Genomic DNA, 57,421 nt, shown 5'->3' with positions numbered 1-57,421 from the left:
TGGAAGTGATGTCTAAAGCGGTCAACGTTATTGCTGAAGGCGAAGTCCTGCAGTTAATGAACGTCAACGACCCGGATATCACCGAAGAAAACTATATGCGTGTTATCTACAGCAAGACGGCTCGTCTGTTTGAAGCCGCGGCCCAATGTTCAGGTATCCTCGCAGGTTGTAGCGATGAGCAAGAGAAAGGCCTGCAGGATTATGGCCGTTACCTCGGTACCGCTTTCCAGCTTATCGACGATTTACTGGATTACAGCGCAGATGGCCAGCAGTTGGGTAAAAACGTGGGTGATGACCTCAACGAAGGTAAACCTACGCTACCGCTGCTGCACGCGATGCGCCACGGCACTCCTGAGCAGGCGCAAATGATTCGCCAGGCGATTGAGCAAGGTAATGGTCGCCACCTTCTGGAGCCGGTTCTGGAAGCGATGAACGCTTGCGGGTCACTGGAATGGACCCGTCAACGTGCAGAAGAAGAAGCCGATAAAGCCATCGCGGCGCTTCAGGTACTTCCAGATACTCCGTGGAAAGAAGCCCTGATTGGCCTGGCGCATATCGCCGTACAGCGCGATCGTTAATTTCCCTCGTCTCGCTTCCCAGCATCCCGTGCAGCACACGGGATGTTCTTATAAGATCCAAAAAGTCATAAAAATAATCAAATCACTTGTATAACCTTGGCATATTCTGAATATATAAGCACTTTACGAGAACATTTTAGAACATTCGTTCTCGAGGCGTATAGTAACTCCACAGGCTGATTGTGAAACCGTAACTGGTTAACCAAAGGAGATGTGGAACTATGGAAAGCAAATTCATTGACTGGCATCCGGCTGACATCATCGCGGGGCTACGTAAGAAAGGCACGTCAATGGCCGCTGAGTCACGTAAGAATGGCTTGAGTTCATCAACGCTGGCAAATACGTTAACCCGACCATGGCCGAAAGGTGAATTGATCATCGCGAGAGCGCTGGGCACAGACCCGTGGGTAATTTGGCCGTCACGCTACCATGACGCCAGGACACATGAATTCATCGACAGAACGCGGATGATGAGAGTACGGAAAGAAAAAAAGAGTCCTGAGTCGCGGTAAAACAGCAACCCCCGGATCAACGATCCTGGGGGTTACAACACGCGTTGGCGATTACTCGCCTTTAATGCGCTCAATGTTTGCGCCCAGCGCACGCAATTTATCCTCGATGCGCTCATAGCCGCGATCGATGTGATAAATACGGTCAACAACCGTTGTGCCTTCAGCGATACATCCCGCTAACACCAAACTTGCTGACGCGCGCAGATCGGTCGCCATTACCTGTGCACCGGAGAGCGTCTCCACGCCGTGGCAAATCACGGTATTGCTTTCGATTTCCGCATGAGCGCCCATACGGCTCAGCTCAGGCACGTGCATAAAGCGGTTCTCAAACACGGTTTCCGTGATAAAGCCCGTCCCTTCTGCCACCAGGTTCAGCAGCGTGAACTGGGCCTGCATATCGGTTGGGAACGCCGGATGTGGCGCAGTGCGCACATTAACCGCTTTCGGACGTTTGCCGTGCATGTCGAGGCTAATCCAGTCTTCACCGACTTCGATATCCGCCCCCGCATCACGCAGCTTCGCCAGAACAGCATCCAGTGTATCTGGTTGTGCATTACGGCAGATAATTTTGCCGCGAGAAATCGCCGCCGCCACCAGGAACGTCCCAGTTTCAATACGGTCTGGCAGAACGCGGTAGACACCACCGCCGAGACGTTCAACGCCTTCAATGGTGATACGATCGGTACCCTGCCCTGTGATTTTCGCGCCCAGCGCAATCAGGAAATTCGCGGTATCCACAATTTCCGGTTCACGGGCGGCGTTTTCGATGATGGTCGTGCCTTCGGCAAGCGTTGCCGCACACATGATAGTAACCGTCGCACCGACACTCACTTTGTCCATCACAATGTGTGCGCCTTTCAGACGCCCCTCAACGGACGCCTTCACATAGCCTTCTTCCAGCTTGATGGTGGCACCTAACTGCTCCAGACCAGTAATATGCAGGTCAACCGGACGCGCGCCGATGGTGCAGCCGCCCGGCAGAGAAACCTGACCCTGACCAAAACGAGCGACCAGTGGCCCCAATGCCCAGATAGACGCACGCATGGTTTTCACCAGATCGTACGGTGCGCAGAAGACGTTAACGTTACGCGCATCGATGTGCACGGAACCATTACGCTCTACTTTCGCCCCCAGCTGGCTCAACAGCTTCATGGAGGTATCTACGTCCTTAAGTTTCGGGACGTTTTGGATCTCTACAGGTTCTTCAGCCAGCAGCGCCGCAAACAGGATCGGCAGTGCGGCATTTTTAGCGCCTGAAATTGTGACTTCGCCCTGGAGCTTGGTTGGCCCCTGAACACGAAATTTATCCATTATTCTGTTCTCTGTTAAGAATTCATCTTCGCTACCGGTACATCACCCGTAGCTCAAAAACCGTTAAGTTTGCGATCGCGCGCCCATTCCGCTGGGGTAAACGCTTTAATCGACACAGCATGAATGCGGTTGTCCGCAATGTACTCCATCAACGGGCCATAGACCGATTGCTGCTTCTTGACCCGGCTCATGCCGTCAAACATCTCACCCACGGCAATAACCTGAAAGTGACTGCCGTCACCAGAAACGTGGACTTCCTGGAGGGAGAGTGCGTTCATCAGCACGCTCTGAATTTCATTATTTTCCATGGGCTCTTCATTCGTCAGATAGTAAAAACAGCCCAACATCTTAGAGCAAAGTGGCGCTGTCATAAATAAGCAAAAAGCCTCGCTGATAAATCAGACAAGGCTTTGGCGGCAGATCCCCTTCAGGGGTTTTGCCGGATGGCGGCACAAGGCCTTATCCGGCCTGAAAAAATTAACGCGGAAGGACGTCGTCAGGTAAATTGTAAAGCTGCGCCAGCGTGTATACTTTATCGTTAACGCCAGCAAGCGAAACGCTGTTCCCCTGCTGCTTGCCCTGATTAATCAGGTGCAGTAGTAATGCCAGGCCACCAGTATCGACCCGGGAAACCTGGTTCAGGTCGATGCAGGATACGCCCTTCATCGCCTCAACGCGTGCATCCCATAATGGGTTTAACACGTCCTGATCCAGCTCGCCCACCAGCACCAGCTTGTCGCCTTCACGCGTCCAGGTGAGTGACTGCGTCATTATTTTTTCTCTTCCAGAGTAATTTTCTGCTGAGAAATTGATTTCAGCTGAGCCGTGAGGCCATCAATACCTTTCGTACGCAGCAGGTCGCTCCACTCATTTTGTTTGGTGGTGATCATACTTACGCCTTCGGCAATCATGTCATACGCCTGCCAGTTACCGGTCTGAGAATTTTTACGCCACTGGAAATCCAGACGCACCGGCGGACGACCGTTTGGATCGATAATCGTCACGCGAATAGGCACGATGGTCGCATCACCCAGCGGCTGCTCTGGGGCAATCTGATAAGTCTGGCCGTGGTACATCGCCAGCGCCTGACCGTAAGCCTGCTTCAGGTATTCACGGAATGCGGCGAAATAGGCGTCACGCTGAGCGGGAGTGGCATCTTTGTAGTAACGGCCCAGTACCAGCGCGCCCGCATATTTAACCTGCACATACGGCAGCAGTTCCTGATCGACAACCTGACGCAGATAATCCGGGTTGGAACGAATTTTAGGTTGCTCGTTCTTCAGACGGTCAAACGTCTTCTGCGCGGCCTCATTCATCAGTTTGTACGGATTCGTCTGATCCGCTGCGGTTGCCACGCTAAGTGGGGCAATGACCAGCATAGCCACCATCATCAATCGTTTAAACATACGTCGATTCTCCTGAGATTATTTCGTTGCGCCCGCAGGCGTAGTGGCTTCATTATTGCCTTCAGTTGCGGCTGGCGCATCGCCAGAATTCTTATTGTCATCACCTTTACTGTTGCTGTTGTAAAGGAACTGACCAATCATATCCTCCAGAACCATCGCGGATTTCGTGTCCTGAATCGTACCGCCATCTTTGAGGATAGACGTTCCCAGCTCAGGATCTTCAAAGCCCACGTTCAGTGCCAGATATTGCTCGCCCAGCAGACCGGAAGTACGGATGCTTAGAGAACTGGTGTCAGGAATATGGTTAAAACGTGATTCGATTTCCAGCGTCACGCGCGGCAGGTACGTTTTCGGATCTAACGAGATGTCCGCTACGCGTCCAACCACGACCCCGCCAATCCGCACCGGGGAGCGCTCTCTCAGGCCGCCGATGTTATCAAAAGTCGCATAAATCGTATAAGTCGGTTCAGTACGCATTGAGGTAACGTTCGCCGCCTTCAGGCAGACAAACAGCGCAGCCAACAGCGCAACCAGCAGGAATAACCCGACCCAAATTTCATTTTTTTTCGTTTGCATGAACTCAATTCCCAAACATCAGTGCGGTCAGCACAAAATCCAGCCCCAGAACGGCAAGAGAGGCGTGCACAACGGTGCGTGTCGTTGCCCGGCTAATCCCGGCAGAGGTCGGAATCGCATCATAACCATTGAACAATGCAATCCATGTGACCGTAATGGCGAACACCACGCTCTTAATCAAACAGTTGACCAGATCCAGACGCCAGTCGACGGCATTTTGCATAGCCGACCAGAAAAAGCCTGCATCAATCCCCTTCCAGCTAACGCCGACCAGCGAGCCACCCCAGATCCCAACCGCGACAAATATAATCGTCAGCAGCGGCAATGAAATGACACCGGCCCAAAAACGCGGAGAGATCACCCGGCGCAGTGGATCGACGGCCATCATTTCCAGGCTGGAAAGCTGCTCGGTCGCTCTCATCAGACCAATCTCTGCGGTTAAGGCCGAACCGGCCCGCCCGGCAAACAACAGCGCCGCTACAACCGGCCCCAGCTCACGTAACAATGACAGCGCCACCAGCATACCGAGGCTGGTTTCCGCGCTGTAGGTCGTCAGCACCAGGTATCCCTGCAACCCCAACACCATACCGATGAACACGCCTGACACAATAATGATCAGCATCGATAAGACACCGACATTATAGAGCTGGCGTATCAGCAGCGGCGCATGTTTGCGAAACTCCGGTTTGCCGACAACCGCATTGAACAACATTAATCCAGCTCGCCCGAACGTCCTGAGGGTTTTTATTCCCCGATGTCCGAGTGATGCCAGCGCATTTAACAACATGGGTGGCTTAACTCCCTGTTTAGAGTAAATCGATATGGTAGTCACCCGCCGGGTAACGGAACGGAACCGGTCCATCGGCAATGCCGTCGAGGAACTGACGCACTCGCGGATCGGCATTTTCTTGCAGCGCCTGAGCACTACCGTAGGCCACTATTTTTTTGTCCGCCATTATATAGGCGTAATCCGCAATACTCAGTACTTCAGGCACATCATGGGATACCACCACACAGGTGACACCCAGCGCGCTGTTCAGTTCTGAAATCAGCTTCACCAGCACGCCCATGGTGATGGGATCCTGACCGACGAACGGCTCATCAAACATAATGAGGTCAGGCTCCAGCGCGATAGCACGCGCTAACGCAGCGCGGCGCGCCATCCCGCCGGATAATTCAGAAGGCATTAATTTGGCCGCACCCCGTAGGCCGACGGCCTCGAGCTTCATCATCACCGTGCTCTTCAGCAACGGCGCTGGCAACGTCGTATGCTCGCGCAACGGGTATGCGACGTTGTCAAACACGTTCATGTCGGTAAACAGCGCACCAGACTGAAACAGCATGCTCATACGCTTACGCACGGTAAATAAACGCGAACGGGACATGGCTGGGACGTTTTCGCCGTCAAACAGGATCTCGCCCTTATCCGGGGAGATTTGTCCGCCAATCAGACGCAGCAGCGTCGTTTTGCCGATGCCTGATGGCCCCATGATCGCCGTCACCTTACCGCGCGGCACCGTCAGGGAAATATTATCAAAGATGCAGCGGTCACCTCGGGAAAAGCTGACATCGCGCATATCGACTAGATTCGCCACAGACTGACCCATTGATTCATCCTTTACTGTTGCCTCGTTGATCGAAGAGTTGGCGCTCAATTTAGCCCTGAACTCGACATATTTACAGATTATTGCCTGTCCTGGTTAGCGAAAGCTGGCATTTGTTTTACTTTTTAGCCGCATAAAGTCAAAATTAAGAATTCGTTACGGCTTCCAGAAGATCCTTCAAGTGAACCGGCGAGTATACCTGAAGAAAGGACTTTAGATGCTTTTAGCGACGGCGCTGTTAATAATTGGTTTACTTCTGGTGGTTTACGGTGCCGACCGTCTGGTATTTGCTGCATCCATTTTATGCCGCACCTTCGGTATACCCCCCATTATCATCGGGATGACGGTCGTCAGCATCGGCACATCCCTACCTGAAATTATTGTCTCTGTTGCGGCATCAATGAATGGGCAGCTCGATTTAGCCGTCGGTACCGCCATCGGCTCCAACATCACCAATATTCTTCTTATTTTAGGCCTGTCAGCACTCATTCATCCTTTTACCGTGCATTCCGATGTTCTGCGTCGTGAATTACCGTTAATGTTGCTGGTAAGCATTTTGGCCGCGTCCGTACTGTATGACGGCCAGTTAAGCCGCAGTGATGGCCTCTTTCTTCTGCTTCTGGCCGTGCTATGGCTGCTATTCATTGTTAAAATCGCTCGTCTGGCAGAACGTCAGGGCAATGACAGCCTGACCCGGGAGCAAGTTGCGGAACTGCCTCGCGAAGGCGGATTGCCTGTCGCATTTTTATGGCTGGGAATAGCGCTGATCATTATGCCAATGGCAACGCGTATGGTGGTTGATAACGCCACTGTACTGGCAAACTACTTTGCCATGAGCGAGCTTACTATCGGTTTGACGGTCGTCGCCATTGGTACCAGTCTGCCAGAACTGGCAACCGCCATTGCAGGTTTGCGTAAAGGTGAAAACGATATTGCCGTCGGTAACATCATCGGCGCGAACATTTTTAATATTGTTATCGTTCTTGGGTTACCTGCACTGATTACGCCAGGCGAGGTCAACCCAATGGCCTTCATCCGTGACTATAGCGTCATGCTGCTGGTGAGCGTTATTTTTGCATTACTCTGCTGGCGACGTCCGCGCCAGATTGGTCGTGGCGCGGGGGCGCTGTTGACCGGCGGTTTTATCATATGGCTGGCGATGCTGTATTGGTTATCGCCACTTCTCGTTGGATAACTGGAAACGCATTATGTCGCACTTAGAGTTGCAACCGGGTTTTGACTTTCAGCAAGCAGGCAAGGAAGTCCTGACAATTGAACGTGAAGGCCTGGCGGAGCTTGATCAGTACATCAACCAGAACTTTACCCTCGCCTGTGAAAAGATTTTCAGTTGCCCGGGCAAAGTCGTAGTGATGGGAATGGGAAAATCAGGGCATATCGGGCGCAAAATGGCCGCCACGTTTGCCAGTACAGGCACGCCCTCATTTTTTGTGCATCCTGGCGAAGCCGCACATGGCGATCTGGGTATGGTGTCACCGCAGGACATCGTGATTGCCATTTCTAACTCCGGTGAATCTAATGAGATTGCAGCGTTAATTCCGGTGTTAAAGCGCCTGCATGTCCCCCTTATTTGCATGACGGGTCGTCCGGAAAGCAGTATGGCGCGTGCAGCAGATGTACATCTGTGTGTTAAAGTGCCCAAAGAAGCTTGCCCATTAGGTCTGGCACCGACCAGCAGCACGACCGCAACGCTGGTGATGGGCGATGCGCTTGCCGTTGCGTTACTAAAAGCACGCGGCTTCACCGCAGAAGATTTTGCGTTATCTCATCCAGGTGGCGCACTGGGGCGTAAGCTTTTGTTGCGCGTTAACGATATTATGCATACGGGAGACGAAATCCCGCATGTGACTAAAAGCGCCAGCCTGCGTGACGCCTTACTGGAGATCACGCGGAAAAACCTCGGCATGACCGTCATTTGCGATGACGCGATGAAGATTGACGGCATCTTTACGGATGGCGATTTACGTCGTGTCTTCGATATGGGCGTTGATGTACGCCAGTTAGGCATTGCCGATGTAATGACTCCTGGGGGCATTCGCGTGCGTCCAGGGATTCTTGCTGTTGATGCCCTGAACTTAATGCAGTCCCGCCATATCACCTCGGTAATGGTTGCTGATGGCGACCAATTACTGGGTGTGTTACATATGCATGATCTGCTGCGTGCAGGTGTAGTGTAAGAAACTCAAGGATAAAGAAAATGAGTAAAGCAGGTGCGTCGCTTGCGACCTGTTATGGCCCCGTCAGTACTGACGTCATCACCAGGGCAGAAAACATCCGTCTGCTGATCCTTGATGTGGATGGCGTACTGTCTGATGGTCTGATTTATATGGGCAACAACGGTGAAGAGCTGAAGGCGTTTAACGTCCGCGATGGCTACGGCATTCGTTGCGCGCTCACTTCCGGTATTGAGGTTGCCATTATTACCGGACGAAAGGCTAAACTTGTAGAAGATCGTTGTGCCACATTAGGGATCACACATCTGTATCAGGGGCAGTCGGACAAACTGGTTGCTTTTGGCGATCTGCTTAGCAAACTGGCGATCGCGCCTGAGAATGTGGCGTATGTTGGCGATGATCTGATCGACTGGCCGGTGATGGCAAAAGTGGGATTAAGCGTAGCGGTAGCGGATGCTCATCCGTTGCTGATCCCGCGGGCCGATTACGTCACCCGTATCGACGGGGGACGCGGCGCAGTGCGCGAAGTCTGCGACTTATTACTGCTGGCGCAGGGCAAACTGGATGAGGCCAAAGGGCAATCGATATGAGCAAAACCAGACGTTGGGTTATCATTCTACTGTCGCTGGCTGTCCTTGTGATGATTGGTATTAACCTGGCAGACAAAGACGACACCGCTCAGGTTGTCGTTAATAACAACGAGCCAACCTATAAGAGCGAGCATACCGACACCGTCGTGTACAGCCCTGAGGGCGCGCTGAGCTATCATTTGATCGCGCAACACGTTGAATATTATTCAGATCAAGCAGTTTCGTGGTTCACCCAACCGGTGTTAACCACGTTTGATAAGGACAAAGTACCGACCTGGTCAATCAAGGCTGATAAGGCCAGGTTGACCAACGATCGGATGCTGTACCTGTATGGCCATGTTGAGGTTAACGCGCTGGTGCCTGACTCTCAACTACGCAGAATTACTACCGATAACGCGCAGATCAACCTTGTGACGCAAGATGTCACTTCCGATGATCTGGTCACGTTGTATGGAACAACATTTAACTCCAGCGGACTGAAGATGCGCGGCAACTTACGCAGCAAGAACGCCGAGCTGATTGAAAAGGTTAGAACCTCATATGAAATCCAAAACAAACAAACTCAGCCTTAATCTTGTGCTTGCCAGCTCACTTCTGGCCGCCAGCATTCCGGCATTCGCCGTCACTGGCGATACCGAGCAGCCGATCCACATTGAATCGGACCAGCAGTCTCTGGATATGCAGGGCAACGTGGTGACGTTTACCGGCAATGTCATCGTGACTCAGGGCACCATCAAAATTAATGCCGATAAGGTCGTCGTGACCCGTCCGGGCGGTGAAGACGGTAAAGAAGTGATTGACGGTTATGGCAATCCGGCGACCTTTTACCAGATGCAGGACAATGGTAAACCGGTTAAAGGCCACGCCTCACAGATGCACTATGAGCTGGCAAAAGATTTCGTCGTCCTTACCGGTAAGGCTTATCTGGAACAACTCGATAGCAACATCACGGGCGATAAGATCACCTATCTGGTAAAAGAACAGAAAATGCAGGCCTTCAGTGAGAAAGGCAAACGCGTCACCACCGTTCTGGTTCCGTCGCAATTGCAGGACAAAAACAAGACCAAGGCTCCGGCAGAGAAAAAAGGTAACTGATTCGTTATGGCAACATTAACTGCAAAGAATCTTGCAAAAGCCTACAAAGGCCGTCGTGTGGTGGAAGATGTCAGCCTGACCGTCAACTCCGGGGAGATCGTCGGTCTGCTCGGTCCTAACGGTGCGGGCAAAACAACAACCTTTTACATGGTCGTCGGCATTGTGCCGCGCGATGCTGGCAACATTATCATTGATGACGAAGATATCAGCCTGCTGCCTCTGCATGCGCGTGCCCGCCGCGGTATCGGCTACTTACCGCAGGAAGCCTCTATTTTTCGTCGCCTGAGCGTGTTTGATAACCTGATGGCAGTGCTGCAGATTCGTGACGATCTTTCCAGCGAGCAGCGTGAAGATCGCGCCAATGAGCTGATGGAAGAATTTCATATCGAACATCTGCGTGACAGCATGGGACAGTCGCTCTCCGGCGGTGAACGACGCCGCGTGGAGATCGCCCGTGCGCTGGCCGCTAATCCAAAATTTATCCTGTTGGATGAACCGTTTGCCGGTGTTGACCCGATTTCTGTTATTGATATCAAACGGATCATCGAACACCTGCGCGACAGCGGGCTTGGCGTGCTGATTACCGACCATAACGTGCGCGAAACGCTGGCTGTTTGTGAGCGCGCCTACATTGTGAGCCAGGGACACCTGATTGCACACGGTACGCCGACAGAAATCCTGCAGGACGAGCACGTTAAACGCGTATACCTTGGGGAAGACTTCAGACTCTGATAGGGTAGTAGACTTCACGTCACCGCAGGAGACAACAACTCTGAACATGAAGCAAGGTTTGCAACTCAGGCTTAGCCAACAACTGGCGATGACGCCTCAACTACAACAGGCTATCCGTCTGTTGCAGTTGTCCACGCTGGAACTTCAGCAAGAACTTCAGCAAGCGCTGGAAAGTAACCCACTGCTCGAGCAAACCGATCTTCACGACGAAATTGATACCCAGGAAAAGCAGGATAGCGAATCCCTCGATACGGCTGACGCACTCGAACAAAAAGAGATGCCGGAAGAGCTACCGCTGGATGCCAGTTGGGATGAGATTTACACCGCAGGGACGCCGTCTGGCACCAGCGGAGATTACATCGACGACGAACTGCCTGTGTATCAGGGTGAAACCACGCAATCGCTGCAAGATTACCTGATGTGGCAGGTGGAGCTGACGCCATTCTCAGATACCGATCGTGCTATTGCCACGTCAATTGTGGATGCAGTCGACGAAACGGGCTATCTCACCGTCACACTGGACGACATTCTCGACAGCATGGGCGATGACGACATCGGTATCGATGAAATCGAAGCCGTGCTTAAACGCGTTCAGCGTTTTGATCCCGTGGGCGTGGCGGCCAAAGATCTCCGTGACTGCTTACTGATCCAGCTTTCGCAGTTTGACAAAGCCACGCCATGGCTGAAAGAAGCACGTCTGATCATCAGCGATCACCTTGATCTGCTCGCCAACCACGACTTCCGCACCCTGATGCGCGTAACCCGACTGAAAGAAGAGGTGCTGAAAGAAGCCGTCAATCTGATCCAGTCGCTGGATCCGAGACCCGGACAGTCGATCCAGACCGGTGAACCAGAGTACGTGATCCCGGATGTGCTGGTGCGTAAGCATAACGATCGCTGGGTAGTCGAACTCAACAGTGACAGCATTCCGCGTTTACAGATCAACCAGCACTACGCAGCCCTGTGCAATAACGCGCGCAATGATGCTGACAGCCAGTTCATTCGTAGCAACCTTCAGGATGCGAAATGGCTGATTAAAAGTCTGGAAAGCCGCAATGACACGCTATTGCGCGTTAGCCGCTGTATCGTTGAGCAACAACAAGCCTTCTTTGAGCAAGGTGAAGAATATATGAAACCGATGGTGCTGGCGGATATCGCCCAGGCCGTCGAGATGCATGAATCAACCATTTCCCGAGTGACCACGCAAAAGTATCTGCACAGTCCGCGCGGCATTTTTGAATTGAAGTATTTCTTCTCCAGTCACGTCAACACTGAAGGCGGAGGCGAAGCCTCTTCTACAGCTATCCGCGCACTGGTGAAGAAATTAATTGCTGCGGAGAACCCTGCGAAACCGCTGAGCGACAGCAAGTTAACCTCTATGCTGTCAGAACAGGGTATCATGGTGGCGCGCCGCACCGTTGCGAAGTACCGAGAGTCTTTATCCATTCCGCCGTCTAACCAGCGCAAACAGCTGGTTTGACCCAACCGATAAGGAAGACACTATGCAGCTCAACATCACTGGAAATAACGTCGAAATCACTGAGGCCCTGCGCGACTTTGTCACCACAAAGTTCGCCAAGCTTGAGCAATATTTCGACCGGATTAATCAGGTCTATATTGTGTTGAAAGTGGAGAAGGTCACACACATCTCGGATGCAACACTGCATGTGAACGGTGGCGAAATTCATGCCAGCGCGGAAGGTCAGGATATGTACGCCGCCATTGACGGTTTAATTGATAAACTGGCTCGGCAGTTAACAAAACATAAAGATAAACTGAAACAGCACTAACTTGTCCGGGCAGTTAGCGGGTGCAGGACGGCCTGTTGTGCAGCACAACGGGCCATTTGTACAGTTAGCGCTTAGGTGAAATTATGACAAATAACGATACGACTCTACAACTGAGCAATGTTCTTAACCAGGAATGTACGCGCGCGGCCGTTCACTGCCAAAGCAAGAAACGCGCACTGGAAATCATCAGTGAACTGGCGGCAAAACAACTCAGCTTGCCTCCTCAGGTGGTATTTGAAGCCATTCTGACGCGCGAAAAAATGGGCAGTACCGGTATTGGCAATGGTATTGCCATTCCGCATGGAAAGCTGGAAGAAGACACGATGCGCGCAGTGGGCGTGTTTGTGCAACTTGAAACGCCGATTGCTTTCGACGCCATTGATAATCAACCCGTCGATCTGCTTTTCGCCCTGCTGGTCCCGGCGGACCAAACCAAGACGCATTTGCATACGTTGTCACTGGTTGCCAAACGTCTGGCAGATAAAACCATCTGCCGCCGCCTGCGCGCCGCGCAGAGTGACCAGGAGTTGTATCAAATCATCACTGACACCGAAGGTGGACAGGATGAAGCATAACAACCCAATGGCATCTTTTTCTGTCGTTGTGAGGAGAAACAGTACATGGTACTGATGATCGTCAGCGGTCGTTCAGGGTCAGGTAAGTCTGTCGCCCTGCGCGCGCTGGAAGATATGGGTTTTTACTGCGTGGATAACCTTCCCGTCGTGTTGTTGCCCGATCTGGCTCGAACCCTCGCCGATCGCCAGATATCTGCGGCTGTCAGCATTGATGTGCGCAACATGCCCGAGTCCCCGGAGATTTTTGAGCAGGCCATGAGTAACCTGCCTGAAGGCTTCTCACCACAGCTGCTGTTCCTTGACGCCGATCGAAACACCCTGATTCGCCGCTACAGCGATACGCGCCGTTTACACCCGCTGTCCAGCAAGAATTTGTCCCTGGAAAGCGCTATCGATAAAGAAAGCGATTTACTGGAGCCGTTGCGTTCGCGCGCTGACCTGATCGTAGACACCTCTGAAATGTCTGTGCACGAGCTGGCGGAAATGTTACGTACCCGACTGCTGGGCAAACGTGAACGTGAATTAACGATGGTTTTCGAATCCTTTGGTTTCAAACACGGTATCCCGATTGATGCGGATTACGTCTTTGATGTGCGCTTCCTGCCTAACCCGCACTGGGATCCAAAGCTGCGCCCGATGACCGGTCTTGACCGCCCCGTCGCCGCCTTCCTCGACAGACACACAGAAGTACACAATTTTATCTACCAGACGCGCAGCTATCTTGAGCTATGGTTACCCATGCTGGAGACCAACAACCGCAGCTATCTCACTGTAGCCATCGGCTGTACCGGCGGGAAACACCGTTCGGTGTATATTGCAGAGCAACTGGCAGACTACTTCCGCTCACGCGGTAAAAACGTGCAGTCACGCCATCGTACGCTGGAAAAACGCAAATCATGACCGTGAAGCAAACTGTTGAAATCACGAATAAGCTGGGCATGCATGCCCGGCCGGCAATGAAACTGTTTGAGCTAATGCAGGGTTTTGAAGCAGAAGTTCTGCTGCGTAATGATGAAGGGACGGAAGCCGAAGCAAACAGCGTTATCGCTCTGTTGATGCTGGATTCCGCCAAAGGACGCCAGATAGAAGTTGAAGCCACGGGTCCGCAGGAAGTTGAAGCTCTGGCTGCGGTGATCGCCCTGTTTAATTCAGGGTTTGACGAAGATTAGTCTCGTAGGCCGGATAAGGCGTTTACGCCGCCATCCGGCGATACAGCCGAGCCTTATAATGCCTGATGGCGCTACGCTTATCAGGCCTACAAAATTCACCGCAACCTTCAGCTAATACAGCTTATTTTCACGCATAAACGACTCACCGCCCAACTGGCGCATTTGGCGCATGATCCACGCCTGACGACTGCGCACATAGCCAGAAGGCGCATTCGCCTTAAAACGCAAAGGATTGGGTAATACCGCCGCCAGCAAGGCCGCTTCAGACAGGCTCAACCGACTGGCTGGCTTATCGAAATAGCGCTGCGCCGCCGCCTCCACGCCGAAAACCCCATCGCCAAACTCAGCAATGTTCAGGTAAACGGTCAGAATGCGTTTCTTGCTCCAGACCGTTTCCATACCCAGCGTGAGCCCGGCCTCGAGCCCTTTGCGCACCCAGCTACGCCCATCCCACAAAAAGAGGTTTTTTGCCGTTTGTTGCGATAACGTCGAGGCGCCGCGAATACGGTTTTCATTACGTTCGTTATGCGCCAGCGCTTTCTCTATCGCAGAGACATCAAATCCCCAGTGGTCGGGAAACTTCTGATCCTCCGCGGCAATCACCGCCAGCCCCATCCACGGTGATATCTCATCCATACTGACCCAGTCAGAATGCGCCACATAACCAAAATCACCGGACAGCCATGCGCCCAGTTGCCGCTCAATCATGACCGCCGAGAAAGGTACAGGCATCACGCTGAAAAGTGCGATGCCCCCGCCCCAGAATACGGCGAGGACAATCACCGCCCGCAGAAAGATACGTCGCAGTATGGCGGTAATGCCTTTTTTCATTCAGCTAGCACCAGCACACGCGAGACCAGCTTATCGATACCGCTTGCGGCCTGAGCAATATCCTGCGCCAGCATGTAAGCAGGCGTGGTGACAACTTTATTATCTTCATCAACCACAATGTCATCGACCGGGCACGGCACATGTTCAGCGCCCATCTCTTCCAGCACTTCTGCCGTATCGATATCAGTACCGATGGTCAGACGCAGAGGGAAGTCAAAAATTTTAGGTAACATAGCGGGCGCAATGCACATAAAACCCAGCGGCTTACCGGCCTGATGCAGCGCCTTTGCCAGCGCGGCTAAGTCGCTATCAACCCGACACTCACTGCCCTGGCTGGCAAAATTACTCAGATTTTTTGCTGCGCCAAACCCGCCAGGCACAATTAGCGCATCCAGCTCCGTTGCGGCCGCCTGAGCCAGGGGGCGAATATCACCACGCGTAATACGCGCAGCTTCAATCAGGACATTGCGCGTTTCCGGCATCGGCTCGCCCGTCAGATGATTAATCACATCCGCCTGCTGTTTATCTGGGGCAAAGCAGATGGCCTGAGCACCATTGCGGGCAATAGCCAGCAGCGTGAGTACGGCTTCATGGATTTCTGCACCGTCATACACGCCACATCCGCTGAGCACTACGCCAACTTTTTTCATCGTGATACTCCTTTCGCAACTGACTGAAGCATATTAATAATTCTGATTAGAATGCCACGCTTCACACATTTAACTGATTCATGTAACAAATTATTTAAGATTTGCTATCTTAACTGCGTGCGGCCTGAAAATTAGGACTGCGCCCTTGTAAACAATGATAATAATTTACGGCGCAGCCACGATTTCCCTGGTGTTGGCGCAGTATTCGCGCACCCCGGTCAAGCCGGGGTCATTTTTTTTCCACGCTCGTAACCCAGGCTCTTAAAACCGCCACGTCGTGCTGCCACTCCTGCTTCATCTCTTCAATCCATTCACCTACATTATCTTCCCAGGCAGGAAGGTCCGGCGACTGGATTTGCTGACCTAACTGTTGCAGGTGACGCAGCCCTACTGAACCTGCCGCGCCTTTAATTTTATGGCCTTCCTCAACCACGCCTTTTTTGTCCCGAGCGGTCAGATTAGACTCCAGCACGCTCAGATATCCCGGCATCATCTTCTCAAACACCGCCAACCCGTCGGTAATTAACTTCGGTCCCACCAGTTCGAGGTATTGTTCCAACATAGGAATATCTAACAGCGCTTGCGATTTACTGCTCTCTTCAGATGTCACAGTGCTCTCCTCTTTGTTTCGGGTATCCCAGTATTTTTTGATCATGGCGGTTAACGCCGGAACTGACAGCGGCTTACTCAGCACGTCGTCCATTCCTGCATCCAGATATTCTTTTTTATCTTTCAGTACGTTGGCGGTGAGAGCCACCAGCGGTGGGAGATCCTCACGGGGGTATTTTTGCGTCAGCTCGCGGGAGATATCGAGCCCGGTCATATCCGGTAGCTGAATATCCAGCAGCACCAGGTCATATTCCCCCGGTTTGAACATGTCCAGCGCGGCTTGTCCGGTCATCGCGACATCCACGCTATTGCCCAGCTTTTCCAGCACCGAACGCGCTACAATGACGTTCAGTTCAATGTCTTCCACCAGCAGCACATTCAGGGCTGGCAACGGCATTTCATCGTCTTCAAAAGCATCTTCAATCTCTTCGGCCACGGCAGGAGCATGCACGGTTAGCGTAAAGATGGAGCCTTTCCCGGCCTGGCTGGAAACCGTAATATCACCGCCCATATTTTTCGCCAGACGGCGAGATACCGCGAGGCCAATCCCGGTTCCCGTTGCCGGTTTACCACCATGGCTGTCCTTCACCTGATAGTACATGGCGAAGATTTTATCCTGTTCATCCTGTGGAATACCGATCCCAGAATCCTCCACCTCAAAATGCAGTATGTCTCCCTCGTCATAGCGCGCCCGCACGGTCACCTGCCCTTGCTGGGTGAATTTCACGGCATTGCTGATCAGATTCCACAGAATCTGGCGCAGACGCGTTCCGTCTGTGATGACCTTATGCGGCAGCGGTAGCGTCGGCTCAAGAACAAAGCGCAGCCCTTTTTGTTGCGCCTGCAGGCCGGAGAGGTTTTCCAGATCAGCCATAAAGCTGGTGAAATCGATTGGCTGGTTATCGAGCTGGACTTTGCGCCGTTCCATCTTATCCATATCGATAATATCGTTGAAAATGTTCCCCAGCGTCACGGCGGAAACATGGATAGTTTTGAGATATTTTTCCTGCTCAGCGGTTAACTCTGTATCCAACAGGATCCGACTTAAACCGACGATACCGTTAAGCGGCGTACGCAGCTCGTGGCTGATCGTAGAGATAAAGGTGGTCTTGTCACGGCTGGCGCGCTCAAGGGCGTCCTGATAGCGCTTACGCTCGGTAATATCACGACCAAAACCCATCAGACCATGTCGCTTCCCGACGCGGTCGTAGTAAGGCACTTTACGGATCTCAAAGCAGGCTTTGCGCCCGTCCGGATAGTCGAGCCATTGCTCATAGGTCAGTGAAACGTTATGGCGGAATACCTTCTCGTCGGTTTCAATCACTTTTTCCGCCGCCTCTGGCGAATACACATCAGCCGGTTTTAAATTCACCAGTTGCTTTTCGCTCTTACCGGTCAGCAGCTCCATAGCACGGTTACAGCCGGAAAATTCTTTATCTTCATTGCGATAAAAAACCAGGTCCGGTGAAGCATCAAGGAAAGAACGTAAAAATGAAGATTGTTGCTCAAGCTGGATCTGCGCTTCTTCACGCTCTTTGATTTCGACTTTCAGTTGTTCAAACGTCTCCTGCCGCTCAGCTTCCGCCTTTTCACGTTCAACAATCTCCTGATTGAGCTGGGCAATATTATCCTTCAACTGCACATTAAGCTTGAGATCGCGCTCGCGCATCTCTTCCAGCTTCTGTACCAGTCGTGACAGACGTTGCCGGGACTCTTCCAGTTGTTCAACCACCACCGACAGGAAGTAGACGGCCCAGGGGGTAATTAACAGGCCAAAAAAGATAGAACGGATGACATCAATGCTTTCTACCTGCCCATGCAGCACCATGGTGACAGCCATCTGCACCACGATTGCCAACACAACCAAAGCCAGCGCCAACAGCAGCGAAAAGCGCACCAGACCTAACTTCATCATCAGGTCGACATAGTATTGCGCCAGCATACGAATTTGCTTCATAGAGGGTTCCTTCACGACAACTTGGCACAATAATACTCAATTCTCAGCGTGACGTTTAAGATTGTGCAAGAAATGCGGGGGTTATCGGTGAAATGGCTGGGTAGGCGGTAGGCCGGATAAGGCATAGCCGCCATCCGGCAATGTGCGCCGGGCCGCCTGATGGCGCTTCGCTTATCAGGCCTACATGACTACGGAGGGTTAGATCCCCGGCTGAATCCACGGCGTACCCAGCGCCGAGCCTTGCACGCCGTGCTCATTAAGGTACTTATCCAGTTCAACCATCCCGGTCCAGCGATTTTCACACCACAGAGGTGCCAACAACGTTGGGCGGCGCGCGCTGGCGGAAATGCGGTGATAAATTACCTCGGGTGGCGTATGGCGAATCATCTCCCCGGCAGTGACCGTGTACTCATCCAGTTCGATGCCGTGCAACCGTCCGGCCTCCCAGGCTTTCGCCATCGTACTGCCCTTCACGATATGCAGCGGATGCAGCTTAATACCGTCAACACCCGTCTCCACCACACGTTCCATCGTTTGCAGGCATTCCGCTTGCCCTTCACCAGGCAGGCCGACAATAAGGTGTGAACACACTTTCAGTCCACGCTCCCGTGCCAGTTGGGTAGTTCGCTGATAACAGGCAAAATCATGCCCACGATTAATGCGATGCAGCGTCTTGTCATGGGCCGTTTGCAAGCCCAGTTCCAGCCACACTTCGTAGCCCTGATCCTTGTACTCGCATAGCAGATCGAGCACGGCACCCGGCACACAGTCAGGGCGTGTGCCAACACACAGCCCGACGATGCTGGCCTGACTGACCGCCTGTTGGTACATCGAACGCAGCACCTGTACTTCCGCAAAGGTACTGGTATAAGCCTGAAAATAGGCCAGATAGCGCTTCGCGCGATTGACCAACTGCGCCTGATGCTCAAGCTGTTCAGCGATAGAATGATGCTGCTGCGCTTCGTCAGCAAAGGAGGCGACATTACAGAAGGTACATCCGCCACGTCCAATGGTGCCATCGCGATTTGGGCAGCTAAACCCGCCGTGCAGCGTGAGTTTATGAACCTTTTGCCCATAACGGCGAGAAAGATCCCCACCAAACATATTGACTAATTTCTGTAACTGCATAATCTGATAGACCGCGCCTTGAAAAGAGGCCAAAGCCTGCCATTTTTAGCCCCAGTCGGCGATGACCTGGATCAATCGCCCTGGCGAGCCTTTATTTATTGAATAACAATTCAAAATAATCGAAATTTCATTCAATCAAAAAGTAATTACTTTTCCTTATATCTCGCTATTTTTTTTATCTTCTGATGGCTCTCACATAAAAACAGTATCTTTAAGACGCCAAAAGTCTACAAACCAGCATAAAATACCAAACATCGGGATAAACAAAGGGAGGACGGGAGATAACCGGCCTTTCTGACAGTGAGACAGATCACACTTCACCAGCGATCACCCGCTGGTAAAATCAATGTAAAAAAGCCTTTCTTTTCAATGCATTCATAAAGTTAATCGCCCTATAGCACATTTTTGCATAAATAAGATTGCCATTTGACCTGTGTGTGGATTCCCGATAACTTGGAAATCCGCTGGAAGCTTTCTGGATGAGCAGTCTGCTCATCATATTTATGCAGTAATTGAGATTCCCTCTGAAGCAAGTCCTCAAACTTGTTTGACCTATGCGAAAAGGATAAAGAGGGCGAATGCGAGGTGAGCGTATGAAACGCAAACCCCGTCGCCATGCTCTTGGTGTGCCCGTGCGCAAACGGTATCGGAGAGGTGTCCCGCAGAGCCTGGGGAGGTTCACTGATATGTTGTACGATAAATCCCTTGAGAAGGATAACTGTGGTTTCGGCCTGATCGCCCACATAGAAGGCGAACCTAGCCACAAGGTAGTGCGTACCGCCATACACGCGCTGGCCCGTATGCAGCACCGTGGCGCAATTCTTGCCGATGGCAAAACCGGCGATGGTTGCGGCTTGCTGTTACAAAAACCTGACCGTTTTTTCCGCATTGTTGCGCAAGAGCGCGGCTGGCGTTTAGCTAAAAACTACGCCGTTGGCATGATCTTTTTAAATAAAGACCCCGAACTGGCGGCGGCATCTCGTCGCATTGTTGAAGAAGAATTGCAGCAGGAAACCCTGTCGATCGTAGGCTGGCGCGACGTGCCAACCAACGAAGGTGTTCTCGGTGAAATAGCCCTTTCCTCCCTGCCTTGTATTGAGCAAATTTTTGTCAACGCCCCTGCTGGCTGGCGTCCACGCGATATGGAGCGCCGCCTGTTCATCGCACGCCGTCGTATCGAAAAACGCCTCCAGGACGATAAAGACTTCTACGTCTGTAGCTTATCGAATCTGGTCAATATCTATAAAGGTCTGTGCATGCCGGCGGATCTGCCGCGCTTTTACCTGGACCTGGCAGACCTGCGTCTGGAATCGGCCATCTGCCTGTTCCACCAGCGCTTCTCCACCAACACCGTGCCGCGCTGGCCACTGGCGCAGCCATTCCGCTATCTGGCGCACAACGGAGAAATCAACACCATTACCGGCAACCGCCAGTGGGCGCGCGCCCGTACCTATAAGTTCCAGACCCCGCTGATCCCGGATCTGCACGACGCCGCGCCGTTTGTTAACGAAACCGGCTCAGACTCCAGTTCGATGGATAACATGCTGGAACTGTTGCTGGCTGGCGGGATGGACATTATCCGCGCCATGCGCTTACTGGTTCCACCGGCCTGGCAGAACAACCCGGATATGGATCCGGAACTGCGCGCGTTCTTTGATTTTAACTCCATGCACATGGAACCATGGGACGGCCCGGCAGGTATTGTCATGTCAGACGGTCGTTTTGCCGCCTGTAACCTTGACCGTAACGGCCTGCGCCCGGCGCGCTATGTCATCACCAAAGACAAACTGATTACCTGCGCCTCTGAAGTCGGGATCTGGGATTATCAGCCGGATGAAGTGGTCGAGAAAGGTCGCGTCGGACCGGGCGAACTGATGGTTATCGATACCCGCAGCGGACGCATTCTGCATTCCGCCGAAACTGATGACGACCTGAAAAGCCGTCACCCGTACAAAGAGTGGATGGAGAAGAACGTCCGCCGTCTGGTGCCGTTCGAAGACCTGCCAGACGATCAGGTCGGCAGCCGCGAACTGGACGATGACACCCTCGCCAGCTACCAAAAACAGTTTAACTACAGCGCCGAAGAGCTAGACTCCGTCATTCGGGTACTGGGAGAAAACGGTCAGGAAGCCGTTGGGTCAATGGGTGACGATACTCCGTTTGCCGTGCTCTCCAGCCAGCCGCGCATTATTTATGACTACTTCCGCCAGCAGTTTGCGCAGGTCACCAACCCGCCGATCGACCCGCTGCGTGAAGCACACGTCATGTCGCTGGCCACCAGCATCGGTCGTGAGATGAACGTCTTCTGCGAAGCCGAAGGCCAGGCGCACCGCCTGAGCTTTAAATCGCCGATCCTGCTGTACTCCGATTTCACCCAGCTCACCACCATGAAAGAGGAGCATTATCGCGCTGACCGTCTGGATATCACCTTTGATGCGACCGAAACTACGCTCGAAGAGATCGTCAAAGCATTGTGCGATAAGGCGGAACAGATGGTGCGCAACGGCACGGTGTTGCTGGTACTCTCTGACCGCAACATCGCCAAAAACCGTCTGCCGGTTCCGGCGCCAATGGCCGTGGGCGCAGTGCAAACGCGTCTGGTAGAACAAAGCCTGCGCTGCGACGCCAACATTATCGTTGAAACCGCCAGTGCCCGTGACCCGCACCATTTTGCTGTCCTGCTCGGCTTTGGCGCGACGGCAATCTATCCGTATCTCGCGTATGAAACATTGGGACGCCTGATCGACACTCAGGCGATTGCCAAAGATTACCGGACCGTGATGCTGAACTACCGTAACGGTATCAATAAAGGTCTGTACAAAATCATGTCCAAGATGGGCATCTCGACCATTGCCTCTTACCGCTGCTCGAAGCTGTTTGAAGCCGTTGGTCTGCACGATGATGTGGTTGCGCTGTGCTTCCAGGGCGTGGTTAGCCGCATCAGCGGCGCAGGATTTACCGACTTCCAGCAGGATCTGCTGAACCTCTCCAAACATGCATGGCTGGCGCGTAAGCCCATCAGCCAGGGCGGTCTGCTGAAGTACGTCCACGGCGGCGAATACCACGCCTACAACCCGGACGTGGTGCGCACGCTACAACAGGCAGTGCAAAGCGGCGAGTACAGCGACTATCAGGAATATGCAAAGTTGGTCAACGAGCGCCCAGCGGCCACGCTGCGCGATTTGCTGGCGATTACGCCTGGCGATGAAGCGGTAAGCATTAACGAGGTCGAACCTGCGACCGAACTGTTTAAGCGCTTTGATACCGCCGCCATGTCTATCGGCGCATTAAGCCCGGAAGCACACGAAGCGTTGGCCGAAGCGATGAACAGCATCGGCGGTAACTCGAACTCCGGCGAAGGCGGCGAAGACCCGGCGCGCTACGGCACCAACAAAGTGTCGCGGATTAAGCAGGTAGCTTCTGGTCGCTTTGGCGTAACCCCGGCGTACCTGGTCAACGCCGATGTTATCCAGATTAAAGTCGCTCAGGGCGCGAAGCCTGGCGAAGGCGGTCAGTTACCGGGCGACAAAGTCACCCCGTACATCGCCAAACTACGCTATTCAGTACCGGGCGTGACGCTGATCTCCCCGCCGCCGCACCATGATATCTACTCCATCGAGGATTTAGCGCAGCTGATTTTCGACCTCAAACAGGTCAACCCGAAGGCGATGATCTCGGTGAAACTGGTTTCCGAACCGGGAGTCGGCACGATCGCCACCGGCGTGGCGAAAGCCTATGCGGATCTGATCACCATCGCCGGCTACGACGGCGGCACCGGTGCAAGTCCGCTCTCCTCCGTGAAATATGCGGGCTGCCCGTGGGAACTCGGCCTGGTGGAAACCCAGCAGGCGCTGGTGGCTAACGGTCTGCGTCACAAAATTCGTCTGCAGGTCGATGGCGGTTTGAAAACTGGCGTCGATATCATTAAAGCAGCGATTCTGGGTGCAGAGAGCTTCGGTTTCGGTACCGGCCCAATGGTCGCGCTGGGCTGTAAATATCTGCGTATTTGCCACCTGAACAACTGCGCAACCGGTGTTGCAACTCAGGATGAGAAACTGCGTAAGAACCACTATCACGGCCTGCCGTTCAAAGTGACCAACTACTTTGAATTTATCGCTCGTGAAGTGCGCGAGCTGATGGCGCAACTGGGCGTTACCCGCCTGGTGGATCTGATTGGTCGTACCGACCTGCTCAAGGAGCTGGATGGATTTACCGCCAAACAGCAGAAGCTGGAGCTGTCTCGTCTGCTGGAAACCGCCGAACCGCATCCGGGTAAAGCGCTGCATTGCACCGAGAACAACCCGCCGTTTGATAACGGCGTGCTGAACGCCCAGCTGTTGCAGCAGGCGAAGCCGTTCGTCGATGAGCGCCAGAGCAAAACCTTCTGGTTCGATATCCGCAACACCGACCGTTCCGTTGGCGCGTCGTTATCAGGTTATATTGCCCAGACTCACGGCGATCAGGGGCTGGCGTCTGATCCGATCAAAGCGCACTTCAGCGGTACTGCAGGCCAGAGCTTTGGCGTGTGGAACGCGGGCGGCGTGGAGCTGTATCTGACCGGCGATGCCAACGACTATGTCGGTAAAGGCATGGCGGGCGGCCTGCTGGCGGTACGTCCTCCGGTTGGCTCTGCTTTCCGTAGCCATGAGGCGAGCATCATCGGTAACACCTGCCTGTATGGCGCCACCGGTGGTCGCCTGTTTGCTGCGGGTCGTGCGGGTGAGCGCTTTGCGGTGCGTAACTCCGGCGCAATTACCGTGGTTGAAGGTATTGGCGACAACGGCTGTGAATACATGACCGGCGGCATCGTCTGTATTCTCGGCAAAACCGGCGTTAACTTTGGCGCAGGCATGACCGGCGGATTCGCCTACGTGCTCGACGAAGACGGTGAATTCCGCAAACGCGTAAACCCGGAACTGGTCGAAGTGCTGAACGTGGACTCGCTGGCTATCCACGAAGAGCACCTGCGCGGCCTGATTACCGAGCACGTACAGCATACCGGTTCTTCACACGGCGAAGAGATCCTGGCTAACTGGCCCGCGTTCTCAGCGAAATTCGCGCTGGTAAAACCAAAATCCAGTGATGTGAAAGCACTGTTGGGTCACCGTAGTCGTAGCGCAGCTGAGCTGCGTGTGCAGGCGCAGTAAGGGGTAGCAGCAATGAGTCAGAACGTATACCAATTTATCGACCTGCAGCGCGTTGATCCGCCAAAGAAACCGCTGAAGATCCGTAAGATCGAATTTATCGAGATCTACGAGCCGTTTTCTGAAGGTCAGGCCAAAGCACAGGCAGATCGCTGCCTGTCCTGCGGTAACCCGTACTGCGAGTGGAAATGCCCGGTACATAACTACATCCCGAACTGGCTGAAGCTGGCTAACGAAGGACGTATTTTTGAAGCAGCAGAGCTGTCGCACCAGACCAACACGCTGCCGGAAGTTTGCGGTCGTGTCTGTCCGCAGGACAGGCTGTGCGAAGGTTCATGTACGCTGAATGACGAATTCGGCGCAGTGACCATCGGCAATATCGAGCGTTATATCAACGATAAAGCCTTCGAGATGGGTTGGCGTCCGGATATGACCGGCGTTCGCCAGACGGACAAACGCGTGGCGATTATCGGTGCGGGTCCGGCAGGTCTGGCCTGTGCGGATGTACTGACCCGCAACGGCGTGAAGGCCGTTGTGTTTGATCGCCACCCGGAAATCGGTGGTCTGCTGACCTTCGGTATCCCGGCCTTCAAGCTGGAAAAAGAGGTGATGACCCGCCGTCGTGAAATTTTCACCGACATGGGCATCGAGTTCAAACTCAACGTCGAAGTGGGCCGTGACGTGCAGCTCGAAGCGTTACTGAAGGATTACGACGCTGTGTTCCTGGGCGTCGGCACCTACCAGTCGATGCGCGGCGGGCTGGAAAACGAAGATGCTGATGGCGTGTTTGATGCCCTGCCGTTCCTGATTGCCAATACCAAACAGTTGATGGGCTTTGGCGAAAGCAGCGACGAGCCATACACCAGCATGGAAGGCAAACGCGTCGTCGTACTCGGCGGCGGCGATACCGCGATGGACTGCGTGCGCACTTCGGTTCGCCAGAATGCTGCACACGTCATCTGCGCCTATCGTCGCGACGAAGAGAACATGCCGGGTTCCAAACGCGAAGTGAAAAACGCGCGTGAAGAAGGCGTCGAGTTCCAGTTCAACGTCCAGCCGTTAGGCGTGGAAGTGAATGCCAACGGTAAAGTGTGCGGCGTGAAAATGGCGCGCACCGAAATGGGCGAACCGGATGCGAAAGGTCGCCGTCGTGCGGAGATCGTCGCCGGTTCCGAACACGTTGTTCCGGCTGATGCGGTGGTCCTGGCGTTTGGTTTCCGCCCACACAGCATGGAATGGTTGAAAGGGCACAGCGTCGAGCTGGACTCTCAGGGGCGTATTATTGCTCCGGAACGTAGTGACAACGCTTTCCAGACCAGCAACCCGAAAATCTTCGCCGGTGGCGACATCGTGCGTGGTTCGGATCTGGTGGTCACCGCAATTGCCGAAGGTCGTAAAGCGGCTGACGGGATCCTGAATTACCTGGAAGTGTAAGTCAGCTTTTTCTGGCATCTTATCGTCCTCCGGGGATAAGATGCCAAATTCCTTCCGCAATACTGCCAAACCTGTAGATTAAGCCAGTATCACAACTCATTTTCTACGGTGTTCGCCATGCCTGGCGGCGTATTCAGCTATATCCTGCTGAACCCACTTTTTAATCGTAGCCTTGCAATATCCCCGGAGGTCAGTCATGCAGAATAACACCATCACCCTAACTCAAACCCGTCTGCAGGGGCGTGAAGGATTGTGGCAAATCACGATTGAAAACGGGCGTTTTAGCCGTATTGCCCCCCAGGAAACAGCATCTGCGCCACAGGGCGAGGTGCTTGATGCTGAAGGCGGGCTGGCCATTCCCCCTTTCGTTGAACCACACATCCACCTCGACACAACGCAAACGGCAGGGGAGCCCAGTTGGAACCAATCGGGTACGTTGTTTGAAGGTATTGAGCGCTGGGCCGAACGCAAGACGATGCTCACCCACGAAGACGTGAAGACCCGCGCCATGCAGACCCTCAAGTGGCAGATGGCCAACGGCATCCAGTATGTCCGAACTCACGTAGACGTTTCCGATCCTACGCTGACGGCACTGAAAGCCATGCTGGAGGTGAAGCAAGAAGTCGCGCCGTGGGTAGAGCTGCAAATTGTCGCCTTCCCGCAAGAGGGTATTCTTTCTTACCCCAACGGCGAAGCGCTGTTAGAAGAAGCCGTGCGTTTGGGTGCCGACGTCATTGGCGCAATTCCTCACTTTGAATTCACGCGTGAATATGGCGTTGAATCGCTGCACAAAACTTTCGCCCTGGCGCAGAAGTATGACCGACTTATCGATGTGCACTGTGACGAGATTGATGATGAGCAATCGCGCTTTGTTGAAACCGTCGCGGCGCTGGCACATCGCGATGGCATGGGATCGCGCGTGACAGCCAGCCACACCACGGCGATGCATTCCTACAACGGCGCATATGCTTCCCGCCTTTTCCGTCTGTTAAAAATGTCAGGTATTAACTTCGTAGCGAATCCGCTGGTGAATATTCACCTGCAAGGACGTTTTGACACCTATCCTAAGCGCCGTGGCATCACCCGCGTCAAGGAGATGCTGGAGGCGGACATCAATGTTTGCTTTGGCCATGATGACGTTTTTGACCCGTGGTACCCGTTGGGAACCGCGAATATGCTGCAAGTTCTGCATATGGGATTACACGTGTGTCAGTTGATGGGGTACGGACAAATCAATGATGGGCTAAATCTCATCACCACCCACAGCGCGAAAACCCTACACTTACAGGACTACGGTTTAACTATTGGAAATTCCGCTAACCTGGTGATTTTACCTGCAGAAAATGGATTTGATGCGGTTCGCCGCCAGACACCGGCACGTTATTCAATTCGCCATGGGCGGGTTATTGCCGAGACCGTGCCAGGTCAGACAACGCTCCATCTGGCACAGCCAGAAGCAGTAACGTTTAAGCGCTAGATTTTCTTTTCGGAAATAGCCGCAGACTCACAGCCTGCGGCAAAAACTTATGGCGAAATATTTTCTGTCAGGCAGCTAACAAACTGGCGCGCACCTTCACAACAACTTTTTTGATTTCCGCTGGAGTCCCCGCCACACAGCCCGGTTTATGTGGTTCACCCGGCATGAAAATTGCGAACGTACCAGGGATGAGCGTAATGGCCTGTTCATCATGAATTTCAGCGCACAGCTGGTAATCCTCTGCAATATGCATCTCTTCACACTGCCGGGCAGACCCCGTCATACCAAACAGAATACGCTCTTCACCCGCCAGCAGTACCTGAATATCAATATATTGCTCGTGCAACTCCGCTTTCTTTTGCTCCGGTTGCTGCGTAACAAACTGCATAACGTTCATAAAGACATTCTCGCCTTGCAGCTCATAGCGCCCCGGTGCTTTATCCTGCGGTTTTGCCGCAACAGCCTGCGTTAATGCCTGCTGCAATACCGGATGCAATCCAGCAGAAAGCTGAGACTGTAAATCCCCTGACATCATCATCATTCTCCCTGGGCCAACAGCGCGGCCCCCAGTAGTCCAGCGTCATGACGGTAATGTGCCGCCAGTAATTTCACGTGATAAGCCGCGGGTTCCTGTACCAGCCAGGCTTTCACCTGCGCCAGATAACCTTCAGCCAACCCGACGCTTCCGCCAATAACAACGCACTGGCAGTCGGTTGTTGCCTTCACATCGGCAATCAGACGTGCCAACGTGCATGCCGATCGTTGGATCAATTGACACGCCTGCTCGTCCCCCTGTCCGGCCCGGCTAAAAATAGTTTTTGCATCACATCCAGCAAGTGAGCCTTCGGCTGCCGCTGCAATCCCACGGCCAGAAGCGATAGCTTCCACGCACCCCACACGTCCACAACCACATTGCGGGCCATTCGGATCCGCCAGTGTATGACCTACATGCCCCGCCAGCCCCCCGGCCCCGGTTAACAACTTTCCGTTGCTAACCACGCCGCCACCAACACCGGTCGAGACAGTAATAAACGCCATATCGTGGTATTCCCCGCCAAGTGCATGATATTCAGCCCACGCAGCGGCCTGTGCGTCATTCACCGCCAACGTCGGGAGACCGGTGAGAGACTCCAGCGTTTGCACCAGCGGGAAATGCATCAATCCCCCCAGATTTAATGGATTCAGTGCCAGGAGCGCGCCCTCACGGATGATGCCGGTCGAGGCAATCGCCACGCGCTGAGCCTGCGCCAGCAACGGCTCAATCAGCGCTTCCAGGGCAGCTCGCAGCGCTTGTGGTGTTTTGCTGGCGGGTGTCGGAAGTTCGTGACGGTCACGCATTTGCAGGCGACCATCCACCAGTGCAGCGGCCAGTTTAGTGCCGCCGATATCAATCGCCAGGGTGGTCATAGCGCGGCCTTCTTCATCGCCGTGGTGTACCACTGGCAAATGTGTTCCAGTCGGGTAATAGCAGAACCCACTGTCACCGCCCAGGCCCCGTGACGCATGGCTTCAGCTGCTTGTGCTGGCGTGTTATAGCGTCCTTCGGCTATCACCCGACACCCGGCATCACGTAACGCTTTCACCAGCGCCAGATCCGGCTCATCTGGTGTTTCTGGTGTCGTATAACCCGACAGCGTCGTACCAATAATTTCCGCGCCGAGTTGCCGGCAGGCCAGGCCGTCTTCCAGCGATGAACAGTCGGCCATGGCCAGACAGTGATGTTGATGAATTCGTGCCAACAGTGCGGCGACGGGAACAGGGCGCACGCGGTCTGTACCATCAATCGCTATAATGTCAGCGCCCGCCTGCGCCAACGCATCGACATCATCTAAAAATGCAGTGATGCGTACCGGGGAGTCAGCAAGATCGCGTTTCAGAATACCTATAATTGGCAGCGAAACGACCGCCCGGGTCGCCCGCAGGTTCTCCACGCCTTCAATACGCAGCGCCACCGCACCCGCCTGCTCGGCTGCCAGCGCCATGGCGGCGACAATTTCAGGTTTATCCAGCGGGCTGTCAGGAACGGGCTGGCAGGAGACAATCAGTCCGCCATCAGCGGCAATTTTTTTATCCAGTAGCTCAAGTAACGACATACATCTTCCCTTTCGAATCTTGCCCGGCTCAACGCCGGGCAAGCGGATTAACTTTTTGATTTCACCATGGTGCTTTTATCGCCGCCAAACGGCACTGCCCCACTAAACGGTTTACCATCAATGGCATCATGTGTACGTAGTGCTTCAGGCCGCAGCCAGCGCTGTACACGAGACGGCATATCAAGACCAATCAGCAGGATCACCACAAATGTCAGGCCGAAAGAGAGCGATCCCAGCGCAGTACCCAGATCCAGACGTTGTGCGATCAGCGCCCCGATGATCGGCGCCAGTGCCCCACCAAGTGCCCCGACGTTGTAGGTAAACCCCAGGCCTGCGGCACGTTGGTCGGTATCGAAATAACCACCAATGAGTTTTGGTAAGATCCCGGAGATCCCCTGCCCAAGCATTTGCTGGAAAAACAGCAGTAAACCCAGAACCCAGACGTTAGCTCCGCCAATCGCAAACACAGGCATAATCAGCAACTGCGAGGCCAGCAGACTGCACACATAAGCCTTACGGGTACCCAGCCAGTCGCCAAGGAAACCACCGACGCAGCAGCCAACCGCCGCACCAAAGCCGCTAAAGAACAGGACCCTGGCAACCGTTGAAGGGTCATACATCAGTTCAGTTTTCAAATACGTTGGCAGCAGCGCCTGAATCGGCCACGAGTAGAGAAACGCGAACAGCACGACAACCATCAACATCACCCCCGTCGGCCAACGTTTACCGCTGCTTTGCACCATAAAGATAATGAAGATGAAGGCACACATCAGCCCGAGGATCGCCACGATTGCCGCATTTTGCAGGTCGCCCGCAAAACAGAACCACAGCGCAGTCGCCGCTACGATGGTCATCAAGATATTGATTACCCGATGTTCGCCCCGATAGAGAATGTCCACCATCGTGCGTACCGGCGCTTTACCTTCGTGTTTTTCTTTCCAGTCCTCTGCCTCCGGAATATTTTTACGCAGCCAGAGGGCAAAGATAATCGGCAGAATGCCGATGAAGAACAGCGCACGCCATCCCCAGACCGGAACCACCAGGCTATAAACCTGGGCGGCAATCACTGCGCCAACGGAGAAACCGGAAATCAGGAAGCCACTGGCTTTGTTTCGCAGGTGCTTAGGCCAGCTTTCAATAACGTAGGTGGCGCTGGAGCCGTACTCGCCGGCCATTCCCATACCGATAACCAGGCGGGCGATAAACATGGTGGTGTAGCCCGGTGCGAAGCCGCAGGCCAGCGTCCCCACAGAGAATAGAATGATGCTGGTGACCATTGCCAGGCGACGTCCATAGCGGTCACCCATCGCACCCAGCATTAACCCGCCAAACCAGCGAGAGATGAAGGCGGCTGAAATCAGGCTGGCCGCCTGCACCGTCGTCAAACCGAATTCACCTTGTACTTCTGTCAGCACAAGGGCGATTAACACAAAATCAAAACCATCAAGCAGATACCCCAACCAGGCGGCAGAAAATGCCCGCCATTGTGCCCGGTTGAGATGGCGATACCACGGGATGCTCTGGATAGAAGTACGCATTTTACTCTCCCGACGATCTTTTGTTGTTGTGCCGGATGGCGGCTTCGCCTTTTTCCGGCCTACGGTCGAAAAATCCAGGCCGGGCAAGCAAAGCGCCCCCGGCTACCCGCGGTTACGCTTTTTCCGCCAGCAGTTGGTTCGCCAGCGCTTTCAGTTCTGGCAAATATTGTTCATCTACGGGAGCGAACGGTTTACGGCACAACGGTACAGAAACCACATCCATATAGTGCAGTACCGTTTTCAGACCGCGGAATACGCCAACCTTGATGAGCAGATCGATAACCTTATTGCACTCGGTTTGCAGCTTTTGTGCAGCCCGGATATCGCCTTCTTTGAGCGCTTTCACTATTCCCTGATAACGCCATCCCATGATGTTGTAAGTACTGCCAATCCCACCATCCGCACCGGCCAGCAACCCAGAAGCGAAAATCTCGTCATAACCGTTGTAAAGCACCAGATCGGGGTGAGCGCGGCGGATCTGTTCCATCTGATAGAGATCGCCTGAGGTTTGCTTCAGCGCGCCAACACCCGGCAACGTCACCAGCGTGTTGATCTGATCCAGCGTCAGTTTTACGCCGCTCAGTGCCGGGATGTTATAGACCACCATCGGTAAACCCTCAGCGGAATCAATAATTGCGCGGTAGTGATCGCAATGTTCTTCAAAGCTGAACGGATAGTAAAACGGGGTAACCGCGGAAACTGCGTCAAAACCATAACGGTGTGCGGCGCTCGCCAGCTGCTGGCTTTCTTCAGTACTCACCGTGCCAACGTGGGCAATTAAGGTCACTTTACCTTTCGCTTCTTCAGCAACAATTTCCAGCACCTGCTCTCTTTCAGCACGATTCTGCACAAAAGCTTCCCCCGTTGAGCCACCAACATAGAGCCCATCAACGCCCTGCCCGATGTTGAAGCGCACCAGACGACGCAGGCTCTCGATATCCAGTCGCTGTTGGTTATCGAATGGGGTTAACAATGCCGGCATTACGCCTTTTAAATCTCTTGCCATAACGACCTCTGTCAATGATTAGTGTTGACTGACTGCATACCTTTATACCTGTTATACCAGATCAAATAAGCAGCAATACAATACGGAACGCTTATAGTGCGATCTGCCTCACTAAACACTTCATCCTTCGAGCCGCCTCTGCGTTGGTTGCGTTCGCTCACCCCTGTCACAGAGTTATCTATGCTCCAGGGGGCTCGCTCTCTTGCCGCCTTGATGCAGCTTGAATGATTTTGTGTTTAAACGATCGTCGGGATCGCGATCACTTACGCAATTTTTTGTTTTTACTGAGGGCGTGCCAGGTGGCGGAAACGCTGTTGAGATGTTCTTGTAATGCGCGGTCGGCTTCATCAGGATCATGCTGACGAATAGCCTCAACAATATCAATGTGTTGTTGATAACTCACGTTATTGTGCTCGTACAGCTCTTGATCGGGGACGGTTGGACGTGCGGCAATCAGCCAGTCCAGCAGCGCGACGTGGATCGCCATAAAGATAGGATTACCGGGGATCTCTGCCAGCACACGGTGGAAGTCAACGTCTGAACGGATGAAGAGCGCATTGTCTTCCAGCGACTGACTGTTGATCTCCAGTGCTTTCGCCAGTCTGTCGATTTGCTCGTCAGTGGCATGCTCTGCGGCATAACGCACCAGGCTGGATTCAAAGAACAAGCGCAGCTGCTCAAAATGGGAAATACCACCAGGATGTGAGAGAAAATCTTTCGCCATGCCGGACAGTTCACTGATAATCGTATCGGCCGAAGGACGTGAAACGCGGGCGCGTTCACCGTTGTTAATTTGCACCAGACCTTTGCGTTTTAACGCGGCCAGGGCTTCTCGTACAGAAGGACGGCCAACATTGAAGAAAGCCATCAGTTCTCGTTCTGACGGCAACTGTTCCCCTTCGCCAAATTCCCGACGGCGAATCATCTGCTCTAGTTCTTCTTCAACCATTTCAGACAGTTTTTTACGCGCCAGCGGGCGGCTGCGTAAGCTACGGCCAATGGTGGATGGAGAGTCTTCAGCTTGCGAATCAAATGCGTTCATAGGGTCCATTCAGCTAAGTCGTGGTGACAAATAACGGCGGGTTCATCGTAACACAGGATCGAAAGCAGGGTGAAATGGTGGTCAGTGGGGGATAAGCTCATACAAATAATATATAAAATTTCTATATTTAAATATGAATGATTGAGTGGACAGTTTTTTATTACCATGGAGGAAAACTAACTTTATGAAATCTGCGAATATGATCTTTAAAATAAATCATAAGGCACTATTTTAAAACGAAAAATAACCAATGCTCGATTATAAAAACACGATATCCACTCCAAAATACATGCCAGAAAAAATATAACATCCGCATTTAAAACAGCGTTATTACCGGATTTATCTTCTTCTCTGGCATGGAGTGAAAAAATGTTCGGCATTATTATCTCTGTCATCGTTTTATTAACGATGGGTTACCTGATCCTCAAAAACTACAAACCACAGGTAGTACTGGCAGCAGCCGGGATCTTCCTGATGATCTGCGGCGTCTGGTTGGGGTACGGCGCACTGGTCGCCAGCGACAAAAGCAGCGGTTATCTGCTGGTCGATATTTATAATGAAATTCTACGTATGCTTTCAAACCGGTCGGCAGGCCTTGGGCTGTCCATCATGGCAGTAGGCGGTTATGCCCGCTATATGGACAGAATGGGAGCCAGCCGGGCAATGGTCAGCCTGTTGAGCCGCCCACTCAAGCACATCCGCTCACCCTATATTGTGCTTGCCGCGACGTATGTAATTGGTCAAATCATGGCACAGTTCATCACCAGTGCTTCCGGATTGGGCATGCTGCTGATGGTTACGCTCTTCCCAACGCTGGTCAGCCTGGGCGTGAGCCGTTTATCCGCGGTAGCGGTCATTGCCACCTCGATGTCGATTGAATGGGGCATTCTGGAAACTAACTCAATTTTCGCCGCACAGGTTGCGGGGATGAAAATAGCCACTTATTTCTTCCACTACCAACTTCCTGTCGCATCCTGCGTCATCATCGCCGTCGCCATCGCACACTTTTTCGTTCAACGCCGGTTTGATCAAAAAACACAACCAGACAGCACAGGCTTCAGTGAACAAAAGACGCTGGAAGATGTGCCGCCACTCTATTACGCCATTTTACCGGTGATGCCGCTGCTCCTGATGTTGGGTTCGCTGTTGCTGGCGCATATGGGATTAATGCAGGCAGAGTTGAATCTGGTGGTGGTGATGCTAATGAGCTTGACGCTGACCATGTTTGTGGAGTTTCTTCATAAACATAATCTGCGTGAGACTATGGATGATGTGCAGGCGTTTTTTGACGGCATGGGAACACAATTTGCCAACGTCGTCACACTGGTGGTGGCCGGTGAGATCTTTGCCAAGGGTTTAACCACTATCGGCACCGTTGATGCGGTGATTAAAGGTGCGGAACACTCCGGGCTTGGCGGTATCGGTGTGATGATCATTATGGCCGTGGTTATCGCCGCCTGTGCAATTGTAATGGGATCCGGGAATGCACCGTTTATGTCATTCGCCAGTCTGATCCCGGATATTGCTGCGGGGCTGCATATTCCTGCGGTTGTGATGATTATGCCGATGCACTTCGCCACCACGCTGGCACGTGCGGTTTCACCGATTACCGCTGTGATTGTCGTGACATCCGGTATTGCTGGCGTGTCGCCTTTTGAGGTAGTAAAACGGACAGCCATCCCAATGGCGATAGGATTTGTGGTCAATATGATTGCCACTATCGCGCTGTTTTATTGATATCTGACGCAGAATGCAAAACAGGCCCGCAAGGGCCTGTTTGATTATTTCACTACGCGTAGCGCCGGACGCCCACCGCGAGGAGGCGGCGGTGTGTCGTCAGGATCGTCATCGTGATTATCCGGTTTATCGCCATCAATCACCGACATCACCGTTTCGTTTTCGCCTTCCGGCACGACATCGTCATCATTGAGGCTGTCGACATCTTCGTCATAGGCCGCTTCAGGTTCAAACATCGTTCCTGCGCCGTTTTCACGGGCATAGATCGCGAGTACCGCCGCCAGTGGTACGGAAACGTTGCGCGGCACGCCGCCAAAGCGCGCGTTAAAGCGCACTTCGTCGTTTGCCAGTTCCAGATTGCCCACGGCACGCGGCGCAATATTCAAAACAATTTGCCCGTCACGTGCATATTCCATCGGAACCTGCACGCCCTGGAGCGTCACATCCACCACCAGGTGCGGCGTGAGCTGGTTGTCTAGCAACCACTCATAGAATGCGCGCAGCAGATACGGACGGCGTGGTGTTAGCTGTGGCAAATCCATACAGGTTAACCCCGGCCCAGACGCATTTCACGTTCAGGCTCAGTCAGAGAAGCCAGGAAAGAGTCACGTTCGAAGACGCGAGTCATGTACCCTTTCAGTTCTTTCGAACCTGCACCGTTGAATTCAATACCCAGCTGCGGTAAACGCCACAGCAGCGGCGCCAGGTAGCAATCTACCAGGCTGAACTCATCGCTCAGGAAGTAAGGTTTCTGGCCAAATACTGGCGCAATTGCCAGCAGTTCTTCGCGCAGACGCTTACGCGCGACTTCGGCTTCAGAAGCAGAACCGTTCACGATGACGTTCATCAGCGTGTACCAGTCTTTTTCAATACGCTGCATGTACAGGCGGCTCTCACCACGCGCAACCGGGTAAACCGGCATCAGCGGCGGATGCGGGAAACGCTCATCCAGGTATTCCATAATGATGCGAGATTCCCACAGGGTCAGCTCACGATCCACCAGTGTCGGGACGCTCTGATTCGGGTTGAGGTCGATCAGATCCTGCGGTGGATTGTCCTTTTCCACGTGCTCAATCTCGAAACTAACACCTTTTTCAGCCAGCACGATGCGGACCTGATGGCTATAGATGTCAGTAGGACCAGAAAACAGCGTCATTACCGAACGTTTGTTGGCAGCGACAGCCATGAAAACCTCCAGGTATATTCAGAATTTTTACTGCTACCAGCCACTATGTGACCAGCCAGAAGTGATGTCACCCAGATTCGGGAAAGTCATTACTGTTCAAAATACAAACAAAAAATGAACAATACCGGATATTTGGGCAGAAAATTGGATGATAGTTTACCAGATTTTGTGACCTTTGTGGTGAGTCGATTCTGGAAATGGGGAAAAAGAGGTGGCAATCAGCGGATTACCGTGGTTCTACGCGGAGAAATAACCATAAAAAAACCCGCCGAGGCGGGTTTTTTCGCAAATTGTCGTCTGCCGGAGCAGAGTACAATTAACGTTTGGAGAACTGAGGACGACGACGTGCTTTACGCAGACCGACTTTCTTACGTTCAACCTGACGAGCATCACGGGTAACGAAGCCAGCTTTACGCAGTTCGCCACGCAGGGATTCGTCGTACTCCATCAGAGCGCGGGTGATACCGTGACGGATCGCACCAGCCTGACCAGAGATACCACCACCTTTAACAGTGATGTACAGATCCAGTTTCTCAACCATGTCGACCAGTTCCAGCGGCTGACGAACTACCATGCGGGCAGTTTCACGACCGAAGTACTGTTCCAGAGAACGTTGGTTGATTACGATTTTACCACTGCCCGGTTTGATGAAAACGCGAGCTGCGGAACTTTTGCGGCGACCAGTGCCGTAGTATTGATTTTCAGCCATTGCCTATAATCCCGATTAGATGTCAAGAACTTGCGGTTGCTGTGCCGCGTGGTTGTGCTCGTTGCCAGCGTAAACTTTCAGTTTACGGAACATAGCACGACCCAGCGGGCCTTTTGGCAGCATGCCTTTAACCGCGATTTCAAGCACACGCTCAGGACGGCGAGCAATCATCTCTTCAAAGGTCGCTTGTTTGATACCACCGATGTGACCGGTGTGGTGATAGTACACTTTGTCAGTACGCTTGTTGCCGGTTACAGCAACTTTGTCAGCGTTCAGAACGATGATGTAATCACCGGTATCTACGTGCGGAGTGTATTCCGCTTTGTGCTTACCGCGCAGGCGCAGAGCCAGTTCGGAAGCCAGACGGCCCAGAGTTTTACCGGTCGCGTCAACAACATACCAGTCGCGTTTTACGGTTTCTGGTTTAGCTGTAAAAGTTTTCATTAAAAGCTTACCCAAATAAATAAGTTACACGTTGGTGAACACCCAAACGTTTTGTCAGTTGAGGTTCACACGACATTGTCCAGCAAACCTACCCCTTCGAATAGCCTATGCCGGCGCATAGAAAGTTTTGGGAAAAAAACTCTCTCGTAACGTGGGGTCGCAAGATTATAGAGAAGTCAGGGTCAAAGATCGACCCCTTTATGTGATTTGCGGCAGGTTTAACCGGCTAAATGTTCCCGCTTCAGATACTCCTCGCTTTGCATCTCCTGCAAACGCGACAAACAACGCTGGAATTCAAACTTCAGGCGCTCGCCCTGGTAGATTCCATATAAAGGCGCTGCGGCGCTGACCACCAGCTTAACGTGGCGTTCGTAGAACTCATCAACCAGCGCGATAAAGCGTCGTGCCTCACTCTCCATCAGCGTCGTCATGACCGGTACATCAAACAACAGCACAGTGTGGAACAGGCGCGACAGTGCAATGTAGTCATGCTGGCTACGCGCATCGACACAGAGCGTAGTGAACGATACCGCCAGCGTTTGGTTCTCAACGGCCAGCGTCTGCATCGGACGATGATTGATCTCCAGCATCGGCGCATGTTCACCTTTGGTTCCCGCTAATGCCAGCCAGAGTTTATCCATCTGTTGGCGGGTTTCCTCATTCAGTGGCGACAGCCACAAATGCGCCTGCGTTAAGGTGCGCAGACGATAATCGACGCCAGCATCAACATTCATGATGTCGCAATGCTGTTTGATAGCATCAATGGCAGGAAGAAAACGCGCACGTTGCAAACCGTTACGATACAGTTCATCTGGCGGAATATTGGAGGTCGCGACCAGCGTAATGCCACGGGCAAACAGCGCCTTCATCAGGCCGCCGAGCAGCATGGCATCGGTGATGTCAGAAACAAAAAACTCGTCAAAGCACAGCACATCCGTTTCGGTTTTGAAGCGGTCAGCAATCACTTCCAACGGGTCGGTCTGGCCTTGCAGAGCCGTCAGCTCTTCATGCACGCGCAGCATGAAGCGGTGAAAGTGCAAACGCTGTTTACGTCCGCCAGGCAGACTATGGTAGAACAAATCCATCAGCCAGGTTTTCCCGCGCCCTACGCCCCCCCACATATACAGACCACGCACTGGCGTGTTTTCTTTCGGCTCACGTTTACCCAGCAATTTACCAAAGCGGGCCATCAGTCCACTCTCCTGCGCCGCTGGAGGTGCAATCGTCGTGAGCTCCTGGTAAATCGTTTCCAGTCGATTCACCGCTTCTTGTTGTACGTTGTCGGGTTGATGGCTGCCGTCGTTAAGGGCCTGCAGGTATCGCGATGTCGGGGAAAGGCTTTGCATGATGTTATTGTTATTCCTTGAGAATCGATGTGCCGTCGCTCACGGTTGACGAAAAAAAGGCCGTTCTACATTACGTGATATAAACACGGGATTCCACTTCTACGGGATTAGCGGTTATAGTGGCATAATCAGGCGCAGGCATGGAGCCTAAAGCCAACACCCTACGGAAACACAAGACAACGGGAGATGTTCATGACCTGGGAATATGCGCTAATTGGGTTAGTCGTCGGTATCATTATTGGTGCTGTAGCCATGCGTTTTGGTAATCGTAAATTACGCCAACAGCAGGCATTACAGTACGAACTGGAAAAGAACAAAGCTGAACTGGAAGAGTACCGCGAAGAGCTGGTGAGTCATTTCGCCCGCAGCGCTGAGCTACTGGATAACATGGCTGATGATTATCGTCAGATCTATCAGCATATGGCGAAAAGCTCCAGCAGCCTGCTGCCGGGCATGTCAGCGGAAAACAACCCATTCCGCAATCGTCTTGCTGAGTCTGAAGCAGGTAACGATCAGGCGCCGGTTCAGATGCCGCGTGACTATTCCGAAGGGGCTTCCGGCCTGCTGCGTAGTGGCGCAAAGCGCGACTAAACGCACATCGTTAAGAAATTTATTGGGCGCAGCAATTGCGCCCTCCGCTTCTCTTCCCGTCCCAGCTATTATTTAGTCGTTAGCCTCATTGTGACCAAACCGAAAATTCAATAACATCAAACTGTTTTGAATCATCTTCCGTTTACTCAAGGTACGAGAGCAGGATCCATGAAAAAACAAACCCAGCTGTTGAGTGCATTAGCGTTAAGTGTCGGGTTAACTCTCTCGGCGCCATTCCCGGCCGCAGCGTCGATTCCCGGTCAGGTTCCCGGGCAGGCTGCGCTCCCCAGCCTCGCCCCGATGCTGGAGAAAGTGTTACCTGCCGTGGTGAGCGTAAGGGTCGAAGGTACCGCCACTCAGGGGCAGAAAGTCCCGGAAGAGTTCAAAAAGTTTTTTGGTGATGATCTTCCCGATCAACCTTCCCAACCTTTTGAAGGGTTAGGTTCCGGGGTCATTATTGATGCCGCCAAAGGCTACGTCCTGACCAATAACCACGTCATTAACCAGGCGCAAAAAATCAGCGTCCAGCTTAATGATGGCCGTGAGTTCGACGCTAAGCTTATCGGCAGCGACGATCAGAGCGACATCGCTCTGCTGCAAATTCAGCATCCCAGCAACCTGACGCAAATTGCCATTGCCGACTCCGACAAACTCCGCGTGGGTGACTTTGCTGTCGCCGTCGGTAACCCGTTTGGCCTGGGACAAACTGCCACCTCTGGCATTGTATCGGCTTTGGGGCGCAGCGGGTTGAACCTCGAAGGTCTGGAAAACTTTATTCAGACTGACGCTTCCATCAACCGGGGTAACTCTGGCGGTGCATTGCTTAACCTCAACGGTGAGCTGATTGGTATTAACACCGCGATTCTGGCTCCCGGCGGCGGCAGCATTGGGATCGGCTTTGCTATCCCCAGTAACATGGCGCGTACGCTGGCGCAGCAGTTAATGCAGTTTGGCGAAATCAAACGCGGTCTGTTGGGTATTAAAGGGACTGAAATGACCGCTGACATCGCTAAAGCATTCAAACTGGATGTACAACGTGGCGCGTTTGTCAGCGAAGTTCTGCCTAACTCTGGCTCCGCAAAAGCGGGGGTGAAATCCGGTGATGTTATTACCAGTCTTAACGGCAAACCGCTCAGTAGTTTCGCCGAACTGCGTTCACGTATTGCGACAACCGAACCGGGGACCAAAGTCAAACTGGGCCTGCTGCGTAACGGTAAACCACTGGAAGTTGAAGTGACGCTGGATACCAGTACATCATCTTCCGCCAGTGCGGAAATGATTGCTCCGGCGTTGCAAGGAGCCACGCTCAGCGACGGGCAGCTAAAAGATGGTGCCAAAGGCATTCGAATTGATAACGTTGAAAAAAGTAGCCCAGCTGCACAGGCCGGCCTGCATAAAGATGACGTTATCATCGCCGTTAACCGCGATCGGGTGAACTCGATTGCCGAAATGCGCAAAGTGCTGGAAACGAAACCGTCAATCATTGCTCTGCAGGTCGTTCGTGGAAACGAGAGTATTTACCTGCTTTTGCGTTAACCAGGACAACCGGACATCAGCCCCCCGTGTGATGTCCGGTAAACTCGTGATATGCTGCTGCCGTTCCCTTTTTTAATGACGCCGCCATCATGTTTGTGAAGCTTTTACGTTCGGTCGCGATTGGTTTAATCGTCGGCGCCATTCTGCTGGCCGCGATGCCCTCTTTGCGAAAAATTAATACGCTTACCGCACCACAGTTCGACAGCACAGATGAAACACCTGCCAGCTATAACCCGGCAGTTCGCCGTGCTGCGCCTGCCGTGGTCAACGTGTACAACCGCAGTATGAACAGCACGACGCATAACCAGCTTGAGATCCGCACGCTCGGTTCAGGCGTGATCATGGATCAGCGCGGCTATATCATCACCAACAAACATGTCATTAATGATGCCGACCAAATCATCGTCGCATTGCAGGATGGGCGTGTCTTTGAAGCGTTGCTTGTTGGCTCCGATACCTTAACCGACCTTGCGGTGCTGAAAATCAACGCAGCAGGCGGGCTGCCGACGATCCCGATTAATAACAAACGTGTACCGCATATTGGTGATGTCGTGCTTGCCATTGGTAACCCGTACAACCTCGGGCAAACCATCACTCAGGGGATCATCAGCGCCACGGGTCGTATTGGCCTGAACCCAACGGGTCGGCAAAACTTCCTGCAAACAGATGCATCCATTAACCATGGTAACTCTGGCGGTGCGCTGGTTAATTCTCTGGGTGAGTTGATGGGGATTAACACACTGTCGTTTGATAAAAGCAATGATGGTGAAACGCCGGAAGGGATTGGCTTTGCCATTCCGTTTCAACTGGCGACGAAAATCATGGATAAGCTGATTCGTGACGGGCGCGTTATTCGTGGCTACATCGGCATCAGCGGGCGTGAAATTGCACCGCTGCATGCACAAGGTAGCGGCATGGATCAAATTCAGGGGATTGTCGTGAACGAAGTGGCACCGGATGGTCCGGCGGCCCAGGCCGGAATTCAGGTCAACGACCTCATCATTTCGGTCAATAATAAACCGGCAGTATCAGCGCTGGAGACCATGGATCAGGTCGCTGAGATTCGCCCCGGTTCGGTTATCTCCGTGGTCGTGATGCGCGATGATAAGCAATTGACGCTGCAGGTCACGATTCAGGAATATCCGGCGACCAACTAACGCGGATATAAAAAAACCGGAAATCATCCGGTTTTTTTAACATTTCGATGGGCTTGTAGGCCGGATAAGGTGTTTACACCGCATCCGGCATCTGTATGCCTGATGGCGACGCAAAACGTCTTATCAGGCCTACCGAAAAGCGTTATTTAACGAACTCTTCGCCCAGCGTGATATCTTTCTTCAGCGTGTCCAGCATGCCTTCCAGCGAGCTTTGTTCGAACGCGCTCAGTTTACCGATGGACTGACGTTCTTCTACGCCATTTTTGCCCAGCAGCAGCGGCTGAGAGAAGAAGCGAGCGTATTGGCCATCGCCTTCAACGTAAGCGCATTCCACCACACCTTTTTCGCCGCTCAGCGCGCGAACCAGTGACAGACCGAAACGAGCTGCAGCCTGACCCATAGACAGGGTTGCAGACCCGCCACCGGCTTTTGCTTCCACAACTTCAGTACCCGCGTTCTGAATACGTTTGGTCAGGTCAGCCGCTTCTTGTTCAGTGAAGCTTACGCCAGGAATTTGTGACAGCAGCGGCAGAATGGTCACACCAGAGTGTCCACCGATAACCGGGACTTCAACGTCGCCAGGCTGCTTGCCTTTCAGTTCCGCCACAAAGGTGTTGGAGCGGATGATGTCCAGCGTAGTTACGCCAAACAGTTTGTTCTTATCGTATACGCCTGCTTTTTTCAGCACTTCAGCAGCGATAGCAACGGTCGTGTTCACTGGGTTAGTGATGATACCGATACACGCTTTCGGACAGGTTGTAGCAACCTGCTGCACCAGATTCTTCACGATGCCAGCATTCACGTTAAACAGGTCAGAACGATCCATACCTGGTTTACGTGCAACACCCGCAGAAATCAGCACCACGTCAGCACCTTCCAGTGCAGGGGTCGCATCTTCACCGCTGAAGCCTTTGATTTTCACAGCAGTAGGGATATGGCTCAAATCAACGGCCACACCAGGCGTTACTGGAGCGATGTCGTACAGGGAGAGTTCTGAACCTGAAGGCAGTTGGGTTTTTAACAGTAATGCTAGCGCCTGACCGATACCACCAGCAGCGCCGAGGACTGCAACTTTCATCCTAAACTCCTTATTATATTGATAAGCAAAATGTCTATTGCTCCGCGGCGGCGACCTTAATTCACAAATCCAACGAATTCAATAACCACGCTTCAAGAATGCGTAGTCACGCAAATTTGGCTTTTATGCATTTAACTTACGTAAAATAAAACCTAAGTTACGTAATTCAAAACCACTCGCACAGTAGAGCAACTTTCCAACAGGTGCTGACAATATACCCTACAGCCCTCTCAAAACAACATCAATTTGATAACATTTAATTTACTTTTAATCTTATTTGCGAGCCGTGACACAGGCATGTTTCTTGATAACGAAATTTGATAAAATCCCGCTCTTTCATAACATTATTTCAGCCTTGAACGAGGCAGACCGTTTGCATAAAAATTCATCTGTATGCACAATAATGTTGTTTCTACCGCCATATTACGGGTGACTTATGCGAAGCTCGGCTAAACAAGAAGAATTAGTTAAGGCGTTTAAAGCGCTACTTAAAGAAGAAAAATTCAGCTCTCAGGGCGAAATCGTCCTCGCGTTGCAGGATCAGGGCTTTGATAATATCAACCAGTCCAAGGTTTCACGCATGCTGACCAAGTTTGGTGCCGTGCGTACCCGCAATGCGAAAATGGAAATGGTGTACTGTCTGCCTGCAGAGCTGGGAGTCCCGACAACGTCAAGCCCGTTGAAAAATCTGGTGCTGGATATCGACTACAACGATGCCGTTGTCGTTATTCATACCAGCCCAGGCGCTGCGCAGCTGATTGCCCGCCTGCTGGATTCACTGGGTAAAGCAGAAGGCATTCTTGGAACGATTGCTGGTGACGATACCATCTTCACCACACCGGCCAAAGGTTTTACGGTAAAAGACCTGTACGAAGCCATTCTGGAACTGTTTGAACAAGAACTGTAATCCTCTTCCCCGTCACGCCCAGTGGCGGGGGAAAAATCTCTCTTTTCTGCTCCCCTCCTCAACTTTCCACTACCGAACATTTAACAAATAGTGCGTTTCACCGCCAAAATACATTCACACAGTGAATGATACACATCAAAAACGCACAATTTGCAAAATATCGTATCTGAATGAATTAATTGATTTTATTTTCAAAAATAAGTTCTAACCTGTATTTTTAATTCCATATAGTTATAAAAAATACTTTTTTTAACACTTAATTACCACAGAAACAATTAGCGTGGTATTAATTTATCGCGTGATTAGTGTATACTTGATTTTGTGATGAGGGTCACAAAACAAAGACCCTTAATAAAAGAATTCGACGAGGTAAATATCATGAAAATCAAAACCACTGTTGCAACTTTAAGCCTTCTCTCAGTTCTCTCTTTCGGTGCAAGCGCCGCTGTTAATCAGGTGAACTCGCAAGAAGCACAAAATCTGCAATCCATGGGTACCATCTCTGTATCTCAGATCGGTAGCTCACCAATGGATATGCGTCAGGCAATCGCCGCTAAAGCAGAAAAAGCGGGCGCCAGCAGCTATCGTGTCACTGAACTCCGTGAAGGTGCTCACTGGCATGCAACCGCAGAATTGTACAAATAAACCCTCGTCGTCTAGTCCGACGACTTGCCCCCGCCTGCCGGGGGCTTTTTTATGCCTGTTTTGAGTGGCGAACGTTAAAGCGTAACTGTCCTTCGAGCTCTTCTTCTGCTTCATCGAACAGTAAAATTAGCGCGCCATATCGCCTGCGTAACTTATCCGGTAAATGGACAAATTCGATTTCCAGAGGTAACGGCAAGATTTCCCCAACCACAACCTCCCACAAAGAATCTAAATCAACCACCTTTTCCCGGGCCAGACCGAATGTACGTGCAAACTCACGGTAGAAATCACTCTGATTTTCAATCTCGTCAAAATCAAACGTATAGATATTCATCTATAGCCACCATCCCGACGCCAGTTACTCAACAGACCACCGATATGCAGGGTCTTCCTCAACCTGTTTCCCCTGTATCCCGCCAGCAAAATTTTATGCTCCTGCGATCCAGGCATCGTTTATCACCCCAGCTAAATGCTCGTCTTAAGTATAGCCCTGCCTCAGTGTGCGTAATACCTCAGGAATGAACTGTTCATCGTTTAGACAAAGAGAGATACATCACATTTTTGTGCAAGCCTATGGCTGCGTTTCAGAAACAGTATGAAACACGTTGGCCATAACTTTCTGAAAAATAATAGATCAGATATTTATCTGATTTTTTCAATATAAAAATCATATCAATAACCGTATTTATCATATTTGATTTGAAATTGAAGCCGCCACAAAATGCCTGCGACTGAATAGTCTCTGGAGTCGATATGTCCATGTCTGTTGTCAACGATACCCCGTATGAAGCGGCTGAAATTCTGCGTGCTGCAAAACCCAATTTTCATCCACGTGTCGCTCTGATACTTGGGTCAGGTCTGGGGGCACTTGCCGATCGCATGGAAAATAAAACCACGCTTTCATATCAACAATTACCTGGGTTTCCGGTCAGCACCGTAATCGGCCATGCCGGGGAAGTGGTGATGGGAACGCTTTATGGTATCAACCTCATCTGCATGAAGGGGCGTGGACATTTTTATGAAGGGCAGGGAATGGGCATCATGACCCATGCCGTACGTACCTTTAAACTGTTGGGCTGCGAATTTTTATTCTGTACCAACGCCGCGGGTTCGCTGAACGTAGATATTCCTGCAGGTAGTCTGGTCGCCCTCAACGATCACATCAACACCATGCCATCTACCCCACTTGTCGGGCCGAACGATGAACGCTTTGGTCCTCGCTTCTTTAGCCTCGCTAACGCATACGATCGCGAACTGCGCCAGCAGCTTCACGGAGCCGCAGAGCAGTTGGGTATCACGCTTCATGAAGGGGTTTTTGTCTCTTATCCTGGACCTAATTTTGAGACAGCTGCGGAGATTCGCATGATGCAGCGTATGGGCGGCGATGTCGTCGGTATGTCGGTGGTACCGGAAGTGATAGCTGCACGCCACTGTGGCCTGAAAGTACTGGCCGTTTCAGCCATCACGAATATGGCTGAAGGCCTCAGTGATGTTGAGCTTTCCCATGAACAAACGCTGAAATGCGCTGCCATGGTAACTGAAGATTTTATTCGTTTGATCGGCCAGTTCCTCAAGCAGTACGCCTGATCGTGGTTCCGTAGACGGACAGGTCGCCCTGCTCCGTCTGGAGAAAAGTTATGCCAGACAATCAGTTTCCTCGTGCAAATCTCAATGCCGTTTCGTACCTGAGCTATTACTTTGTTGGCGCACTGGTGTCGACACTGGGGATTGTGCTTGGGCCACTTTGTGCCGCTTTTCATAAAGACCCCAGCTTTATCGGGCAGGTCTTTACTCTGATGAACATCGGAATGTTTGTGCCTATTATGCTTGGCGGCATTCTGATGAAAAAATGGGGGCTGAAAAAACCATTAGTTATTGCTGCAACGCTCACCGTGATTATCAGCGCAGTACTTTTTATCCAACCAACCTTAACGTTGTTTAGCATTGCAGTGGCCGGAATTGGTGCCTGCGGGGGCGTGTTTATGACCATCGGCAGTTATCTGGTGGTCCGTATTAATCCCGATGAAAAGAGCCGCTCTTCCAGTCTGATTTTTACCGATTTCTTTTTCAGCTTTGCCGGAGCAACCCTTTCTTTACTGTTAACCTGGATGTTTAAACTGGGTGCCAGTTGGATTGCGATGTATGGGATTATGGGCGGTCTGGGCGCGCTGATGTTGGCACTTACCCTGCGTTGTCGCTTCCCATCGACAGAGGCTGCGCAGCCGCAGCAACACGAGAAAACGGAAGAGTCAGAACCTTGGGGGATCTCTGTCTATTTGATCTGTTTTACTCTCTTTGCTTTCCTGCTGGCTGAACCCATTTTTACCATGTGGACACCGGGCTACCTGCAATCGCGTTTTACACTTCAGGCGCAGGATGCCGCGCTATTCACTACTGTGTATTGGGTGACGAAAGCCATTGGCCTGTTCCTGAATCGATTCACCGTGAAGTGGATGAAACTGCGCACTTTCCTGCTGATCTGCGCAAGTATTGGTCTGCTCTCCATTGCGCTGATTGCCAACAGCAACAATACCACGCTGATTCTGATAGCGTGCAGTGTGTTTGGTTTCTTTAACTCCGGTTTATTCTCCGGCCTGATGAGCTATGGTTCACTGCAGGTGAGTCGCAGTTCACCAACCTTGATCTCCGCCTTGTTGACGTGCGGCACAGTAGGCACGCTACTGTTTGCCAGCGTCTCCTCCATGGTAAACAACCACTTTGGCCTGCAGGGGGCGGTGAATACGTCAACTGTTGCCTATTGTGTGTTACTGCTGACGCTGGTTATCGCTGTCACCTGCAGCCAGGCCGAGCGTCTCGCCCGCCCGCCATCCGCTGCGGTTTGACAAGCTTTGGGGAGGACGGCATGATGCCGTTTCTCTCCCTCTCTTACGCGTAACCAGCATGATTGATCTCCAGGCCAATAGCCGAATTCGTCTTCGAACATTGCGTTATTTTCAGGTTCTCGCTGACGAGCTGCACTTTGGCCGGGCCGCGGCCCGGTTAAACATCTCTCAACCACCGTTGAGTATGCAGATTAAAGAACTGGAAGAGATCCTTGAAACGACGCTATTTGAGCGTACCAGCCGTAAAGTGGTTCTCACGCGAGCCGGGCAGGTATTGAAAACGGAAGTCGATCGTATCCTGAGTACCACCGATCAATCCCTCAATTATGTGCGACAGATTGGCCGTAGCGAACATCAGCATTTCAACATTGGGATAGTCGGTAGCGCACTGTGGGGGACGCTGCTTACACGTCTAAAGGATTTTAAGAAGCAACAGCCGTACGTAAACTGGAGCTTGCAGGAGCTTTCCCAACATCAGCAAATTGAAGCCTTGCATGCCCGGACGATTGATATTGCGATTAGCCGGAACGTACTGCCCCAATCCGAGACGAATATTCGTAGCCAATTGATTTCCCGCGAAGCGGTTGCTCTCGCCGTACCTGAACACGATCCTCTCTGCCAACACCAAAGCGTCTCACTGGCGATGCTCGCTGAACGCCCCATCATTTCGCTTTCATTCAATCAAAGCAATTTCGCCCGTCAGATACATGACCGCTGTGTTGAGGTAGGATTTTATCCTCTGATTACCCACCAGGTTAACGAACCGCAAACAGCGCTGGCGCTGGTTAGCGCAGGAATTGGTCTCTCTTTACTGCCAGAAACCTGCGGATTGATCCACTGGCCTGGCGTTCGTTTCTTACCGTTGAATGACCCTATTCCAGCCGATCTTTATGCCTACTGGTACGACGAACCGCTTTCCACATTAATGAACGCGTTTATCATGGCATTACAGGGGCGGTAAAACTGAAACCGGAAGAGATATCCTCTTCCGGTTAGATGATTTATGAATTGCTGGTCAGCGCATGCTGGTACTTGTGCAACATTCCCGTGAGTCGTTTCACTGGCTCCGTCACCTGAGGCGGGGCTTCCCAGAGCGTTAATTTTTCCTGGTAGATGTCAAGCTCCTCCAGCAACTGACTAAAGTAGCGTCGGCGTTTGTCATCATTGACTGCAGAAATAACATGATCGGCGGTACGGCGAAGCTGGCGATGAAACGCCGATAAATCGTCGTTTACCGGTACAGGCGCATCACGTAAACGCTGGTGAGCAATAATCATCGTCAGTGCCAGGCGGAACTTTGCCAGATCGCCGGGGAATTTGTTCATCAGTAAAAACAGCTGCTGATACAACGCCGGAAGGTGGTTTTCTTTACGGCGCACAACATTGGTGGTCATTGCAGAGACCGCTGCCGACACAAACTGGTTAAGCAACACACGACCTGTTCTGTCACGCGAGTTATCCCGCACCAGCAGAATAACGATAAACGCCAATACGCAGCCGACAATCTGCCCCAGTGCACTGTCGAGGAACTGACTAAAGTGGAAGGTCATCGGGTTATCAAGCACGATGATGTTAATGGTGCTCGCCAGCGCCCCCATTGAGCCCAGACGCCGCTTCTGCACCTCAATACCCAGAAAGAATCCCAGCACCGCCAGACTCAGACACAGCAACAACATGCTTTGCTGGGTATTGGGGATAATCACCAGAAAATAGAGCGCCCCCAACGGTAATGCTGCCAGCGTGCCATAGATAAAGTCGATGGCCACCATGCGGGGGTTAGGCAAACGCATGGCCAGCGATGTGACGACCGCTATCATAACCATCGCGCCGCTACCTGATGTCCAGCCGGTCCACAACCAGAATAAGGTTCCCAGCACACAGGACAGCGTAGTACGCCAGAAGTTGACCAGCGCATGGTGACGTTCGGCGGATTCCACCTTCACCACCGGCTCGCCTTGCAGGATCTCTTCTTCGATAGCGCTAATTTTGGTATTGCTGACCACTCCGCGTTTCAACAGCAGGTAGCGCGTCGCCGCGCCGGCCCAGCTATAGATCGTCACTGGCGTATCACGCTCACCGGTCCAGACAATCACACGGCGCATCCGCTTCAATTGTTTATGTACGTCCTGCACCGTTTCAACCGGCGTATCAAACAACTCGCGGAAGGTATCGGTAATCAGTTCTGGTCGGGTGTTCTGAATAAGATAGGTTTCGCAGGATTGCGTGATGAGCGTAAGCGACAGCGTGTTCAACGCTTTGAGTCTACGATTGGCGCGCACCCAGCGTGAGGATTCCATGTTCAGGTTGCTGCGCATACCTTCAAGCGCTGCCGTACGACGAACTAAAGCGCCCCAGGCCTTGTCCACCTCTTCGCTATCACCATGCTTTATACACAGTTGCATAAGCTGATATTGCGCCACCAGAAGACTGTCTAACTCGACATCTATCTCCTGTTTCACTGAACGGGGCGAAAAGAGCAGGTCGGCGATGATAGCGCAGACAATCCCCATCACAATCTCGCTGCAGCGTTCGAGCGCAAATTGTGGCGTCAGTAGAGGCTCCGCCTGAATAGTAATGACGATAATCAACGCCGTGTAACCCGAAAGCCCCCAGGCATAGGAGTTTTCGATCTTTACCAGTGAAGAGATCCAGGTACAAAAACCGGCCCAGATACAACACACCAGGATCATCAATAGCGGCGCACGGATCATACTGATAATAATGATCAGCGCGGCAATACAACCAATAAATGTCCCGACAATACGCAGCATACCGCGGTAGCGGATAGCGCCTGAATAAGGTTCTCCGCCAGCGGCAAAGGCTGGACCTGCCGCCACAATGGCTGCGGTAAGTACCGCCCAACGAGGGGTCTCAAGCTGAAAGTGAAAGCCAACGAACAGCGCCAGTACAATCGCGCAGGCCAGCTTTACCGCAAAGCGGATATGCTGATTGGCAATGGAGAAAATGCCCATCACAGTTAACCAAACTCGCGCAGACGGTGCGCCATTTTACGGAAGAACGACTCCTGGCTGGCATCGCGATCCTGCTTGCCGGTAATGACGACGGTCGCCGTCGTCCCGGCAGGCCACAAGGTTCCCTGCTGCTCATCAAGACGAATACGCACCGGCACGCGCTGCGCCAGACGCACCCATTCAAGATTGGAGTCAATGGTTGCCATACCTTTCGCATCCCGCGTGCTGCTGGCATTCGTTACGCCAGCCGCCACGCTATCGACGGTGCCTTTCAACACATTATTACTGCCAAGCGGGGTGATTTCAGCGCGATACCCAGGGCGGACGCCTTCCAGTTTGGTTTCTTCCATATACGCCAGCACATAGAAAGAATGCTGTTTGACCAACGCCACCGCCGTGGAGCCGCGCGTGATAAATTCGCCGCTATAGACGTTCAGGTTAGTCACCCAGCCGTCTGCCGGCGCGCGGATAACGGTACGTTCCAGATCTAATTTCGCCAGGTCGCGGGTCGCTTGTGCTTTCGCAAGCTGGTGTAATACGGTTTGCAGGACGTTGTTTGATTGGTCGATCTCCTCACGAGACATAGCCTGCACGCCCAGTCGGTTACGACGACCAGCCTCCTGGCGTTTTTCCTGCGCCAGTACCTGATAATAGGCCACGTCAGCTTCGGCCTGCTCGAGGGCTTTCTTATAGCGTGGCTGGTCGATGGTGAACAGGATCTGATCCTTTTTCACCAGTTGGTTATCATGGATGTTAACGTTGGTAATAAGGCCCGCAACATCCGGCGCAATGGCAACAACATCGGCGCTGAAACGCGCATCACGCGTCCACGGCGACTCGGTGTAGAACACCCATGCGCGGAAAATAGCGATGAAGGCCAGAATGACCAGTATCACGGTAATGGCCGTGCGGGAGAGTTTTCTTGTTAGTGTTTTCACTTCAACCTCAAACGAACAGGCGCGTTATTAAATAGAACAGACAGCAATACAGCGCGGTGTTAAACAGAGCCGGATGCCAGACAAAATCATAGATGCCCGTCGGAACAAGCACCCGGCGCACCAGCCAGAAAATCGCCAGTGACAAAAGTAATTCGAAAAAAATCGGTGGGAAGGACAGACCAAACACCACGATAACGGGAAACAGACTCATGTTGACCTTGGTAACGTAAGAGAGTGCAGATGATAGATTTTCTAGCGTATGTCACCGCAGAGAAGGGCAAGGATGAGCCAGGCGAGAGCGACATAGCCGTTATTTGAATAATAATATATTAACGTAACTGTTATGCTGTTATCTATATTATGTGATCTAAATCACTTTTAAGCCAGAGTGAACAATGGAACGATTAAAACGTATGTCGGTGTTCGCCAAAGTTGTCGAACTGGGCTCCTTCACCGCCGCCGCAAGACAGCTACAAATGAGCGTTTCATCGATAAGCCAGACGGTCTCAAAACTGGAAGATGAGCTACAGGTCAAGCTGCTAAACCGCAGCACACGTAGCATTGGGCTAACTGAAGCCGGTAAAATTTATTATCAGGGCTGCCGCCGGATGCTGCACGAAGCGCAGGATGTCCACGAGCAGCTATATGCCTTTAACAACACGCCCATCGGCACCCTGCGCATTGGCTGTTCTTCAACCATGGCACAAAATGTCCTCGCCGGATTGACCGCCACAATGCTGAAAGAGTACCCCGGCCTGACGGTCAATCTGGTCACCGGTATCCCGGCGCCTGATTTAATCGCCGATGGTCTGGACGTGGTTATCCGCGTCGGCGCATTGCAAGACTCCAGCCTGTTTTCACGTCGTCTGGGCGCCATGCCGATGGTGGTCTGCGCGGCAAAAAGTTATCTCGCCCAGTTTGGCGTTCCAGAGAAACCCGCCGATCTCAGCAACCACTCGTGGCTGGAATACAGCGTGCGTCCGGATAATGAATTCGAGCTTATCGCTCCGGAAGGAATTTCCACCCGCCTGATCCCAGAGGGTCGTTTTGTGACTAACGATCCGATGACATTGGTGCGCTGGCTGGCCGCAGGCACGGGCATTGCCTATGTACCGCTGATGTGGGTGATCAATGAGATCAATCGTGGCGAAGTGGAGATTCTGCTTCCCCGCTACCAGTCGGATCCGCGTCCGGTCTACGCGCTGTATACCGAAAAAGACAAATTGCCGCTCAAGGTGCAGGTGGTGATTAACTATCTGACAGACTATTTTGTCGATGTGGCGCAGCTATTCCAGGGAATGTACGGTCGGGGAAAAGAGAAATAAAAAGAGTACAGGCCGGATAAGGCGTTAACGCCGCATCCGGCAAGATGCCCGATGGCATTGACGCTTATCGGGCCTGGATCATGATGTTATGCGGTACCGCCCACGGTCAGGTTATCCACCTTCAGCGTCGGTTGACCCACGCCCACTGGCAGGCTCTGTCCTTCTTTACCGCAAACGCCTACGCCGTTATCCAGTTTCAGATCGTTACCCACCATCGAAATTTGCTGCATCGCTTCGATACCGGAGCCAATCAGCGTTGCGCCTTTCACCGGTTTGGTCACTTTACCGTTTTCAATCAGGTACGCTTCGGACGTCGAGAACACAAATTTCCCGGAGGTGATATCCACCTGGCCGCCGCCGAAGTTAGGCGCATAAATACCGTATTCAACGGATTCGATGATTTCCTGCGGCGTGGATTTACCCGGCAGCATATAGGTGTTGGTCATACGCGGCATCGGCAGATGCGCGTAAGATTCACGGCGACCGTTACCCGTTGGTGCCACGCCCATCAGGCGCGCATTGAGTTTATCCTGCATGTAGCCTTTCAGAATGCCGTTTTCGATCAGCACGTTGTACTGACCCGGTGTGCCTTCATCATCAATAGCCACAGAACCACGACGATCCGCCATTGTGCCGTCATCAACGATGGTGCACAGCTCTGACGCCACCAGCTCACCCATGTGACCGCTGAACACCGACGTGCCACGGCGGTTAAAGTCACCTTCCAGACCATGACCGACCGCTTCATGCAGCAGAACGCCAGGCCATCCAGCACCGAGTACCACCGGCAGCGTACCCGCTGGCGCCGCTACCGCAGAGAGATTAACCAACGCCATACGTACGGCCTCTTTCGCCCATGCATCAGCACGGACTTCGCCATCGAGATCGGCAAGGAAATAGTCATAGCCAAAACGACCGCCGCCACCGCTGGCGCCGCGCTCGCGCTTACCGTCCTCTTCCACCTGTACGCTTACGGACAAACGCACCAGCGGACGGACGTCAGCGGCCAGCGTACCGTCGGTCGCCGCCACCAGAATCAGTTCATAAACACCGGTCAGACTGGCGGTCACTTCCTGAACGCGCTTGTCGGCAGCACGCGCCACGTTGTCTACGCGGCGCAGAATATCCAGCTTCTCTTCACGGCTCATGCTCTGCAGGGGATCAACTGAGGTATAAAGCGCCTGATGCTCCACCGCCCCCAGCGTTTTTACCTTGCCGTCACCGTTGTCACGCACGATAGTACGGGCAGCATGAGCGCTTTGCTCCAGCGCCAGCAGGCTAATCTGGTCCGCATAGGCAAACCCTGTTTTTTCGCCGCTGATGGCGCGCACGCCAACACCCTGATCGATATTGTAAGAACCATCTTTAATGATGCGGTCTTCTAAAACCCAGGATTCGTGATAGCTCGACTGAAAATAGAGATCGCCGTAATCAAGACGGCGTTCGGCCAGTTGGCCCAGGATGGCAAACAGATCCTGATGTTTCAGGCCATTCGCCGCTAGCAATTGTTCACTTACCAGGTTCAGACTCATCGTTTTTGCTACTCATTAGTTACTGTTGTAGGCCTGATAAGACGCGCCAGCGTCGCCATCAGGCGCTTCAATGCCCGGATGGCGGCGTAAACGCCTTATCCGGCCTACGGACTGCTGTAGAAGTTCTATGTTGAGATTGGGGCAATTACTCGCCCCCGTCAAATCATTGCTGGCTTTCTTTGCGCGGCTGGCGCAGAACTTCGTTAATCTGTGGCTTATCGACCGGACCGGTAATGCGATAGCGCAGAATTGAAACTTTGCTCCACAGCGGCCCCAGAACTTTACTGGCGGCAAATACCGCCGCGCCAACAATCGGGTTGACGGCAAACGCCGCGGCCACCCCAACGGTGGCAGAAATTTCAGGAGCGACAACGGCTTCCATATCCAGTTCGCGACGCACCAGATTCACCGAACCTTTCATGGCGATATCAGCTTCGAGGCCATCCACCAGCGTATCATCAGTGTGCATCACACCGTCTTTGATCCATGCCGTACTGCGGATAGAGTCAAAGTAAAAACCTTCGCTGAACGTATCGCTAAAATCAAAGCGCAGTTTACGCAATAGCGCATCAAAGCTCAGCAGACGTAACAGTTGCCCCGCATGTCCGGTGCTAAGTTCAGTCAATTCACCTTTGCCTAAACGGGTGCGCAAAATGCCATTCAGTGAAGCTTCATCCGGATCCCAGGGCGGATTACGCCAGTGCAGATCGTACTCGACGTTAAAGGAAGAGTTACGAATCGGGGTAGATACGCCAAAGAAACCCGCGGCTGAATCAATCTTGTTGCCATTCAGCTTTCCTTTCAGTGATGTACGCTCCTTGCCCGGCGCGTTCACCCACACGCCATCGGTAGTCAGTCTGGCAAAGCCTGTATCCAACAAACCGTTACTCAGCGTTAGCGTGTCGCCTTTAATCGCGACATCGGCATCAATACGCCCATATTTTTGCCCCCACATCCAGCACTCTTCGCAGCGTATCTGCGCATCCGGCCAGCCACGGAAACTGACGTTATTGATAGCAGAGAACGGCGAGGCTGGCGTTGTATTTGGTGATGACGTTGCAGCGCTCGGGTTGTAATACAGGTACTTGATATTGGCAAGCCACGGCGCATTATTGCGCATAGCCAATGTGGCGTTAATCTCACGCCCCTGCGCCTGCACGGTGGAGCCATTGATTGATGGCGCAGACACAATACTCAAATTATTCCACTGCTGGCCGCCCAGGGATAACGATGGCGTACGCACCGTGATACGTTGTGGGAAGTTGGCATTGGTGCCAACGTTATCCGCAGCGCCTTTCTGGAACAACGCCAGCCATTGCGCCCCATCCATAGGAGGAAGATTCAGCTCAATGCCTTGCTGATCGGGTAACGCAGGCACGGTACGGCTTTCCGACGTCCAGATTGCGCGGTCAAGCGTCAGTTTCTGATTCAGCAACCAGCGGCTGTTAAAGTGATTCTTACTGCCCGCGTTGCCGGTCAGATCAAAACTGCGCAGATTGCCGTTGGCCTTAACGTTCACCGGTAACGCCTCGCCGGGTGCCTTATTCAGCGGTGAAGGTAAGTGACTGCTTACATTTTTCAGGTCGCCTTTCAGCTCAATGTTGTAGGTCGCTCCGGCATGATATGGCAGGTCAATGCCAACCTTACCGTTCCACGCCATACTGCCGCTTAAGGCCTCACTCACCTGTGCGGGGAGTATCCCCATGCGAGTTGGCTGCCAGTCGCCGTTCAGATTCACAGCAACCTGGTAAGCCTTTGCACCCTCGGTCGTGGAAAAGTCGACGTTCAGCGGCTGATTAAACCAGTTCGCCGTCATCGGCTCGCTCTTGAGATCGCCGTTGATAAAGCTGAATTTACCGTTCAAATTCTTCAGCGTGCTGTCGAGCGGCTTGATAAACAGACTGTTATTACGCAGGTTCACATCGCCTTTGGCCGTAACCAGCGAACCATCTAACGGGATATCAAGATGTAAGCGAGCACTCACATCACCGTCAATTTGCAACTGTTCCAGCGTGGCACCGAGCGACTCTTTCAGCGGTGTTTCGTCGAAATAAGGCCCAACCGCTTTGCCCGGCCCGTTGATGTCGGCATCAATCAGCAGTTTTTCTTTTGCGTAGTCAGGGATATTTGCCGTCAGGTTTGTGGCTTTTACCCCCCCCAGATTGACGCTATCCGTCTTCATCCACAGGCCATCGTTAATGAAGTTCAGTTCAATATTGAGGTCAGTCAGTGCGGGCCAGTCCGGCTGGAAGGCAAATTTTGCATTACGCAGCGGCACCAGCACCTGGAACTGACCTTCGTTATGCAAATACGGGAACAGATGTGGGTTACCGCCATAAACCAGTGTTGCGTTATCCGCCTCACCGCCCTGAATTGCCCCACTGAGGTAATCAACCAGCTCTTTTCCCATCAGGTTTTCCGGGAAATAGCGCCAGGCCTGGGAGCCATCGTGAGTGCTAATCCCCGCCAGAATCCCCAGCCACGGTTCATCACCTGTTGGTTGCAGATAACGAAAACCGCCACGCGCATGTACCGCTTTCGCTTTAACGTCAATATTGCGCCCGTCTAGCTGAAAGCCATTTTCATTCTTCAGCCAACTGAGCGTTGCCACGCCATCTTCTATCTCCAGCGGGGCACGAAAGACGGTTTCATACGGCATTTTTGCCTGCTTCATGGAGGCCGTTAATGCGCCATTTTCCACGCTGCCAGACAATGTACCGGAGAAATGTTCTGCCCCCGGCAGCAGCTTCCACTGTTTCCAGGCCAGATCGGTCCACGAGGACTGGAAACGGGTTTTTTCGGTCGCCTGTAACGGGATATCCAACGCCAGCACGTTTATCTTGCCGCTCGGTTGCGTGGCCCGCCAGATATCACCCAATGCCGGAGATAATTTAGCGGCCATCGGACGTAGCCCCTCTAACCCGGCTAACTCCAGGTTACTGGCGCGAATACGTAATTCGTCGCTGCGCTTGTTATTAGCGCCCCCTACTTCCTGCTCAGGGAACCAGGCCAGCGTTAATGCCCCGCTCGGCCAGGGTTTGTCATCCATCGTGATGCGCGTATCCGGGATTGCGAACAACCAACCGGAGTGCTCACGGCTGATATGCGCAGTCAGGTTATCGACGGACAGCGTGTGGATGTTGCTCTCCCCCTTCCAGCTTGCGCCGCCCTTTTTCAACCAGACATCGCCACCTGAGATTTCGCCTTTGCTGAGCGTCATCCAGCCTTCCAGGCTAAAGCGCGCGGTTTGCAGCGCAACATTGTCCTGCATCCATTTCCCCAACCACGGCTTAACGTCGATGTCGTCAGCCTGCAGCCAGACTCGGCCATTATTCAGCAGGCCGTCATCATCACGCAGATCCATACGCACCTGCATAACACCGTGCTGGCCGGTCAGGCTGGAGAGGCTGACCTGGCCTTCAGCACGATGCCGGTT

Annotated in this window: 55 protein-coding genes and 1 pseudogene (2 of these 56 cut by a window edge); 27 read left to right on the top strand and 29 right to left on the bottom strand. The window is 52.7% G+C overall.

The window, feature by feature from the left end:
* Together ispB and sfsB are read left to right on the top strand one after the other, a co-directional pair.
* A protein-coding gene (gene ispB / locus IB196_RS02580) for an octaprenyl diphosphate synthase (RefSeq protein WP_005121312.1) crosses the window boundary here: on the top strand, positions 1–578 show its 3' portion. It extends 394 nt beyond the left edge of the window; 578 of the gene's 972 nt are visible here — the last part of the coding sequence; its start codon lies beyond the left edge, outside the window; the stop codon is at positions 576–578.
* Between the two features lie 221 nt (positions 579–799).
* Positions 800–1,090 (top strand): DNA-binding transcriptional regulator SfsB, encoded by a 291-nt coding sequence (gene sfsB, locus IB196_RS02575; RefSeq protein WP_040234130.1) that lies wholly within the window; start codon positions 800–802, stop codon positions 1,088–1,090.
* A 51-nt stretch (positions 1,091–1,141) separates the two neighbouring features.
* On the opposite strand, the gene murA is transcribed toward sfsB, so the two are convergent.
* The 7 genes from murA to mlaF form a co-directional block, all read right to left on the bottom strand.
* The gene (murA, locus tag IB196_RS02570; protein ID WP_005121313.1) at positions 1,142–2,401 is read right to left on the bottom strand and encodes a UDP-N-acetylglucosamine 1-carboxyvinyltransferase; all 1,260 of its coding nucleotides are present in this window, start codon (positions 2,399–2,401) and stop codon (positions 1,142–1,144) included.
* Positions 2,402–2,454: 53 nt separating this feature from the next.
* The gene (gene ibaG, locus IB196_RS02565) at positions 2,455–2,709 is read right to left on the bottom strand and encodes a BolA family iron metabolism protein IbaG (RefSeq protein ID WP_005121314.1); all 255 of its coding nucleotides are present in this window, start codon (positions 2,707–2,709) and stop codon (positions 2,455–2,457) included.
* Between the two features lie 169 nt (positions 2,710–2,878).
* Complete coding sequence (mlaB, locus tag IB196_RS02560; protein ID WP_005121315.1) at positions 2,879–3,172, bottom strand: lipid asymmetry maintenance protein MlaB; 294 nt, start codon at positions 3,170–3,172, stop codon at positions 2,879–2,881.
* A complete protein-coding gene (gene mlaC, locus IB196_RS02555; RefSeq protein WP_040234134.1) occupies positions 3,172–3,807 on the bottom strand; it encodes a phospholipid-binding protein MlaC in 636 nt (211 codons plus the stop codon). The genes mlaB and mlaC overlap by 1 nt, the downstream gene beginning before the upstream one ends.
* Before the next feature lie 18 nt (positions 3,808–3,825).
* Positions 3,826–4,383: an outer membrane lipid asymmetry maintenance protein MlaD gene (gene mlaD / locus IB196_RS02550; RefSeq protein ID WP_040234180.1), complete on the bottom strand. Its 558-nt coding sequence runs from the start codon at positions 4,381–4,383 to the stop codon at positions 3,826–3,828.
* Between the two features lie 4 nt (positions 4,384–4,387).
* Positions 4,388–5,170 (bottom strand): lipid asymmetry maintenance ABC transporter permease subunit MlaE, encoded by a 783-nt coding sequence (gene mlaE / locus IB196_RS02545; RefSeq protein ID WP_003025053.1) that lies wholly within the window; start codon positions 5,168–5,170, stop codon positions 4,388–4,390.
* Positions 5,171–5,189: 19 nt separating this feature from the next.
* Entirely contained in the window at positions 5,190–5,990 is an 801-nt protein-coding gene (gene mlaF / locus IB196_RS02540; protein ID WP_003025057.1) for a phospholipid ABC transporter ATP-binding protein MlaF, read from the bottom strand.
* A gap of 214 nt (positions 5,991–6,204) precedes the next feature.
* On the opposite strand from mlaF, the gene IB196_RS02535 reads away from it, so the two are divergent.
* The 11 genes from IB196_RS02535 (at position 6,205) to npr (ending at position 14,130) form a co-directional block, all read left to right on the top strand.
* Entirely contained in the window at positions 6,205–7,182 is a 978-nt protein-coding gene (locus IB196_RS02535; RefSeq protein WP_005121320.1) for a calcium/sodium antiporter, read from the top strand.
* 13 nt (positions 7,183–7,195) lie between these two features.
* On the top strand, positions 7,196–8,182 hold the full coding sequence (kdsD, locus tag IB196_RS02530) for an arabinose-5-phosphate isomerase KdsD (RefSeq protein ID WP_005121321.1): 987 nt from the start codon (positions 7,196–7,198) through the stop codon (positions 8,180–8,182).
* Positions 8,183–8,202: 20 nt separating this feature from the next.
* Positions 8,203–8,769, top strand: a complete 567-nt coding sequence (kdsC, locus tag IB196_RS02525; RefSeq protein ID WP_005121322.1) for a 3-deoxy-manno-octulosonate-8-phosphatase KdsC — start codon at positions 8,203–8,205, stop codon at positions 8,767–8,769.
* Positions 8,766–9,341, top strand: a complete 576-nt coding sequence (gene lptC, locus IB196_RS02520) for an LPS export ABC transporter periplasmic protein LptC (RefSeq protein ID WP_005121323.1) — start codon at positions 8,766–8,768, stop codon at positions 9,339–9,341. Before kdsC ends, lptC begins: the two co-directional genes overlap by 4 nt.
* The gene (gene lptA, locus IB196_RS02515; RefSeq protein WP_040234136.1) at positions 9,310–9,864 is read left to right on the top strand and encodes a lipopolysaccharide ABC transporter substrate-binding protein LptA; all 555 of its coding nucleotides are present in this window, start codon (positions 9,310–9,312) and stop codon (positions 9,862–9,864) included. The genes lptC and lptA overlap by 32 nt, the downstream gene beginning before the upstream one ends.
* Positions 9,865–9,870: 6 nt before the next feature.
* Positions 9,871–10,596 (top strand): LPS export ABC transporter ATP-binding protein, encoded by a 726-nt coding sequence (gene lptB, locus IB196_RS02510; RefSeq protein ID WP_005121325.1) that lies wholly within the window; start codon positions 9,871–9,873, stop codon positions 10,594–10,596.
* 46 nt (positions 10,597–10,642) lie between these two features.
* The gene (gene rpoN / locus IB196_RS02505) at positions 10,643–12,076 is read left to right on the top strand and encodes an RNA polymerase factor sigma-54 (RefSeq protein WP_155021893.1); all 1,434 of its coding nucleotides are present in this window, start codon (positions 10,643–10,645) and stop codon (positions 12,074–12,076) included.
* Between the two features lie 22 nt (positions 12,077–12,098).
* Complete coding sequence (gene hpf / locus IB196_RS02500) at positions 12,099–12,386, top strand: ribosome hibernation promoting factor (protein ID WP_005121327.1); 288 nt, start codon at positions 12,099–12,101, stop codon at positions 12,384–12,386.
* 83 nt (positions 12,387–12,469) lie between these two features.
* Entirely contained in the window at positions 12,470–12,961 is a 492-nt protein-coding gene (gene ptsN / locus IB196_RS02495; RefSeq protein ID WP_005121328.1) for a PTS IIA-like nitrogen regulatory protein PtsN, read from the top strand.
* A 45-nt stretch (positions 12,962–13,006) separates the two neighbouring features.
* Positions 13,007–13,861 carry an RNase adapter RapZ gene (gene rapZ, locus IB196_RS02490; RefSeq protein ID WP_005121329.1) on the top strand — a complete coding sequence of 285 codons (855 nt, stop codon included), beginning with the start codon at positions 13,007–13,009 and terminating at the stop codon, positions 13,859–13,861.
* Complete coding sequence (gene npr / locus IB196_RS02485) at positions 13,858–14,130, top strand: PTS phosphocarrier protein NPr (protein WP_003828770.1); 273 nt, start codon at positions 13,858–13,860, stop codon at positions 14,128–14,130. The genes rapZ and npr overlap by 4 nt, the downstream gene beginning before the upstream one ends.
* A 111-nt stretch (positions 14,131–14,241) precedes the next feature.
* Here npr and mtgA read toward each other — a convergent pair whose 3' ends face one another.
* The 4 genes from mtgA to IB196_RS02465 form a co-directional block, all read right to left on the bottom strand.
* Entirely contained in the window at positions 14,242–14,961 is a 720-nt protein-coding gene (mtgA, locus tag IB196_RS02480; RefSeq protein ID WP_005121331.1) for a monofunctional biosynthetic peptidoglycan transglycosylase, read from the bottom strand.
* On the bottom strand, positions 14,958–15,611 hold the full coding sequence (gene elbB, locus IB196_RS02475; protein ID WP_005121332.1) for an isoprenoid biosynthesis glyoxalase ElbB: 654 nt from the start codon (positions 15,609–15,611) through the stop codon (positions 14,958–14,960). The genes mtgA and elbB overlap by 4 nt, the downstream gene beginning before the upstream one ends.
* 229 nt (positions 15,612–15,840) lie before the next feature.
* Positions 15,841–18,177, bottom strand: coding sequence for an aerobic respiration two-component sensor histidine kinase ArcB (gene arcB, locus IB196_RS02470; RefSeq protein ID WP_149691785.1), 2,337 nt, complete (start codon positions 18,175–18,177; stop codon positions 15,841–15,843).
* A gap of 198 nt (positions 18,178–18,375) precedes the next feature.
* The gene (locus IB196_RS02465; RefSeq protein WP_188231859.1) at positions 18,376–19,305 is read right to left on the bottom strand and encodes a TIGR01212 family radical SAM protein; all 930 of its coding nucleotides are present in this window, start codon (positions 19,303–19,305) and stop codon (positions 18,376–18,378) included.
* A 686-nt stretch (positions 19,306–19,991) separates the two neighbouring features.
* On the opposite strand from IB196_RS02465, the gene gltB reads away from it, so the two are divergent.
* The 4 genes and pseudogenes from gltB to IB196_RS02445 all read left to right on the top strand — a co-directional run bounded on the left by gltB (position 19,992) and on the right by IB196_RS02445 (position 27,360).
* Positions 19,992–24,452: a glutamate synthase large subunit gene (gltB, locus tag IB196_RS02460; RefSeq protein ID WP_188231927.1), complete on the top strand. Its 4,461-nt coding sequence runs from the start codon at positions 19,992–19,994 to the stop codon at positions 24,450–24,452.
* Positions 24,453–24,464: 12 nt separating this feature from the next.
* Entirely contained in the window at positions 24,465–25,883 is a 1,419-nt protein-coding gene (locus IB196_RS02455) for a glutamate synthase small subunit (protein ID WP_188231858.1), read from the top strand.
* Between the two features lie 108 nt (positions 25,884–25,991).
* Positions 25,992–26,090 (top strand): annotated as a pseudogene (locus IB196_RS02450) (hypothetical protein); the annotation flags it as partial.
* The gene (locus IB196_RS02445; RefSeq protein WP_188231857.1) at positions 26,080–27,360 is read left to right on the top strand and encodes a cytosine deaminase; all 1,281 of its coding nucleotides are present in this window, start codon (positions 26,080–26,082) and stop codon (positions 27,358–27,360) included. The pseudogene IB196_RS02450 and the gene IB196_RS02445, both read left to right, overlap by 11 nt.
* Positions 27,361–27,427: 67 nt before the next feature.
* Here the strand turns inward: IB196_RS02445 and nanQ are convergent, their stop codons facing one another.
* From nanQ to nanR, 6 genes are all read right to left on the bottom strand, one after another.
* Positions 27,428–27,895, bottom strand: a complete 468-nt coding sequence (nanQ, locus tag IB196_RS02440) for an N-acetylneuraminate anomerase (RefSeq protein ID WP_040234182.1) — start codon at positions 27,893–27,895, stop codon at positions 27,428–27,430.
* 2 nt (positions 27,896–27,897) lie between these two features.
* Positions 27,898–28,767 carry an N-acetylmannosamine kinase gene (nanK, locus tag IB196_RS02435; RefSeq protein ID WP_005121341.1) on the bottom strand — a complete coding sequence of 290 codons (870 nt, stop codon included), beginning with the start codon at positions 28,765–28,767 and terminating at the stop codon, positions 27,898–27,900.
* Positions 28,764–29,453 carry an N-acetylmannosamine-6-phosphate 2-epimerase gene (locus IB196_RS02430; protein WP_005121342.1) on the bottom strand — a complete coding sequence of 230 codons (690 nt, stop codon included), beginning with the start codon at positions 29,451–29,453 and terminating at the stop codon, positions 28,764–28,766. The genes nanK and IB196_RS02430 overlap by 4 nt, the downstream gene beginning before the upstream one ends.
* A 47-nt stretch (positions 29,454–29,500) precedes the next feature.
* Positions 29,501–30,991 carry an MFS transporter gene (locus IB196_RS02425; RefSeq protein WP_188231856.1) on the bottom strand — a complete coding sequence of 497 codons (1,491 nt, stop codon included), beginning with the start codon at positions 30,989–30,991 and terminating at the stop codon, positions 29,501–29,503.
* 112 nt (positions 30,992–31,103) lie between these two features.
* Positions 31,104–31,997, bottom strand: coding sequence for an N-acetylneuraminate lyase (gene nanA, locus IB196_RS02420; RefSeq protein ID WP_040234155.1), 894 nt, complete (start codon positions 31,995–31,997; stop codon positions 31,104–31,106).
* Between the two features lie 259 nt (positions 31,998–32,256).
* Entirely contained in the window at positions 32,257–33,048 is a 792-nt protein-coding gene (gene nanR / locus IB196_RS02415) for a transcriptional regulator NanR (protein WP_040234156.1), read from the bottom strand.
* Positions 33,049–33,408: 360 nt separating this feature from the next.
* Here nanR and dcuC point away from each other — a divergent pair, with 360 nt between their 5' ends.
* Complete coding sequence (gene dcuC, locus IB196_RS02410) at positions 33,409–34,776, top strand: anaerobic C4-dicarboxylate transporter DcuC (RefSeq protein ID WP_005121346.1); 1,368 nt, start codon at positions 33,409–33,411, stop codon at positions 34,774–34,776.
* 44 nt (positions 34,777–34,820) lie between these two features.
* On the opposite strand, the gene sspB is transcribed toward dcuC, so the two are convergent.
* The 5 genes from sspB to zapE all read right to left on the bottom strand — a co-directional run bounded on the left by sspB (position 34,821) and on the right by zapE (position 38,461).
* Positions 34,821–35,318, bottom strand: coding sequence for a ClpXP protease specificity-enhancing factor (sspB, locus tag IB196_RS02405; RefSeq protein WP_005121347.1), 498 nt, complete (start codon positions 35,316–35,318; stop codon positions 34,821–34,823).
* 5 nt (positions 35,319–35,323) lie between these two features.
* Positions 35,324–35,962, bottom strand: coding sequence for a stringent starvation protein SspA (gene sspA, locus IB196_RS02400; RefSeq protein WP_003025132.1), 639 nt, complete (start codon positions 35,960–35,962; stop codon positions 35,324–35,326).
* Between the two features lie 316 nt (positions 35,963–36,278).
* Positions 36,279–36,671 (bottom strand): 30S ribosomal protein S9, encoded by a 393-nt coding sequence (gene rpsI / locus IB196_RS02395; RefSeq protein WP_003025138.1) that lies wholly within the window; start codon positions 36,669–36,671, stop codon positions 36,279–36,281.
* A gap of 15 nt (positions 36,672–36,686) precedes the next feature.
* Positions 36,687–37,115 (bottom strand): 50S ribosomal protein L13, encoded by a 429-nt coding sequence (rplM, locus tag IB196_RS02390; RefSeq protein ID WP_003025141.1) that lies wholly within the window; start codon positions 37,113–37,115, stop codon positions 36,687–36,689.
* A gap of 218 nt (positions 37,116–37,333) precedes the next feature.
* Entirely contained in the window at positions 37,334–38,461 is a 1,128-nt protein-coding gene (zapE, locus tag IB196_RS02385) for a cell division protein ZapE (protein WP_121585119.1), read from the bottom strand.
* A gap of 192 nt (positions 38,462–38,653) precedes the next feature.
* On the opposite strand from zapE, the gene zapG reads away from it, so the two are divergent.
* From zapG to degS, 3 genes are all read left to right on the top strand, one after another.
* Positions 38,654–39,052, top strand: coding sequence for a Z-ring associated protein ZapG (gene zapG / locus IB196_RS02380; RefSeq protein WP_005121352.1), 399 nt, complete (start codon positions 38,654–38,656; stop codon positions 39,050–39,052).
* 168 nt (positions 39,053–39,220) lie between these two features.
* Positions 39,221–40,588: a serine endoprotease DegQ gene (gene degQ, locus IB196_RS02375; RefSeq protein WP_155021897.1), complete on the top strand. Its 1,368-nt coding sequence runs from the start codon at positions 39,221–39,223 to the stop codon at positions 40,586–40,588.
* 89 nt (positions 40,589–40,677) lie between these two features.
* On the top strand, positions 40,678–41,745 hold the full coding sequence (gene degS, locus IB196_RS02370; RefSeq protein WP_005121354.1) for an outer membrane-stress sensor serine endopeptidase DegS: 1,068 nt from the start codon (positions 40,678–40,680) through the stop codon (positions 41,743–41,745).
* Between the two features lie 142 nt (positions 41,746–41,887).
* Here the strand turns inward: degS and mdh are convergent, their stop codons facing one another.
* Entirely contained in the window at positions 41,888–42,823 is a 936-nt protein-coding gene (gene mdh, locus IB196_RS02365) for a malate dehydrogenase (protein WP_040234161.1), read from the bottom strand.
* 436 nt (positions 42,824–43,259) lie between these two features.
* Here mdh and argR point away from each other — a divergent pair, with 436 nt between their 5' ends.
* Entirely contained in the window at positions 43,260–43,730 is a 471-nt protein-coding gene (gene argR / locus IB196_RS02360; RefSeq protein ID WP_003025162.1) for a transcriptional regulator ArgR, read from the top strand.
* A gap of 378 nt (positions 43,731–44,108) precedes the next feature.
* Positions 44,109–44,375: a peroxide/acid stress response protein YhcN gene (yhcN, locus tag IB196_RS02355; protein WP_005121357.1), complete on the top strand. Its 267-nt coding sequence runs from the start codon at positions 44,109–44,111 to the stop codon at positions 44,373–44,375.
* A 49-nt stretch (positions 44,376–44,424) separates the two neighbouring features.
* On the opposite strand, the gene IB196_RS02350 is transcribed toward yhcN, so the two are convergent.
* Complete coding sequence (locus IB196_RS02350; RefSeq protein ID WP_005121358.1) at positions 44,425–44,709, bottom strand: hypothetical protein; 285 nt, start codon at positions 44,707–44,709, stop codon at positions 44,425–44,427.
* Positions 44,710–45,128: 419 nt separating this feature from the next.
* On the opposite strand from IB196_RS02350, the gene xapA reads away from it, so the two are divergent.
* Genes xapA through IB196_RS02335 form a run of 3 tightly spaced genes read left to right on the top strand, consistent with a single transcriptional unit; the run spans position 45,129 to position 48,179 of the window.
* Positions 45,129–45,962 (top strand): xanthosine phosphorylase, encoded by an 834-nt coding sequence (gene xapA, locus IB196_RS02345; protein WP_182289768.1) that lies wholly within the window; start codon positions 45,129–45,131, stop codon positions 45,960–45,962.
* A gap of 50 nt (positions 45,963–46,012) precedes the next feature.
* A complete protein-coding gene (tsgA, locus tag IB196_RS02340) occupies positions 46,013–47,218 on the top strand; it encodes an MFS transporter TsgA (protein WP_040234164.1) in 1,206 nt (401 codons plus the stop codon).
* A gap of 58 nt (positions 47,219–47,276) precedes the next feature.
* A complete protein-coding gene (locus IB196_RS02335; RefSeq protein ID WP_149691790.1) occupies positions 47,277–48,179 on the top strand; it encodes a LysR family transcriptional regulator in 903 nt (300 codons plus the stop codon).
* Between the two features lie 40 nt (positions 48,180–48,219).
* Here the strand turns inward: IB196_RS02335 and aaeB are convergent, their stop codons facing one another.
* From aaeB to aaeX, 3 genes are read right to left on the bottom strand one after another with little or no spacing between them, the layout of a single operon-like run.
* Positions 48,220–50,190 (bottom strand): p-hydroxybenzoic acid efflux pump subunit AaeB, encoded by a 1,971-nt coding sequence (gene aaeB, locus IB196_RS02330; protein ID WP_005121363.1) that lies wholly within the window; start codon positions 50,188–50,190, stop codon positions 48,220–48,222.
* A gap of 5 nt (positions 50,191–50,195) precedes the next feature.
* Positions 50,196–51,128, bottom strand: coding sequence for a p-hydroxybenzoic acid efflux pump subunit AaeA (aaeA, locus tag IB196_RS02325; RefSeq protein WP_003025174.1), 933 nt, complete (start codon positions 51,126–51,128; stop codon positions 50,196–50,198).
* Positions 51,129–51,135: 7 nt separating this feature from the next.
* Positions 51,136–51,339 (bottom strand): p-hydroxybenzoic acid efflux pump operon protein AaeX, encoded by a 204-nt coding sequence (aaeX, locus tag IB196_RS02320; protein ID WP_003025177.1) that lies wholly within the window; start codon positions 51,337–51,339, stop codon positions 51,136–51,138.
* Between the two features lie 184 nt (positions 51,340–51,523).
* Between aaeX and aaeR the strand changes: the two genes are divergently transcribed.
* Entirely contained in the window at positions 51,524–52,453 is a 930-nt protein-coding gene (aaeR, locus tag IB196_RS02315; RefSeq protein ID WP_188231855.1) for an HTH-type transcriptional activator AaeR, read from the top strand.
* An 86-nt stretch (positions 52,454–52,539) separates the two neighbouring features.
* Here the strand turns inward: aaeR and tldD are convergent, their stop codons facing one another.
* A complete protein-coding gene (gene tldD, locus IB196_RS02310; RefSeq protein ID WP_188231854.1) occupies positions 52,540–53,985 on the bottom strand; it encodes a metalloprotease TldD in 1,446 nt (481 codons plus the stop codon).
* A gap of 163 nt (positions 53,986–54,148) precedes the next feature.
* Positions 54,149–57,421: the 3' portion of an AsmA2 domain-containing protein YhdP gene (gene yhdP / locus IB196_RS02305; protein ID WP_188231853.1), read on the bottom strand. The gene runs 528 nt beyond the window's last position; only the last 3,273 of its 3,801 coding nucleotides appear in the window; its start codon lies off the right edge, out of view; its stop codon occupies positions 54,149–54,151.

Source organism: Citrobacter sp. C6_1 (assembly GCF_014596835.2).
GTDB lineage: Bacteria > Pseudomonadota > Gammaproteobacteria > Enterobacterales > Enterobacteriaceae > Citrobacter > Citrobacter pasteurii.
The sequence above is the reverse complement of the archived record's forward strand: the minus strand, read 5'-3'. Positions and strand labels throughout refer to the sequence as shown.

Bases quoted from the DNA above. Each gene is read 5' to 3' on its own strand.
- sfsB (WP_040234130.1), top strand. From the start codon at position 800: ATGGAAAGCAAATTCATTGACTGGCATCCGGCTGACATCATCGCGGGG.
- murA (WP_005121313.1), bottom strand. From the start codon at position 2,401: ATGGATAAATTTCGTGTTCAGGGGCCAACCAAGCTCCAGGGCGAAGTC.
- ibaG (WP_005121314.1), bottom strand. From the start codon at position 2,709: ATGGAAAATAATGAAATTCAGAGCGTGCTGATGAACGCACTCTCCCTC.
- mlaB (WP_005121315.1), bottom strand. From the start codon at position 3,172: ATGACGCAGTCACTCACCTGGACGCGTGAAGGCGACAAGCTGGTGCTG.
- mlaC (WP_040234134.1), bottom strand. From the start codon at position 3,807: ATGTTTAAACGATTGATGATGGTGGCTATGCTGGTCATTGCCCCACTT.
- mlaD (WP_040234180.1), bottom strand. From the start codon at position 4,383: ATGCAAACGAAAAAAAATGAAATTTGGGTCGGGTTATTCCTGCTGGTT.
- mlaE (WP_003025053.1), bottom strand. From the start codon at position 5,170: ATGTTGTTAAATGCGCTGGCATCACTCGGACATCGGGGAATAAAAACC.
- mlaF (WP_003025057.1), bottom strand. From the start codon at position 5,990: ATGGGTCAGTCTGTGGCGAATCTAGTCGATATGCGCGATGTCAGCTTT.
- IB196_RS02535 (WP_005121320.1), top strand. From the start codon at position 6,205: ATGCTTTTAGCGACGGCGCTGTTAATAATTGGTTTACTTCTGGTGGTT.
- kdsD (WP_005121321.1), top strand. From the start codon at position 7,196: ATGTCGCACTTAGAGTTGCAACCGGGTTTTGACTTTCAGCAAGCAGGC.
- kdsC (WP_005121322.1), top strand. From the start codon at position 8,203: ATGAGTAAAGCAGGTGCGTCGCTTGCGACCTGTTATGGCCCCGTCAGT.
- lptC (WP_005121323.1), top strand. From the start codon at position 8,766: ATGAGCAAAACCAGACGTTGGGTTATCATTCTACTGTCGCTGGCTGTC.
- lptA (WP_040234136.1), top strand. From the start codon at position 9,310: ATGAAATCCAAAACAAACAAACTCAGCCTTAATCTTGTGCTTGCCAGC.
- lptB (WP_005121325.1), top strand. From the start codon at position 9,871: ATGGCAACATTAACTGCAAAGAATCTTGCAAAAGCCTACAAAGGCCGT.
- rpoN (WP_155021893.1), top strand. From the start codon at position 10,643: ATGAAGCAAGGTTTGCAACTCAGGCTTAGCCAACAACTGGCGATGACG.
- hpf (WP_005121327.1), top strand. From the start codon at position 12,099: ATGCAGCTCAACATCACTGGAAATAACGTCGAAATCACTGAGGCCCTG.
- ptsN (WP_005121328.1), top strand. From the start codon at position 12,470: ATGACAAATAACGATACGACTCTACAACTGAGCAATGTTCTTAACCAG.
- rapZ (WP_005121329.1), top strand. From the start codon at position 13,007: ATGGTACTGATGATCGTCAGCGGTCGTTCAGGGTCAGGTAAGTCTGTC.
- npr (WP_003828770.1), top strand. From the start codon at position 13,858: ATGACCGTGAAGCAAACTGTTGAAATCACGAATAAGCTGGGCATGCAT.
- mtgA (WP_005121331.1), bottom strand. From the start codon at position 14,961: ATGAAAAAAGGCATTACCGCCATACTGCGACGTATCTTTCTGCGGGCG.
- elbB (WP_005121332.1), bottom strand. From the start codon at position 15,611: ATGAAAAAAGTTGGCGTAGTGCTCAGCGGATGTGGCGTGTATGACGGT.
- arcB (WP_149691785.1), bottom strand. From the start codon at position 18,177: ATGAAGCAAATTCGTATGCTGGCGCAATACTATGTCGACCTGATGATG.
- IB196_RS02465 (WP_188231859.1), bottom strand. From the start codon at position 19,305: ATGCAGTTACAGAAATTAGTCAATATGTTTGGTGGGGATCTTTCTCGC.
- gltB (WP_188231927.1), top strand. From the start codon at position 19,992: ATGTTGTACGATAAATCCCTTGAGAAGGATAACTGTGGTTTCGGCCTG.
- IB196_RS02455 (WP_188231858.1), top strand. From the start codon at position 24,465: ATGAGTCAGAACGTATACCAATTTATCGACCTGCAGCGCGTTGATCCG.
- IB196_RS02445 (WP_188231857.1), top strand. From the start codon at position 26,080: ATGCAGAATAACACCATCACCCTAACTCAAACCCGTCTGCAGGGGCGT.
- nanQ (WP_040234182.1), bottom strand. From the start codon at position 27,895: ATGATGTCAGGGGATTTACAGTCTCAGCTTTCTGCTGGATTGCATCCG.
- nanK (WP_005121341.1), bottom strand. From the start codon at position 28,767: ATGACCACCCTGGCGATTGATATCGGCGGCACTAAACTGGCCGCTGCA.
- IB196_RS02430 (WP_005121342.1), bottom strand. From the start codon at position 29,453: ATGTCGTTACTTGAGCTACTGGATAAAAAAATTGCCGCTGATGGCGGA.
- IB196_RS02425 (WP_188231856.1), bottom strand. From the start codon at position 30,991: ATGCGTACTTCTATCCAGAGCATCCCGTGGTATCGCCATCTCAACCGG.
- nanA (WP_040234155.1), bottom strand. From the start codon at position 31,997: ATGGCAAGAGATTTAAAAGGCGTAATGCCGGCATTGTTAACCCCATTC.
- nanR (WP_040234156.1), bottom strand. From the start codon at position 33,048: ATGGACCCTATGAACGCATTTGATTCGCAAGCTGAAGACTCTCCATCC.
- dcuC (WP_005121346.1), top strand. From the start codon at position 33,409: ATGTTCGGCATTATTATCTCTGTCATCGTTTTATTAACGATGGGTTAC.
- sspB (WP_005121347.1), bottom strand. From the start codon at position 35,318: ATGGATTTGCCACAGCTAACACCACGCCGTCCGTATCTGCTGCGCGCA.
- sspA (WP_003025132.1), bottom strand. From the start codon at position 35,962: ATGGCTGTCGCTGCCAACAAACGTTCGGTAATGACGCTGTTTTCTGGT.
- rpsI (WP_003025138.1), bottom strand. From the start codon at position 36,671: ATGGCTGAAAATCAATACTACGGCACTGGTCGCCGCAAAAGTTCCGCA.
- rplM (WP_003025141.1), bottom strand. From the start codon at position 37,115: ATGAAAACTTTTACAGCTAAACCAGAAACCGTAAAACGCGACTGGTAT.
- zapE (WP_121585119.1), bottom strand. From the start codon at position 38,461: ATGCAAAGCCTTTCCCCGACATCGCGATACCTGCAGGCCCTTAACGAC.
- zapG (WP_005121352.1), top strand. From the start codon at position 38,654: ATGACCTGGGAATATGCGCTAATTGGGTTAGTCGTCGGTATCATTATT.
- degQ (WP_155021897.1), top strand. From the start codon at position 39,221: ATGAAAAAACAAACCCAGCTGTTGAGTGCATTAGCGTTAAGTGTCGGG.
- degS (WP_005121354.1), top strand. From the start codon at position 40,678: ATGTTTGTGAAGCTTTTACGTTCGGTCGCGATTGGTTTAATCGTCGGC.
- mdh (WP_040234161.1), bottom strand. From the start codon at position 42,823: ATGAAAGTTGCAGTCCTCGGCGCTGCTGGTGGTATCGGTCAGGCGCTA.
- argR (WP_003025162.1), top strand. From the start codon at position 43,260: ATGCGAAGCTCGGCTAAACAAGAAGAATTAGTTAAGGCGTTTAAAGCG.
- yhcN (WP_005121357.1), top strand. From the start codon at position 44,109: ATGAAAATCAAAACCACTGTTGCAACTTTAAGCCTTCTCTCAGTTCTC.
- IB196_RS02350 (WP_005121358.1), bottom strand. From the start codon at position 44,709: ATGAATATCTATACGTTTGATTTTGACGAGATTGAAAATCAGAGTGAT.
- xapA (WP_182289768.1), top strand. From the start codon at position 45,129: ATGTCCATGTCTGTTGTCAACGATACCCCGTATGAAGCGGCTGAAATT.
- tsgA (WP_040234164.1), top strand. From the start codon at position 46,013: ATGCCAGACAATCAGTTTCCTCGTGCAAATCTCAATGCCGTTTCGTAC.
- IB196_RS02335 (WP_149691790.1), top strand. From the start codon at position 47,277: ATGATTGATCTCCAGGCCAATAGCCGAATTCGTCTTCGAACATTGCGT.
- aaeB (WP_005121363.1), bottom strand. From the start codon at position 50,190: ATGGGCATTTTCTCCATTGCCAATCAGCATATCCGCTTTGCGGTAAAG.
- aaeX (WP_003025177.1), bottom strand. From the start codon at position 51,339: ATGAGTCTGTTTCCCGTTATCGTGGTGTTTGGTCTGTCCTTCCCACCG.
- aaeR (WP_188231855.1), top strand. From the start codon at position 51,524: ATGGAACGATTAAAACGTATGTCGGTGTTCGCCAAAGTTGTCGAACTG.
- tldD (WP_188231854.1), bottom strand. From the start codon at position 53,985: ATGAGTCTGAACCTGGTAAGTGAACAATTGCTAGCGGCGAATGGCCTG.